Genomic DNA, 57671 nt, shown 5'->3' on the forward strand with positions numbered 1-57671 from the left:
AGCTCATTAAATGCCTGAATCACTTCTTTATAGCCGATGGACCAAGGGGCTTCATCAATCTCATCCATTCGTGATGATTGAATAAATACCTCTTTTCGCTCCTTACTCCAAGAAGACCAGCGGGAAGAGTCCCATTCTTCCACTTCTTTATTAAGAGAGTCAAAAGCAGTCTTAGCATCCGCAACAAGCCCAAGAGCTGGAGGATAGACTTTACCTAGGACATTTGCTTCAATATCAAGGTGAATTAACGTTTGTTCCGGGTTTATTAAGGAATAATCCTGTGTAGTGACTTCGGATAGCCTGGTTCCAACAGCAAGGATCACATCAGCTTGTCGGACGGTTTCAATCTGAGAAGGTGGTGTACCTAAACCTAATTGACCGCAATACATTGGATGATCATTAGACAGTACATCATGCCTTCTGAATGAAGCGACGACAGGGATGTTTGTTTTTTCAATAAAAGATTGCAATGCCTCTTCACCATCAGATAGCTTAACCCCTCCACCGGCAATGATTACCGGACGTTCAGCCTTCTTTAAATAAGATAAAATCTCTTCGGTTTGCTCTTTTGAAAGAGCCGGCTTTGGAATCAGAGTGCCAGCTGCGAAATTCATATCAGCCACCTTAGGCAGCACATCTTCCGGCAGTGATACAACTACAGGTCCAGGGCGTCCTGTCTGTGCAATCCGAAAGGCCCTCTGAACAAGCTCTGGTGTCCGTTCAGGATCTCGAATTTCCACTCCCCATTTCGTTACCTGCTCGAGAAAACGATCAAGCTCCATTTCCTGAAATCCTTCACGCCCTCGAAATTTTGTATGAACCTGCCCAAGAAAAACCACCATTGGAGTAGAATCCTGAAAGGCTGTATGGATTCCAATAGAAAGGTTGGCTGCTCCAACCCCCCGGGTGGCCATCACAACTGCAGGCTTATTCGATGTTTTCCCATAACCCTCAGCCATAAATGCTGCTCCACCTTCATGGCGGTTTGAGATTAACTCTATATCTTTTTCTTCATAGATTGCATCCATTAATGGCAGGTAGCTTTCCCCGGGTACACAAAATACATGCTTGACATTTTCACGCTTCATACATTCTACAATAGCCTGTGCACTTGTCATTTTTACCATTACAAACTCCACCTTTCAATTGGAAACCTATTAAGATATCAGATTGATGATCCATTTTTTTCTGTTCATAATTGAAGCAGTAATTTTTAGGCTCTTTTCTCATAGATTGTTGTTTTTGCTTATAAATTCTGCCCGTTGATTCCAGCACGGGGCACTTGCTTTCCGCGGAGAGCGATGCGAGCCTCCTCGACTTCGCCTGTGGGGTCTCACACTTCCCTCACTTCCCGCAGGACACTAAATCAGCTTCCTCGAATAAATACCTCGTCGTAAGAAAATGCGAATGCATTTTCGAGGTTCAAGTGCCCTCCGCTACATTCAACTCAGTTAGATAAACTAAGTTTGCCGGTAAAAAAGCAACAAACTTTACGAAAACAGCAATTTTTATTATCTTTTCACATACTGGAATGACATTTCAGTATATGAAGAGATTAATTAAATAATGACTGTCCTATTCACAAATATCCCCTAAAACCTAAGTCCTCGGAAATAGCCTGAGCGGCTTTTTGTGTTTTTTCAAGAATTTCACTTCTTCTTCCATCTGAGAACCGCATGCTTGGACCCGTTACGCCAAGAGCTCCAACTACCTCTCCGGAGAAGTCCCGAATAGGAAAGGAGAAGCCTACTGTATCAGGATCCTGTTCACCTAAACTCTCAGCAAAGCCTTGTTGTCTAATAGTCTCAAGTTCCTGGTATAACTTTTTTTCATTGGTGATCGTATGAGGTGCGAATTCCTCGAATTTCATCCGGCTGATAATTTCTTTTTGTCTCATTTTTGGGAGGAATGCCAGTAGGAGCTTTGGGCCTGAACCAGCGAATAAAGGCATTCTTTTGCCAACTCTCGTATAAAGTCTTATGGCCTGGTTGCTTTCTACCTTTTCAATATAGATTGCCTCTTCTCCCTCGCAAACTGAAAGGTGGACGACTTCATTGATGTCTTTGCATAGAGCTTTCATATGATCAAACGCCGCCTGCCGAAGTTCCAAGTCCTCGCTGACAAGGTTACCTAGTTCAAGAAGCTTGAGACCAAGGCGGTAGCGTATATCATGTTCTGATTTTTTAATTTTGCGCAAGAATCCACCCTCTTCAAGAGAAGAAAGCAGACGATAGGCAGTGGCTTTCGGCATTCCAGTCATTTCATAAATTTCTTGCAGGGAGATCTCTCGTTTTTCTTCGGAAAAAAGAGAAAGTAATTTTAGTGCTTTCGTTACACTCTGGTTCATAGTATTCATCCTTCTTTCCTGGCGGTTAACGGTAAAACTTTTACGTTTCGCATATTGAAATGACGTTTTATTTAACTGCTTAATGTAAGCATAATGGCAAATTTTAAAAAAATCAATATTATTAACAGAATTTTTATAAAATTATAAACCCTTTATTGAAGTATTATTTTTAATAGAGCTAAAGAGAATGTTATTTCTTTATCAAAAAGAGACCTTGTTTAATTCTTCAGCCAGAATAACAAGATCTCTTATGTACTTATTAGTTTTTTTAAAAATTTCAGCCCGCGTTAATCTTAAACTCTACTCCCTATCAAACAGATGCTCTTCCATTCTTTGATAATACTTTTTGGAGTTGGCTATGTATCTTGGTTTTGTGGTTGAAAGATGATTAACTAATTAGACAGCTCGGCTTCCCATTATGGTTACACATTTTCTGCTGAACAGAACGAAGCCAAGCCATCCTTCTATATAATTAGGGGATTCCTTTTTATTTAAATATATTTCGCTGGAGACAAATTTGATTACTTTTAAATCCTCCTTAATTTACTCAAAAACCTTAAGCCCCCCTCGAAGTGGGTCATAAGGTGACAAGTCTAATTCTGTTTCTCTCTTTAAGGCAAGTTCCGCAGCAACAGTACCCACATATGGACCCATGGTAAGACCCGAGGCGCCCAATCCTGTTGCAATAACCACCCCATCTGCACCAGGAACTGTACCAAGCAATGGTAAAATATCAGGACCTGCAGGACGGAAGCCAATTCTTACTTCCTTTAATGTACTTTCAGCAAGACCTGGGGCCACGCTTAAAGCCTCTTCAAGCACTTCCTTAACACCAGCTGCAGTCAGCCTGTAGTCAAAACCGGATCCCGTTTCTCTAGTTGCGCCAACCACAACTTTTGAATTATCAAAGGCAACGAGGTAATGACTGCTTTGAGGGAGCACGACTGGCCAGTTAGTGGTGTCTTCGTTGCCTATTTCGAGATGGGCAATTTGCCCTCTCTGTGGCTCTAAGTTTAATTCTACACCTATCGGAGCCAGCAGTTCTTTAGCCCATACACCTGCAGTAATAATAACTGAATCAGCAGCAATGATATCTCCGTTTATTTTCACACCTGTTACCTTATTATTTTGAAAAACAAGCTCCCCTTCCCCAACATGAGTAACTGCGCCGTGTTTTTGAGCCGCTCTTTGCAAGGCATCTCTTAATAATCTGCCATCCACTCTTGCTGCACCAGTTACATGAACAGCTTTCAAATCCTCTCGCAGGGGCGGAAAGAGTCTTCGTGCCTCATCTTCAGTTAACCTATTGATCTCTCCTACTTCAGGTGTTTCTGACTTTATTTTATGTACTTTTTGTTCTATTTCATTGAGCTCTTCTTCGCTGCTGCTGACTGCCAATGCTCCTACCACGCCAAATCCAAAACGATCTTCTCCATCTTCTTTAAGACTGGAGATTAAAGAAGGATAATAAAGGGCACCACTTCTCGCTATAGTATACCAGTCTTGATTATCAACTCTGGATATCCATGGACAGACAATCCCTGCACCTGCCGCGGTTGCCTGACCTTGGTGTGCTTTATCAATGATAACAACCTCAGCGCCTTCTCTTGAAAGATGATAAGCTGCACTAGAACCTACAATGCCGGATCCTATAACTACTACTTTCATATTAAGACATCCCTCCATATTAGATTAAACTAGTTTTGTTGACTTAAAGGGAAATGACAGGAAACAAAATGATCTTGACTTACTTCCCTTAATAAAGGCCGTACCTCTTTACACATTTCCTGACTAAACGGGCATCTCGAATAGAATTTACAGCCTGTAGAGTCCCCAAGCTGCAGTGGAATATCGTCTTGTATATAAATTTTATTCTTTCTATTCCTCAAGGTTGGGTCTGGTACTGGTACAGCTGAAATTAGCCCTTTTGTATATGGATGCAGTGTATCATTAAACAAATCTTCTTTTAATGCCATTTCTACTACTTCTCCCATATACATAACAGCAATACGATCGCTAATATATTTCATTGCTGGAATCCCATGGGCAATAAATACATATGTTAAATTGAATTTTTTTTGCAAATCAATTAACAAGTTTAATATTTGGGCTTGAATTGAAACATCTAAAGCAGAGACAGGCTCATCACAAATAATCAATTTCGGTTTCAAAGCAAGTGCTCTTGCAATCCCAATTCGCTGCCGTTGTCCGCCACTAAACTCATGAGGAAACCTTTTAGCAAATGAACGATCAAGCCCCACTGTTTCCATAAGGTCGTATATTATGGTTTCGAGCTCTTTCCCTTTAGCTGCTTTATGAGTGCGCAAAGGTTCTGCTATAATATCAAACACTCTCATTCTTGGATTTAAAGATGAAAATGGATCCTGAAAGACCATTTGGATGTCTTTTCTGATTTTTTGCATCTCCCTGTCTGGTAACCTTGTTAAATCTTTTCCTTCAAAAATGATACTTCCTTCTGTCGGCTCCAGCAGTCTTAAAATGGTACTGCCTGTTGTCGATTTCCCGCAGCCTGATTCACCGACGATGCCTAATGTCTCCCCCTTCTTAACATAGAGGTTAATACCATCTACTGCCTTTACAAATTCCTTTTTTCTTCCAAAGAAATCAGTGGAAGTTACAAAGTATTTTTTTAACCCTTCAATTTTCAATAAGTATTCATGCTTATGACGACCTGCCTCTAAGGTGTCTGTCATAGCCCTATCACCTCTTTCTCATCATGCAGCCAGCATCTCACTTTAGAACCTTGATCTGCTTGTATTAAAGGCGGCTCATGTTTCCTGCATTTTTCATTTGCAAATGGACATCTTGGATGAAACTTACAGCCAATAGGCATATTTGATGGAGTTGGAACGTTTCCTTCTATCGATTCCAACTCATCCTTTAACTGGTGTATCTTTGGGGTACTGTTTAGAAGCCCTTGAGTATATGGGTGTTTGGGATTTTTGAAGAGTTCAAATACATTGTTTTGTTCTACAATTTGTCCCGCATACATGACGATTACACGATCAGCCATTTCTGCAACTACTCCTAAATCATGCGTTATCATAATAATTGAGGTGTTAGATTCTTGACTCAATTCTTTCATAAGATTAAGAATTTGTGCCTGAATCGTAACATCTAACGCAGTAGTAGGTTCGTCGGCAATCAATAATTGCGGCTTACATGATAAAGCCATTGCAATCATTACCCTTTGTCTCATTCCCCCGCTCAGCTGATGAGGAAAAGCGTTGTATATTTTGCGAGCATTTGATATACCTACTTTTGAAAGCATGATAATCGCTTGTTCTTTGGCTCTTGCTTTGTCCAATTTTTGATGAAGCCGAATTGGTTCTGAAATTTGACTTCCAATTGTGAAGACTGGGTTTAGGGAAGTTAATGGTTCCTGAAAAATCATCGAAATTTTGTTTCCTCTGATCTCTCTCATCTGTTTATTCGTGTATGTTGATAAATCGGCACCATTAAACAATATTTGCCCTCCAACAATTCTTCCTGGTTTACTAACCAATTGAAGTAAAGATAAGGAAGTGACACTCTTTCCACACCCTGATTCGCCTACAATGCCAATCGTTTCACCTTTTTTTACTTTAAAAGAAATTCCATTTACAGAGGGAATCACACCGTCTTCTGTAAAAAAGTGAGTACTCAAATCTTTTACTTCTAATAGTGTTTCAGCTTGACTCATGACGTCTTCCCCCTTCTATTTGTTTACTTGTGTTCGTGGATCAAGTACATCCCGGAGCCAGTCCCCTAAGAAAATAATTCCAAGAACTGTGACTGTTATGGCTATTCCTGGAAATGTTGCTAACCACCAATTAGTAGCTAAATAGTTTCTTCCATCTGTTAACATTCCACCCCAAGAGACATCAGGCGGCTGAATTCCTAATCCAAGAAAACTTAACGATGCTTCTAATACAATGGTTGTAGCAACGCTCAATGTCGAGATTACAATAAATGATGAAAGGATGTTAGGGAGTACATGCTGCAGCATAATTGTAATATTTTTCGTCCCAATGGACTTAGATGCTTTCACATATTCTCTTTCTTTTATACTTAATACTTCACCTCTCACTACCCGTGCATATGTAACCCAGTTAGTAAAGCCAATTACAATAATCAGAACCATGATGCTAGGATTAAAGACAGCAAGAACGACAAGGATGAATAAGATACTGGGAATTGCCAAGAATGAGTCTACAATTCTCATTAGCACACTATCTATCACTCCACCATAATAACCTGCTAATAGGCCGACTATTATTCCTATTAGGCCTGCTAAAATAACAGAAAAAACCCCTACGAGCAAAGAAACACGTGAACCATGAATAATACGGCTAAATATATCTCTTCCTAAATTGTCCGTTCCAAGAATATAATTTTGAGAACCTCCATCTAGCCATACAGGTGGCTTCAGCATATCACCCAAATTATTTACTGCTGGATCGTGTGGAGCTAATATGTCAGCAAATATAGCAATAAATACAACTGAAGAGACAATAAAGAAGCCAACAGTTCCTGTCTTGCTTTGAAGCAGCAGTTTTATCCACCTTATCCATGGGCTTCTTCTCTGTACTGTGCTCATGGTATGTTCCGAGTTCATTTTTACTTCTGCTTCCACGCGGGACACCTCCTATGAATAATTAATCCTTGGGTCCAATAAACGATACACTAAATCCGTCATGAGGTTCACAAGAATAACCAAAATAGCGATAATGAAAACAGCAGCTTGAACAACAGCCATATCTCTTCCATTTACTGCTTGAACTAATAACAGCCCCAACCCTGGCCAAGAAAAAACTGTTTCTGTTATTAGGGCTCCGCTTACAAGGTGTGATATTTGCAGACCCATTATGGTTACCACAGGAATTAGTGAGTTTCTGAAAGCATGTTTAAATACAACGCTAGTTTCGCTTGCTCCTTTACTTTTTGCTGTACGAATATAATCTTGATTTAAGATTTCTAACATGCTCGACCTTATTAATCTTGTCATTTCTGCTGCAATACCTGTTCCAAGTGTTATAGCTGGCAAAACCATATGAAAAATTGTTCCTCTTCCAGAAACCGGAAAGACCTGGTAATTTACTGCAAGTAATAAAATCAGCATAATTCCCAGCCAGAAATTTGGCATTGCCTTGCCCAATACTGATCCCCCAGTAATAAACAAATCCACAAAACTGTTTCTTTTTCTGGCTGAATATATTCCAAGTGGAATTGCAATAACTGTGGCTACGAACATGGAAGCTGCAGCCAGTTCAAATGTTGCTGGCAGACGTTCCAGCACCAATGGTAAAGCTTCCTGATTATACCTGAAGGATGTACCAAAATTACCAGAAATAAGGTCACTCAGAAAATGAAAATATTGATACACAAACGGCTCATTTAACCCTAAGGCTTCTCTTAATGCCTCTCTGTCTGCTTCAGAAGCATCTTCAGGCAGCATGAGTGAAACTGGGTCTCCTGCCAAATAAACCAATACAAATACAACGAAGGTTATTATAAACAGGACCGGTATTATCTGCAGTAATCTTTTTGTAAGATACTTCTTCAATGCCAAACCTCCTTATATGAAAACGGGACTGGACTATCCTCCTTTTCCAGTCCCGTATCGAAAAAATTATTTTAACGTGATCTCTGAGAAGTTAATGACCTCATCCAGCCTTGGTTCAAATTGAACCCCGTCACTAACCCCATAATTGGAACCTTGCTGGAAAAGGAAAATATGGGGTCTCTCTTCAGCTACTATCTCTTGTATTTTTTGATATTGCTGGATCCTTTCCTCTTCGTTCAGGTTACGGCCTGCATCATGGAAAAGCTTCTCTACCTCTTCGTTAAAATAATCCGTTTGCCCAGCTGCACGGTCTTTTGTGTAATGCACTAATGAATAGGAAGCATCAAGCAGACCATCAGCTAATCCAATCATTATTAATTCCTTGTTTGAGTTGGAGTTATATACATCAAGAAATGCACTTGATTCCAGCAGCTGTAAATTCACTTTAATACCAACTTCTCCAAGCATGCTCGCAACTAATTGGGCCACTTCACCGTCCAGCGGGTATCTTCCTTTTGGTGCTGTAAATGTTAGTTCTAGACCATCTTCATATCCTGCTTCAGCTAATAGTTTCTTTGCCTTCTCAACGTCATAAACGTATGAATTGTAAAGCTCTGGATTTGACCCTAATACTCCTTCAGGTACGCGTGATCGAACAGGGACAGCAGTTCCTTTTAGAACAGAATCAACAATTGCCTGCTGGTTAATTGCAAGATCAATGGCTTCCCGGACTTTCGGATCTGCAGTAACAGTTCCCTCTGTGTGGCGAAGCATCAAAAGCATGACACGAGTTGTGTCCCCATTAACAAGTGAAACCCCGCTTTCACCATTTACCCGTTCCCATTCATTAGGTGGAATGTCGGTTGCGATATCTACCCCGCCTGTTAATAATTCCCCTACACGAGTCGAACTTTCAGGTATTGCCCTGACAATGACTTCTTTCCATTTTGGCTCTTCACCAAAATAACCTTCATACGCTTCAAGGACGACTCTGTCATCCCGTCTCCATTCCACGTATTTATATGGACCTGAGCCAATTGGATTCTTTTGGAATTCTTCAAGGCCGACTTCCTCAAAATATTTTTTTGGCAATACATCGGCGCCACTTTTAGCCAGCAGTCTTAATAAGGTTGGCATAGGGCCATCAGTTACAATTTCAACGGTTAAATCATCGACAGCCTTCACTTCCTTAATTTGAGTAAAATATGGATACTCTTTCAATGTCTCATCACTCATAACTCTTTCAAGGCTAAACTTAACATCTTCAGCCTTTAATGGATCTCCATTATGGAACGTAACTCCATCTTTCAACTTAAACTTCCAGGTAACATCATCAATATTTTCATAGGTGTCTACAAGTTCGGGTTGTATCTCCATTTTGCTGTCACGATAAAACAGCCGGCTAAACAAATTCCTGAAAACCCTATCTCCATTAGTACTTAAAGAATTTTGAGGATCCAAAGTTGTAATGTCAGCACTTTGTGCGATTTCAAGCGTTGTTTTCTCGCCGCCTTCTCCTTTACTTCCAGAATCACTAGTGGATGGAGTACTGCTGCATCCAGCAATAAAAATTGCAGAAATAACCCAAAAAACAAAAAGATACTTTAGTAAATTTTTCATTCACTTTTCCTCCTTGGAATTTTATTATTGTGAAATTTTTGATAATTATATATCCAACTATTATCTGAAATTCTTAACAACCGCTGCTGTCACCTTAATCCCTTGAATAAAATCCTCAATATATATGTTTTCATTAGGTGCATGATAGTTTGACTGCAAATTAGCCACACCAATTTGAACCGCAGGAATGTTGGTATTGTTCAGCATTTTATACATTGGGCTTGATCCAGCTAAATTTCGCAATATAACAGGGGGTTCTTTATATACTTGATCTACACTTTTTAAAACCACATCTACGAAAGAATTAGATGGGTTAGTGTTAAATGGATGAATACCATGAGATTGTCTTATTTCAATATCTTCAAATCCGTTTTTATCTAAATGCTCCCTAACTAAAGCAGCTACTTTTTGAGGTGTCTGGTTAGGGACTAAGCGAAAATCGAGTTTAACCATTGCCTTCGAGGGGAGTACTGTTTTAGAGCCTTCTCCTGTATATCCTGACTCAATCCCGCAAATGGTGCAGGTTGGTTCTGCTGTTAAAGTTTCTTTTAAAACATTTCCGGAAACATTTTTAAGAAAACTTTTAATACCATATAATTTTTTAGTTTCTTCTTCATTAAAGTCCATTGATTGAATGATGGCTCTATCCTTCTCACTTAGCGGAATAACATCCTCATAGAAACCATCTATTAATATATTTTCTTCTTCATCTTTAAGAGAATTCAGTGCCCACACTAATCTCCATGCAGGGTTTTCTATTATTGCAGCCTCAGATGAATGAAGATCAAAATTTGCTCCTTTACAGATCAGTTCAATATAGCAAATTCCCTTTACTCCTAAGCCCACATGAGGGCGTTTATCTTCAACCCCACGTGTACCTCCTTCCCAAATGATTCCATCAGTATGTAATTTTTCCGGATGCTCTTTGGCAAAGAATTCTAAATGAGGGCTTCCGACTTCTTCCTCTCCCTCAAATACAAACTTAATATTAACAGGAAGTTTGCCATATACCTGCTGGTATGCATGCACAGCACAAATCCGGGCAATGAGATTTCCTTTGTTATCAGCTACACCACGGGCAAATATTTGGCCGTTTCTTATGGCAGCCTTAAAAGGATCACTAAGCCACTTATCAACAGGATCTTCTGGCTGTACATCATAGTGGTTGTAGAAAGTTAAAGTTTTTTCATTTCCGCCTTCCAACTGTCCATATATAATAGGAAAACCCTCAGTTTCTATCTCCTCTACTTTCGCATCAATTTTTTGCAGAAATGATTTTACAATCTCTTTCATTTCTGACATACCTCGATTTTGAGCTGACACACTAGGCTGATTGCATGCTTCAATCAGCCATTCAATATACAAGTCTGCGTTTGCCTCAATATATTGAAAGACTTTTTCCATAAACGAAATCCCCTTTCTCTGTCTTACCAAAAGTCAAAATAATAAAATATAATTTTATTATTTTGACTATGTCTTTCACATGCTTCACGTACCTAAGAGGGGTATGCCGCTGCCTATATTTATCTTTAACCCCCTGCAAAACTCTTCCCATTCAAATAATAATCAGCTTCCGAAAACGCAGTAAAAGCTACTTCTACTTCCGGTATTCCAAGAAACTGAACATGTTTAGTTATGGTTTGGGCAAATTTGTCCTGAATAACCTTGCCGCGGTCAAACCACTTCACTTCAATGAATGGATAAGCAGCTATTTCTTCTTGGTTAAACACAAAAACAGATTGCACTATTTCCAAGGTAAAGTTATCCTCTCCACAGACACATAGTTCTGCCAGGGCTTGAACTAAAGAAACACTTATTTCTTTTGTCTGTTCAACTGAAATTCCCCTAATAAATAAATGTGGCATCTAGCTTCCTCCCTCACGTAAAAAATATATTTCTCTGCAGCTTTTTTACCTGATAAAAACTCTTTTTAAAACCTCTTCTTATCAGTCTAGAGGTGATATCATTAACTTCTTTGAACACTTCTTCATCCTGCTTTCAACTTTATATGTCTTATATACTGGCTAGTGCTTCTGTTAATAGAACAAATTATAAAGTTATAATATTATAATAAAATGTCTATCTAGCCATTAACCAAACCTGCTCAATGAATACCGGTCTATCGGGATGGATGTTTCCCCATCCATGATCAATTCAGTTATAAGGGTCCCTATTAAAGGGGATAGTGTCACACCGCTGTGGGTGGCTGCCACATAAAGGTTTTCAAAACCAGGCACTTTCCCAAGGATCGGAAAGCCGTCTTCAGGCATTGCGCGAATCCCGGAGAAGGCACGAACAATCTTGGCTTTTCCTAATGCTGGAACATAGCGAACTGCCATATTAGCAGTTTCCTGGATAACATCGAGCGTTGTCGCTCGGTTAAACCCTGCCTGCTCCATGGAGTATCCCATTAGCACTTCACCATTGTTCGCCTGCCTTAGCCCGCTGATTGTAAAATTCAAGAATGGCTTCAATGGTTCGGATACAAGGATCTGCCCTCTTAACTGATTGACCGGAATCTTAATCCCAAGCATTTCCCCTAATTCCCGTGACCAGGTTCCGCCAGCCAGGATGAGGTTTTTGCAAACATATGTGGCTTGATCAGAAACAACAATATATTTACCATCCTGCTTCTGAATCTCAGTTACTTTATTGTATGTTGAATAATGCACTCCATTTTTTTTGGAAGCTCTCATATACATATCAATCAGCCGGAAGGGATTTACATTGCCATCAATGGAGCTGTATGTGGCTCCAGCGACTTCAGGGTTCATGAAGGGTTCTTTTTCAAGGACCTCTTCCCTTGATAACACTTTAATTTTTATGCCGATTTTACGGTAGGATTCAGCAAGCTGCTTTGCTTTTTCCCGGTCGCTTTCATTGAAAAATGGCGAAAGTCCTCCAGTGCGCTTGTATTCAACATCACCTATTTTTTTAGACAAATATGGATAAAGTTCAGCACTGTACATATTGAATTCCGCATACCAGGAAGGGGTCTTATTATGTACCCACACCCAGGCCTGGGTAGATCCGGAAGTGCCTGACATGGGGTATTTTTTATCGAGCACAAGCACGCCCTCTTTGTATCGTTCGGAAAGATGAAAGGCAATCCCGTTGCCTACTACGCCTCCTCCAATCACAATCGTTTCATAGCTTTTTTCCACTTATCTCACCTTCCCGTCCTCTATTTCCACCTCATCCAGCACCGATTTGACGGCGGAAAAGGCTGTGCTGTTTGTTGCCAGTATTTCAAGCTTAATCGGAGATAGCGGCATCCGCATCCTTGGCAAAGGAATCTTCGAAAGGGGCAAGGCTGTATGTTCATGAATGATGTTTGCCACCAGCCCCGTACAAATCTTTGCCTGGCAGGGACCCATTCCGCATCGAGTCAGCCTTTTAACGTCATCAAAGGTTCTGCCTCCATGCTCAATGACTTCTTCAACCTCTTCATAGCTGATTTCTTCACATCGACATATGATCGTTGTTTTATCCAACTTATTCACCTTCTAGTCTCTTTTTTCTATTAAACTAAGAGATAAACTGATCCTTCAGCACCGGAGCAGAAAATTTTTCCATGTGTTTTGTTCTTCCTTCCCACACATCTTTATACTCTGAAAGCTTGAGCTCTTTCCACAATGCATCTCGGATTTCCTCTGCCTCTCCACTCCTGATTGTCTGTAAATCTTCACATACACTGATTCCGGCAATCATGCCTGTGAGAAGCAATGCACCCTGTTGGCTAATGCCCGCCGCATTTCCGGCTAAAAATACATTTTCCCTGTCTGTTTTAAACTGACGATTATATTGCGGGATCCATCCGCCCAGCTCTTTCTGGTAGCCAAACGAACAGCCAAGCTGGTAAAACGAATCAAGTATTGGCGATCTTCCACCATCGATGCATACAACATCCGCAGATACCGTTAAGATCTCTCCGTTCACTTCAATATCGATTTCCTCCACCTGTCCATTACCTCTTGCCTCTTTTATAAAACTATTAAAATAAAAAGGAATACCTCTTCCTATTAACGCATCTGTTTTTTCCTTCTCTCTTGCAGCTGCCGCAGGGTTTTTCTCAACGATTCCTTTAACCTCCACGCCAACCTCCAATAGCTGGCTTGCAACATCCAGGGCAAAATCGCTTGAACCCACAACCACTGCTTCCTTCCCTGGCATCACAAAATCCCGGTTTACCAGAGTTTGGGCGGCACCGATCGTTATAATGCCCGGAAGCGTCCATTTTGGAAAAGCCACTGCCTGTTCAGCAGCACCAGTGGCCACGACGATCTTTTTTGCTTTAACAGGAAACACCTTTTCCTCATCTGAAAGGCCCACACTTCCATCTGCATACAGCCCGATAACACGATGATTTAAAAGCGTGCCTACTGTAAAATCATTCATTTGCTCTGTTAAAACCTTAGCCAATTCAAACCCCCGCATCGGCTGATAGACGGAAGGCAGCGGCCGGATAAGCTGCGTTTGCTGGCATAGCTGGCCGCCAAGAGAGGAAGATTCATCGACAATCGTGACATCCAATCCTCTTGAAGCAGTTTCAATCGCCGCTGCAAGGCCTGCCGGTCCGCCGCCTATGATGAGAACGTCAGTCTCCATGCTTTTCCCTCCTTACCTCGGGGTCTTCCAGATTTGGATATACGCTCATTCCTTCTTCAACCTTTGTCATGCAGGTGCGTACATGATCTTCACCGTTAACCGTCATATAGCAGCTGCAGCATCGCCCGCGCGAGCAAAAAAGGCCTCTTGATTGCACCAGCTTACGGCTTAATCCAAATTTCTTTACTCCATTAGCCATTAAAGCAGCTGCAACCGTCTGCTGCGTATAGGCTTTATACGGCTGATCATTGAAGTAAAAGGTTACAGGCTCTTGAAGCTGCTTCCCGAGGATGGGATGATTCTCTATATGCATATAAGCCACCTCTTAGTTAATTTTTGGAGGAAAACACTTTCCCTACCCCAAGTATTCTTTCAATCACTAGCATTAGGATAACTGTAAATAGAATCATAATGCTCGATACAGATGTTATGATCGGATCATACTGATATTGCATGTAAGTATAGATGCGCACCGGCAGTGTTACAACGTCGGTGCTGACAATAAATAAAGCGACTGTTAAATCATCGAAGGAGGTAATAAAGGCAAAAATAGCACCCGCTATGACACCTGATTTAATAATCGGCAGGGTAATTTGATAGAAAACCTTTATAGGCCCTGCTCCAAGGTTCAAGGCCGCCTGTTCAATCGAACGGTCAAACCCTACTAAACTAGCAACCACGAGACGCATTACAAAGGGAACGGTTAAAATGATATGCCCCAGGATTAATGCCAGCGGGCTCGCAGCCAGCCCAATCCACGAGTAAAACTGCAAAAGGGCAACCCCAAACACGACCGATGGAATCAATAGCGGAGATCCCACTAATTGAACGATCGCTGTTTTCCCTTTAAACTGGCGCCGGACAACCGCAATCGATGCCAGTGTGCCAATAGCAGTGGAAATGGCCGCTGTTCCGAATGCCACAATAATACTCAGGGTAAAAGACTGCATGAATTCCGGATGTTCGATTAGTTCGGTATACCATCTGAGGGTCAGTCCTTTTGGAGGGAAAACAATATATTCTGTTGTCGTTAAGGAAGACAGCAATACAACCACAATTGGTGCCAGCAAGAAGACATACACTAAAAAGCAAACAAAGTTAAAGAAATATTTCGGCAAGTTCTTTCTCATTGTATCGCCACTCCCTTTTCCGACCTGGCAAGTATTTTGCTGTAGGCGATAATCGTAATCGTTGCAATCAGGATTAATAGGAACCCAATGGCCCCTCCATACGGCCAGTTCAGCATGACAGCAACCTGTTCATATGTTAAGTAGGACATGACCTTTACCTGTGGGCCTCCTAAAATGGCCGGTGTGACAAATGAACTGACGCTTAAACTGAATACCATAACAGATCCTGCAAAAACGCCTGGCAAGGTTAGCGGAAGCAGGATGGAAAAGAAGGTTCTAAAGGAGCTGGCCCCGAGATTTTGCGAGGCTCTGATGACGGAATGATCAATTTTTTCAAGAGACCCCATGATGCTTAGCACCATGTATGGAAAAAGAACATGTACCATGCCAATAACGACACTTAGTTCGGTGTACAAGAGGGTTAGCGGCTGATCAATCCAGCCCAGCTTTAAAAGAGTATTATTGACCACCCCATTATTGTTAAGCAAAATGACCCATCCATAGCAGCGGATAACCATGCTGATCAAGAGAGGGGACAGCACAAGCAAGGTTAAGTAATTCCTTGCCCTCCCCTTTGACCTTGAAATCTGAAAAGCTACCGGATATGAAATAATGATGGTAATCAATGTGGTTAAAAGCGCGATTTTAACAGTCCGCCAGACAACTCCCAGGTAAAAAGGATCTGACATGAACTTTATGTAGTTCTGAAGCGTCCACTCATTCCCAATCCCAGTGCTGGCATCAAACGTTTTAAAGCTTGTAATAAACAGGAAAAACAAAGGAAGCAAGAAGAAAAAGATAAAGATTCCGAGGGTTGGAATCAACAGCAGCCAAGTATCAACCCGTTTCCTATTTAAATTCTTTTTCTTCTGCTGTAGCAATAAATCATGTTCCGTTCCAATTCCGGCTTGCATTCATTCTCACCTCACCATTCTTGAAGGCAGCAGATCCTCCGGATTCCAATACGTATAGACACTGTTTCCTTCTTTTACCTGGGACGGATTCAAGACAGTATTGGATATATCAGCAACAAGATGCTTATCCTGTATTCTCAAAATATATCGAGTCTTGGCACCCAGAAACATTTTCCTTTCAACTTTCGTTTGAAAGGCCTCATTTCTTTCATTTGACCCAGCTAACGAGATTTGAATTTTTTCAGGCCTGATGAAAAAGTGAACCTCCGAATTCTTTGCTGATGGTATGGAAACAATCTGTTCATTGCCGAAAAAGTGCATCTTGCATTTTTTATTATCATAGGTTTCCAAAACTTTTCCCTGAATGTGATTCACTTCTCCAATAAACTGGGACACAAAGTCTGTCTTCGGATGATTATAGATGGAAGCAGGATCATCCACCTGTTCAATCCTTCCCTCATACATGACGGCGATACGGTCTGATATCGCCAAGGCTTCCTCCTGGTCATGAGTAACAAAAATCGTCGTAATGCCGACTTGCTTTTGAATATCAACGATTTCTTCACGCATTTCCTGGCGCAGCTTTGCATCAAGATTGCTCAAGGGTTCGTCAAGGAGAAGCACTTTCGGTTTGATGACAAGTGCCCTTGCAAGAGAAACCCGCTGCTGCTGTCCCCCGGAAAGCTCCTTTGGATAGCGCTTCTCATATCCGGACAATCGGACCATCTCCAGGGCTTCAAGTACCCGCGTATTGATCTCATTTTTAGGCACCTTGCGCAGCTTCAGCCCGTAGGCCACATTTTCAAAAACAGTCATATGCGGAAATAATGCGTAGTTCTGAAACACCATGCCCATTTCTCTTTTATTGGGAGGAAGCAGGTGAACGGGCTTGCCGTCCACCTCAATCTTCCCGCCATCCACTTCCAGAAATCCGGCTACCATGTTTAATGTCGTCGTTTTGCCGCAGCCTGATGGTCCTAAAAAGGAGACCAGCTCCCCTTTTTGAATCTCAAGGCTCAGCTTTTTTACGACTTCTGTTTTATTAAAAGTCTTAACCACATTTTCAAGGCTTAAGTAACTCATTATTTCACCTCTTCCTTAATGGGCTACTTCTATTTCTTTATTAGCCCGCTCTGTCCATTCAGCTCGTTTTGCATTGACTACTTCCCAATTCACTTTGATTAATTTCGCAATTTCGTCTTCTCCATAAACAACCTTATCCACAATATCTCCCTCAAGCTTCACGTTCTTATTAACCGGGCCGTCAAAAAGAGAGTTGGCAAATAAAAGCTGTGCTTCCTCATCCAGAACAAAATTAACGAATTCCTGGGCAAGTTCTGCATTTGGCGCATCCTTTACCACACTAACTGTTGGCATTAAAGCAGGAACGCCTTCTTCAGGGATAACATACTCAATCGGGAATCCAGTATCCTGAAGGGTGAACACACGGCTGCTTCCCCATGCACTTGCTACTGTCTGGCCTTGCATGAAGTAGTTGGATACGTCTGCTGTTTTATCAAATGTCACTGCATTTTCGGCAATTTCTTTTAGCTTTTCAAAGCCTGGTTCAATGTTTTCCTCACTGCCTCCGTTCGCGATAGCCGTCATGAGAAGGAAATGGACGCCATACGTATTCGCAATGGAAGGCAGTACAAGCTTCCCTTTGAATTTCGGGTCTGCGAGATCATTCCACGATGTCAGCGGCTCCCAGCCATTCTGTTCAAAGACTTCTTTGTTATAGGCCAATCCGGTTGAAATGATTCCGAACCCAACACCCACATTGTCTTTATCTTTCGCAATATCGTATACATTTGCTAGATTTGTAACAACACTCTCATCTAATGGTGCCAGCAATCCAAAAGCTTTTGCCTGTGCTTGTGGACCATCATCCAAAAAGGCAACATCAATTTGCGGATTGTCCTTTTGCGCCTGAAGCTTCGATAGTGTATCAACAGAACTTCCTGTAATATACTTAACCTTTACCCCATGTTCTTTTTCAAATTTTGGTATCAGAACCTCTTTCATCTTCTGCTCATAGCTTCCTCCATATGCTGCTAAAACAAGGGTTTTTTCAGGACTTTTTCCTGATCCTTCATCTGTTGAACTTCCAGTTTGGCCGCTGCATCCGGCCGCAATAACAAGTAATAAACAAAGCAAAAGTATTAGTGACGCTTTTCTTTTCATTCTCATTTTCCCCCTCGTCAATTTAGATGTTTCATACCTGCACAAAAGGAGCTGATCTAAGCTGAAGATTGATCAGTTTAATGAATTCCCCCCTTTCTTTAAATGCAATAAATCTATTAAATTGATTATTACCAATTTTCAGTATTTTTATATTAAAATATAATATTATAACTTTATATCTTTTATGTTAATAGAATGTCCATTTTGGAATTATCATTTTTTTATAATTGAACTTCCGTGTAATAAACCTCTTTATCTGCGCGAATATAGAATTTGGAGTATTCAATAATATCCTCTTGCTTCGTATAGGTAAACCGCTCCCATTCAAACACAGCAGTCCCGGTTTCAACTTGAAGCAGTTTGGACTGTTTTTTAGGAAGTATATAGGGTCTAATAAATGCTTTAGCTCTTCCCAGTGAAACATGAAATCTGTTTTTTAGGATGTTAAAGATAAGTTCATTATTAATATCATCGGATGTAAGGCCTGGGCATTTTTCTGCCGGCAAATAGGTATACTCAAGTGCGATCGGATCATTGTTTTCGATTTTCAATCTCTCAATCTTTATTACTTCATCCTCCGGATCAAGTCTTAATTTCTCACCAATCTCTTCGCCAGCTGCTTCATAAGTAAAACTGATTAAATCATGAGGATGCTCCTGATCTGAATTCGTGGTAAGTGAAATAATAGAATTAAGATCTTGTTCTTTTGCAGCTCCGGAAACGAAAGTTCCCTTGCCTCTTTGCCTAAAAAGATAACCTTTGTTCACAAGCTCAATCACAGCTCTTTTTACGGTAATGGTACTGACATCAAAAAGGTCTGATAATTCTTGCTCAGTTGGAAGCTGGCTCCCAATTCCCCATTGTCCCGAAATGATTTTCTCTTCTAAAATCTTTTCTACCTGTCTATAAAGAGGTATATGTAATCTTTTATCTAACTGCATTTATTATTCTCCCTCTAGTGAATATAATGTTATAACTTTATAATTATTAATAATTTAACTGTTTTAAATATAATTGTCAATATTTTTTGAATATTTAATACAAAATAAAAAGCCTTTAAATAAAAGCAGAACATTTAACTACATGATTGGTTGAATTTACTCTACTGTATTTTCTCTTTTTCACTTGATCAATGGACAACATTTAAAGCTTACTCATTCTGAATAAAACTCATAAATTTGGGTGTTCCCCCTTATTGTACAGATAATCGTTCAAAAGCTGAAAAATTTAAAGTTAATATGCTGGCACAAAAATGAAGTGTATAGAAAAAAAGATGAAACAATCCGACTTATTAAACCTTTTAAAATAAGCCTAAACGATTATAGCAAAAAAATTGTAAAAAGCAGCAATAGTATTAACGTTATTTCATTGTTACCGCTCACCTAGTTATTTTTTCAAATTTTCTCAGCTTTCTTTTAATTCCCGCCCTAATTCAGTACGCCCATCATTTATTTTCTCTTTTGCAAATTGAAAACTATATAAAAGAACCGCTCTTATCAGAAGAATAAAAAATAATTGGATTGAATTTATCCGGACTAAAGAAACTATTCCTAAATTTTTCAAAAGTTTTCCTCCTGGAAATACAAATAAGAAATGGAGAATTGCATTTGTAATTAAAAATAACGGAAGCTTACCATAAGTCATTTTTAAAACCCAAAGAGAGGAAATAAAGTAAGGACCTAAAATAAAAGGAATATCTCCTTTTATCTTTGAATGGACACTTGTATAAAACCACCACCATTTCCGCTTCTCGGCAAAAATATTCATTATTTTTACGACTAAACTAATAAATACAGTTGCGGGAAGAAACCGTTTTATTGTGCTTCGTCCCAATAACGGAAACGAAATCCAGGGAATAATCATCATAAGTATTAATAAAAATCTCGAATTCTTCGCATTAATACACTTTAAAAGCTGCAAATTGTGATCCCCCTTTTCTTCATTGAGATTTTATGATCTTTTTCATCTATAAAGTCATTTGCCTATTGTTGGGTACTCCATTAGTAACTATTACTAGTATGATACATAAAAAACAAATTTATTTGCGAATGCAAATATTTAAAGAAGGAATATGAGCCTCGGTGATGCGAGCGTTGATTTTAAATAGAAAAAGGAAAAAAAGCCGATAGAAGCAAGGTTCAGATAACCCTGTTTTTACCGGCAGGAAAGGACAGCAAATTCCCATCTAAGGTGTATTTATTGATTTATTTAATATTGCATTTGAAGATTTGGTTAAAAAGTCACTATATTGTTTTCCTAGTAATTCATCACTTAACAAAGTAAAAACTTCAATAAACTTCGAAAAATCCTCTTTTGAGATTTTGGCGATTGATTCGACAATCTGTAAGTTCGAGTTTGTAGTATTCTCTTCTATAAATTCTTCGACAAGCTTCCGGCCGGCTTCCGTTAAACATACTTCTTTCGTTCGGGCATCATTGCCATTTTCAATAATGACCAATCCTTCGTCTTTTAGCTTCGTTAATTGCCGAAAAATATTTGAAATATTTGTTTGAGCCAGGTAGGAAAGGTCAGACATGTTTATATGGTTTGAATCAAAATATAAAATCCATAAAATACGAAAAGCAGGAAACGATAATTCGTAATTTTCCAACGATTTTCTTATATCGTTTTCAATTACTAAATTTATGCCTCTAATAAATGCAAACGCTAAATAACTATTATGAAACTGTTCGCTCGATAATTTCATATTTCCTCCTAAAATCACCATAGTTGACAGTATGTACATTATCTCCAACCTTAAACTTATAGAGAACAACATACTCTTAATTTTATTTTTATTCTGCCAAAGTAAACAAGCCATCCCATTTAAATAAAGACAGCTATTTTATCCTGATAAATGTTTAATTGCTTATGGCCACACTGCGGTCTATGCTAATAAAAGTGTAATAAAAAAGTCTTACCAAATCATTCTTGGTAAGACTCTGGATTCACTTATTATTTATTGCCATTATAATATGGCTCCTCACGATCCAATACAAGTTCCGCGGTGATTGGCAAATGGTCAGAAGCCAAGCTATTAATCACCGCAACATCTGCCGCTTCAATGTCTTTTGATGTAAAGATATAATCAATCCGCTTTGAAGGATTTTCAGCAGAATAAGTATTTGCATCCGGAGTATCTGCAAATACATCCAGGTAATTAGCGTACATAGGTTTCATTTCATTGCTCTCTGGGGTAGCGTTTAAATCCCCCAGAATCACTTTTGGACCCTTTGTTTGGCTGGCAATTTCAATAATCTCATTAACCTGCAGCTCCCGTTCTGCGGAAGTTAAAGCTAAATGTGTGTTGTAAACATTTAAGTGATTTCCATTTATATTGATTGTAGCTTCTAACAGTCCCCGTTGCTCAGTGTTCCCGATTTTGGACAGGAAATGATTTTCTGATTCAATGATTGGATATGCACTTAAAATAGCTGTACCATACTGACGTCGTTCGCCACCATTGTTTAATGGCTCACGGTCCAGGTTTGCTGCATATGTATAAAACAATCCAAGACGCTCTGCGAGCCACTTTGCCTGATCCTGGAAATCGCTGCGGTCAGACCAATGATTGTCCACTTCCTGCAAGGCAACAATTTCCGTATCTGCATCTTCTATTATTCTTGCGATCCGTTCTAAATCTAAAACTCCATCTTCCCCTTCACCATGATGAATGTTATAGGACATTATCTTAACATTTACCTCTGGGCCTCGTCCAAAACTGGTTTGTTCTGCAAATGCGCTATTTCCCAAACCTAAAATTACCAGCAACAACGCCATAACTGAACTAACTGCCTTCCTAATCCGATTTTTACTCCGCTTTACACTTTTCATACTATCTGCCCCCTTAAGAGAATCTAATTTCTCTATGAGAATAACAAATGAACAAAAAGCCTTTATTGACGCTATGTAAAAAAGGGGTTTAGGTTTTGTTACACATTTGTTAATCACAGCCATTTTTCCTATATATTTACGCCTATTCCAGTTACCTGGAGAGTTTATCTTGTCTCGGTATATAGTGTATAGAATCATTTGTGGAAATCTCAAAAAGATCGGGAAAGGCGATTTTAAAGAAAACTGGTAATTCAAACAATATACTTAAAAAACAACAGTGCAATTTCCCTATTTAAAGCTTAGCTAATGAGCTTCCATTTTTACACGAAACGCGTGATGAAATTCATTTATAGAAACTGGGGCTCCAATGCCAAAGGGAACTTTTACCTATAGATTTTATTATTTTTAAATGGAGAAATCAGAACATTAGCCTAGAAAAACCTCTTCTTTTTGAATAACTTGAAGTAAAAAAAAACAAATATCCCTAAATATTATTTGCTTTTCCAAACATTAGCTGTTATTCTTAAGAAGAATTATTTTTGTTCTGTCAAAGAATAAGTGTTTAAACTTTTCGCCTTTGATATCTAATTGAGCAATTATAGTATTAAAATGTGGAATAGATCCACGCAGGAGGAAACACACATGCAAACAGGTACAGTAAAATGGTTTAACGCAGAAAAAGGTTTTGGTTTCATCGAAGTTGAAGGTGGAGAAGACGTATTCGTACATTTCTCAGCTATCCAAGGCGAAGGATTTAAATCTTTAGACGAAGGCCAAAAAGTTACATTTGACACTGAGCAAGGTCAACGTGGACTTCAAGCTACTAACGTTAACAAAGCGTAATGACGAAGGACTCTATTATAGAGTCCTTTTTTATTTGCTAAAAAACATTTCATAAAAAAAATCTGCGCTCGTTTTCCCCTTTATTTAATTGTTATCGGAAATCTCGAGATCCCATCTTTCTTCCATTAATGCAGTTCCGGTCCATTCTTCTTTTTTTGCTCCCTTCCCACCCGATTCACTTTTGTAATCTAACAGCTTCTCACTAAATTCTCCATTTCTCCAAGGACAATACTCATTAATCCTTTCATCCCCTGCCGTATTTTGATCAATTGCAACTACAATTAAATCCACGTTATTTTTTCCAAGGTATGTATGCATCTCAAGCGATTCTCCGCCACTAGACCTCTCTAACTAATAAAAGGTTAGCGGCACTTGAAATTTTGTCCTCTTCTTGAAAAGCTGCCATATTTATGTACATACACTATTATCACTATAGAATTGCAGGAATGTTGATATGACGCGAACTGACCGATATATCGAAAAAGTGACCGATATATCAGAAAAGTGACCGATAAAATTTGAATCTGACCGATATATTAAAAAACTGACCGATAAACAGGAGAAAGTAACCGATATATCCCGATCCATACAAATATTCGCAATAAAACTCGATCAAGCATGGCTTTATGACGACTATTACGCACAAATTATTAAAGAAATAGCTTTTTCAAATGCAAATACATAGATGAAATGCATCCCTTTCAAAAAAAAGCGCAATCCCACTCAAAGGATTGCGCTACTTTATAATTGTATAAGCGGATAAACCCAAGGAAGTATGATAGAGGTAATAATGGCCGAAGCCCCCATCGCAACGCTTGAAACGGCACCTGTAAGCGGGCCTTCCGCTACAGCCTGGCTTGTGCCGATCCCATGTGATACCGTTCCGATCCCAAGCCCTCGTGAAAACGGATCAGAAATGTTCGTAAATGTTAAAAGAGCTGGCCCAAAAACAGCTCCAAATATGCCAGAGGTGATCACAAAAGCCGCCGCAAGCGCAGGATCCCCGCCGATTAGGACGACTGCTTCAATGGCCACAGGGGTTGTGACTGCTTTAACAGCAGATGTTGCCTGGATGGTATCAGACAGCCCTAGAGCTTTTGAAATCCAAACAGCTGAAAGAATAGTCGATAGTGTTCCAATAACTAGCCCAAATACGGCAGGCATTAATTTTTCCATTATGATCTCTCTATTTTTATATAAAGGCACTGCCAGGGCAACTGTAGCTGGACCCAATAAAGATGTTATCCATTCCTTGGCAGAGGAATATTGCTCATAGCTGATATCGAATGAGCTGAGAATGCCAATCATAACAATCGTTGCGGTCAATATGGGTGTTGTGAATGGAGATACAACACGCCGTGATAGAACGGTTGCCCCAAAATATACAGCAATTGTAAGAATAATACTAAAGAGAGTGAGAATGTGACTGTTCATGATGTGTTCGTTCCTTTTCCCTTCTTGATAAAGATTGAGTCAATCCAGCTGTGATCAGTAAACCTATAATTGTACTTCCTGCAATCATAAGAAGCAATTGCATTCCGCTCGTTTTGATAAGTCCTGCATAATTCATTAAGCCTACCGCAAATGGGACGAAAAACAAGGCAAGATGTCTGATTAAAAACGATGTACTCTTCTCGATGTACCGAATCTGAATAATTCCGCTTGATAAAAAGATATATAAAAGAATCATCCCCAGCACACTGGCTGGTATAGGCAAATGAAGGATTCCTACTATAAAACTGGAAAGTTGGTAAATCGCCCAAAGCAAAAATAACTGAGATAAAAACATCAAAACATTTTTCACATATAACATTCCTTTCGATACTCAAAATAAAATTATAGCATCGAACATTCAGAATGGAAACCGGTAAAACCATGTCTGTGACTTGATACAGTTCCACCTCTTTTCGTTTTGTATGAATGCACAAAAACCAAAATTATGTATCACCTTGGCAGCAGTTTATTTAATATCAGAGCTAGCATCATTACAACCCTATCTTTTAGATCCCATCATTCCATCATCCCCTACTCGAATATTTCAGAATATTCCTATTGCCTGTCAAAAGGTCGATGTTAAATACGCAAAAAAACGCTCAGAGAAGAAACTCTGAGCGTTGCTGCTATTATTCTGTCCATCCCATTTTTATAGCGGCGGCTTATGGATGGTACCTTCCTGGAACAATTCTTTGACCATATGCCGGGCATATCCTGTCATTTGGGCGAAAGTGATTTTTGCCGGCAATGGCGCTTCATTAGCATCCACCACGACATCTATAATACATGGTTTCCTATGAGAGACCGCTTTTTCTAAAGCCGGCAGGATGTCATCAGGGTGCTCGACCCTGTATCCAATTCCTCCGCAAATGTCTGCATAACGGGCAAAGTCCGGATTTTGGAGATTGGTGCCGAACTCTGCATTTCCCATTACTTCTTGTTCAAACTTAATCATGGCAATTTTGTGGTTGTTAAACACAATACATACCAGCGGAAGGTCGTATTTCACAGCTGTCACAAAGTCATTCATCATCATTTGAAATCCGCCATCCCCGCAAACGGCAAAGACCTGCTTATGCGGATAAGCAATCCGGCCAGCGATGGCGCCAGGTAATCCGCAGCCTAATGTAGCCAGCCAGCCGGAAGTGATAAATTTTTGATTCTTCATTTTAAAATGCCTTGCCATCCAAACGGTTACATTCCCAACATCCACGGAAAGAATGGCATCATCCGCTGCAACTTGCTGAAGAGCCCCTACCACACGCTGGGGTTTAATTGGAACGGAGTTATCCGCCTCCTGCTCTTCCAATCTGGTCCACCAGTCATTCATTTGGCTCTGGTATTTTTGAAGAAATGCTCCATCATTAGGTGTTTGAATCAAAACCGTTAGCTTGCTGAGTGTCAGTTCAGAATCACCAGCCAAACCTACATCAACCGGATAACGCTTGCCGATTTGGGAGGGATCTTTATCAATATGGATAGTCTTTGCATTTTCAGGCAGGAACCCAGTAAACGGGAAAGAGGTACCGACCATGATTAACGTATCCGCCTCTTCCATTGCAAGGGTTGCAGGCTTGGTTCCAAGCAATCCAAGACCTCCAAGGCAAAGAGGATGGTCATCCGGAACGATGCCTTTACCAGGCAAAGTCAGGACAATGGGCGCGTTTAATTTCTCTGCAAAACGAATCAAAGAGTCACGTGCCCCTCTTGCTCCTTTTCCAGCTAAAATGATTGGTTTTTCCGCCTTATTTAAAAGTTTCTCTGCCTGCTGTATATCCTGCTGCTGTGGAATTTGATCGGACTGAACCAAGGTCGTACTGGTTACACGGGCACCTCGCTCAATTTCCATTTTCGGGATATCATCAGGGATAATCAGCACCGATACGCCTTTCTTATCATAGGCAGCCCGAACCGCCTGATTGACAACAGTCGGCAGCTGTTCTGCTGACATCACGGTTTGGCTGTAAACAGCTACATCTTTAAAAAGGTTTGCCAGATCAACCTCCTGAAAAAAATCAGAGCCCATTAAATCTGTCTCTACCTGCCCCGCAATGGCTAATACGGGTACTTTGTCGAGCTTTGCATCATATAGGCCATTCAATAAATGAATGGCACCGGGACCGGCAATCCCCATACAAACTCCCAGTTTTCCTGTTAATTTTGCATAGGAAGCGGCTGCTAAAGCTCCTGCTTCCTCATGCCGTACTTGAACAAAATCAAGCTGCTCCTTCCTTTTTCGAATAGATTCAATTAATGAATTTATCGAATCCCCAGGCATTCCGTAAATGTGGTCAACGCCCCATTCAATTAACATATCCATCATGGCGTCGCCTGCCCTTTTCCTAAACATAAGCTATCGCCTCCTATTTCAGTTATTGATAGTATGACCAATTAAATAGGAAACAATTTTATGAATGTTTAAAAGCTAGATTGATGGAAGCTTAATCCCCTTGCGTGTATAACTCTTAAGAATCATTTCCCTCCTTGCGTGAAAACATAAGGAAAGATGTGGTCTGTTTTTGAAAGGAGGAAACGCTATGGATAACGAAAAACAAATGGAAGAGCAGGAAGCAGCTGTAACAGAGGCTGTTGGAGAAATGGAAGTCGACCGGCTTGAATTTTATGGAGGAGCCTTTACGTCTACCCTCCCTCTTGTATTTTTTATCATTTGGGCCATTGTTTTAAGTGTGTTAAAGCTGGTTACGGAAGAAGCCCTTGTGTTGGGAATGGTAATGGGGATTGCGTTTGGCTTATTTTTTGTGAAATCCAAGTGGCGGGATTATGCCCAGGCTCTGATTACTGGAATGGCTCAGCCGATTGGCGTCATTTCCGTTATCGCCTGGTTTTGGGCCGGAATGTTTGCGAAGCTGCTTGCAGCTGGCGGTCTTGTAGAGGGTCTGATCTGGTTTGGATTTGTTGCGAATTTAAAGGGCGGATTACTGGTTGGCGTTACATTCCTGCTTGCTGGTCTGTTTTCAACAGCAGTTGGGACCGGATATGGCACAGTCGCCACGTTCGGGATTCTCATGTATCCTGCCGGGATCATTTTGGGGGCTGACCCTGTTGTATTGCTTGCTGCGATATTAAGCGGTGCTGTTTTCGGGGACAATCTCGCACCTGTTTCCGATACCACGATCGTTTCTGCAACAACTCAGGAAGCGGATGTACCTGGGGTCGTCCGTTCGAGAATAAAATATTCACTGGCTGCAGCCATTCCTGCTTTTATTATGTTTATTATTTTTGGCGGCGGCGGAGCCGGTGTTGAAAATCCTGCAGTCATTTCACAGCTGGAGGAGCAAGTTTCACCTGTCGGATTATTTATGTTAATTCCGTTTATTTTGGTCCTGACATTAGCTCTCATGGGACGACATTTAGTAACTACTTTAACATGGGGAATCGTCGCATCGATCGCGGTTATTTTCCTGACAGGAACTTCATTAACAACGGTTCTTAATTTTTCCCGGGATGAACTGGGAAACCCCGTTGTAGGCGGAGCCTTAATGAGCGGGATCGGCGGATATTTTAATATGGCCATCCTGATTTTGTTTATCCTCGCAGCTGCGCATATTATGGAGCTTGCCGGAACAATGGAGAGAATAAAAAGCTTCTTTTTAAAAATCATTAACGGCGTAGTCAAAAGAGCAGAGCTGTCCATATTTGGAATTGTGGCTTTCCTGAATGTGTTCATTACCATTAACACGGCTGCAGAAATTACAGCAGGTCCCTTCGTACGCCAGCTCGGCAAAGAATTTCATATCCACCCTTATCGGCGGGCCAATTTCCTTGACACGGTTTCCTCTTCATTAGGTTATATTTTCCCCTGGAGCGGAGGCGTATTGCTTGCATGGGCTACAATCAAAGGTGCTGCCCAGCAATTCGGATTCCTCCCCATCGTGGGACCAACCGAGGTATTCCCTTTTGTCTTTCAGGGATGGTTTCTGCTTCTGGTCATGCTGATTGCAGCATTAACTGGCTGGGGCCTGCGATTTGAAGGAAAAAATGGGGAAGAACTAAAGCGTGAGGAATTTGAAGCTTACCAAAAATAGTACAATCCCAATAGAAAAAGGACCCTTGGCAGTCCTTTTTCTATGTTTTATTAACATAAACTCTAAGCAGATACTTCTACAATCATGCTGCTTTGGATTGGTTTCCCTTGGTATACTAATGCTCCATGATTGTTTGAATGGAGCGTAACTTTTATTTCATTTTTTCCTTCTTGTAAAGAACCTAAATGATAATATTCTCCATATAAACGATTGATTTTTTCACCATTTATATATAAGTGGGCATGGCCTTCATTATAGCTTGGTTGGTTCATTCCTACCTTATCGGGTGCAAATATAAAATGATCCAGCTGAACTTTCAGCAGCCATGTGCCCGAGTAGTCTTCCGTCACGAAAATGTTTACATTTGGAACTTCATATCCTTGTGGAATTTCCACATCACCATGGTCCATATGATTCTTAGTGGCATCTGCGTGATTGTGTGGATTCTGGCTTGTAAAATAAAAAAAGAATCCTAAAAAAAGTACGAAGAAAAATAAAAAACTCCTTAACCTTTCCATTTAAAACCTCACTTTAAAATTTAAATTATGCTGTTTTTTCCATGCGCTTGATCATATAACCAATAATAACAAGCAAAAGGCCGATCGCTAAAAAAGCTAAATCATATAACATAGGATTATCAGCTGATGGTTTAACACGATGAACTTGGAGAATATGATGATCCACAATCCCTTCCACGAGATTGAATGTACCGCCGCCTATAAAAATACTTCCGAGAAAAACCTTCCAGCTATTTCCGAGTTGATTCTTTCTGGCATCTTGGAAAATTTTCACCCCGCCCCAAATCAGTTTAGCCGAAAATAACGCAGTAAATAGCCCATCTGTAAAAATCTCAAGCTGAGGATTAGGACTTAGGATCATATGGTGCCATTGAAGCAGCTGATGAAATAATATCCCATCTATTGCCCCTAATAACCCCAATCCAAGAATAAAGCCGGCTATAAATAAATTTTTGTTTTCTTTTTTCAAATAAAGCACCCTCTGCAAAAAATTGTTTACTTCGAGTAGTGCCCAAAAATAGTGGACATTATACATTTTAGAGATTTGGCTATCCACATAATTTAGTACAAAAATAAGGGAACCGCATTGGTGTTGCAGTTCCGATCATTCACAGTAAAAATCGCTTATGAATGATTACTCAAAAACACTCAGTTTCGCTCTGATCGTTAAGGTGATGGACGGATACTCCCCGTTTCGTAAAACATGATTTATCATACAATTATCAATATGAAATCAACCAGCAGTCTATATTTCCCGCTTTATACCTCCATCATAATTTAATTGAATATAGGTATACTAATCCTTGAGATTTCGACGGAAGGATAATAGCTATGACCAAAGAAAGAGACATGCAAAAGGTTCTAAAAAGATTAGCTGATTCGGATCAAAAAATTAATTTCAAAAAAGCTGTTAGCTTAACCCCTGACATGCAAGCCTACCTGAATTATTACGGATTTCATTTAAAAAACATCGATTATCATTTTGGAAAAATAGATATTAATGGAACGCAAATTATGGTGCAAATGTTTTCATCGGAACAAAGTATTGGGACGATTATATTGTTGCATGGTTACTTGGATCATGTAGGGATTTTAAAAAATATCATCCAACATTTAAACGACCATAAATACCGGGTGATCAGCTATGATTTACAAGGCCATGGCCTGTCTGAAGGAGAAATAGCCTCTGTTAAAAGTTTTTCCGCTTATGTAGAAACGCTTGAAAAGTTAATGAACAAAACAAAGCAAGAAATATCCGGTCCCTTTTATGGGATTGGGCATAGTACAGGTGGGGCTATTTTGATCAATTATGTTTTAAAGCAGAAAGAAACAAATTTTAACAAAATTATACTGATTGCTCCTTTGGTTAGATCGAACCTATGGTTTTTTTCAAAAATGGGTTTTTATCTCATGCGACAGTTCCCATTCATTAAGGAGATTCGCAGGAATTTTCGCGACAATTCCTCAGATAAACAATTTATCAACTTCATAAAAAACGATCCTTTGCAGCCAAAAGCCATTCCAACAGACTGGTTAAGTTCACTCATCCATTGGAACAAGGAAATTCAAACCTATCCCCCGACTAATAAAGAAACTCTGTTGATTCAAGGAACAGAAGACAAGACTGTAGAGTGGAAGTATAATCTAAATTTTATTGAGGAAAAGTTCAGCAACTTACATGTTTGCCTTATTAAAAACGGAAGACATCAATTATTTAATGAAAAACCCGATATTCGTGACCAGGTGTTCCAAAAGATTGTCCGGTTTTTGTAAAAAGGAGGGCGTGTTTTGTTTTTTGAGCATATATTTGAATTTTTACAGACAACTTTTCCAATAGCGTTTCCGGCAGTTAACTAAATAAGGAAAAGACAAAAGTGTGGGTATTATCCACTGTTGTCTCTTCCTATTTTCAACTTATTTATTACTGTTCTTTCTCAGCAGCGGTTGCTTCTGCTTTTGTTTTATGAACAGTTCCAAATGGATGCTGCGGCGGTGCATAGATTGAGTAGAGTTTAAGCGGCTGATATCCCGAATTGATTAAATTGTGCCATTTGCCAGCAGGGATAAGGATTGCAAAGTCTTCAGAGACCTTCTCCTCAAAATCTAATCGATCTTTGCTATCCCCCATTTGAACAATTCCCTGACCTTCTTCAATACGCAAGAATTGATCCAGTTCAGGATGAATTTCTAATCCGATTTCCTCGCCAACATCAATACTCATCAAGGTCAGCTGCAAATGCTTCCCTGTCCATAGTGCGGTTCGAAAGGTATTATTTTGAGTGGTAGCTTCTTCAATATCCACGACAAAAGGTCCTGGTCCATAATCCGTTACTCGATTTGAAACTACCTCATGTAAAGAACCAAATCGTACGGCATTCTCTTGTTCACCATTCAAAGCCCATAAAAATACATTCTGGATTTGAGGATATTGAGTAAGCAAACAAAACTTTTGATATTCCTTATAACCTTCCACTTCAGTTATATAAGCTTTTTGTAAACCATCTCTATAGTTTTGAAATGGAACTTGATTGATTTGATACACTGGCTGACTCCCAGTTAGGCTGATATAAAGATTCGTAAACTGTGACAAATGAGCTTTTTTTCCTTCTAACGTATGGAGAATTTCATTTCTATGCTGTTCGTTTGGCGCTTCTTTTGCTAACAGTCTGTATAGCTCAATAGCTGAAGCTTCTCTTTTTAGGGCTCCAAGTATCGCTTCACATACTTGCTGATGATTTTCTTGTTGGTTTCTAAACATATTGTCTGTGTAATGCATTTGCGGGTTTACATGGTAAAATGGATAGGAATACGATTTAGGCCCGTAATACATTTTAGTCATTCCCTTCACAGGTTTCTAAAAGCATCATATGTCTATGTGCTGAGAATGTACGTTGGTTTATATAGCCTTTAAAGGATTGGTTTTCCAAAAAAGCTGCCAAAATCGGCAGCTTTTTATTCTTAATACTACTCTCTTGTTTGGGACTGTTTAAACTTTATTCTATTAATATCAATCTTTAAAGGCGGCAAAGTTATTTCTTGTTTCTCAGCATTTCATCCACTGTATTTTTCATCGCGAAAATTACCGTTTTTTTGTAACGTGCAGCAATGTGCAGCACTCTTATTTGTTCAGACCTGGAAAGGTTTTTAAAACGGTGTTCCTGTTTCAAAAAAGAACGGGCGATTGACCAGCTGGCAGGCATTAAGGGGAAGTCATCCAGAGGCTGTTTGTTCCGTAATCGATATAGCCACGATAGGATTCCAGTAGAATTACTTTTATCAACAATACATGGTGCATAAATGTTTTTGGTGTGTTTTTTCAGAGATTCCAATCGTTCATGACCGCTAACAATAATATAGGTATCATCCTTCCGATTCTTTTTCACCACCAACACAAACATACAGTCCCACATTAATCTCTGAAGCCTTTTTAGATGCTCTGTAATTTTCAGCGATAAATCCGGCTTGATTTTGTTCAGCGGGATATACTCTATGGTAAATTTCATACATAGCCCCTCCTGATTGATTTCTGTCCTCTCCTCATTATCTTGGGAGTTCCCAGCAGGTGCATTGTACGGTTAAACGGTATTTATTTAATAAAAAAACAAACTCCTTTTATAGAAGGTATGAAAATAGCCGCCTGTCACATTCGAATGAAACGCAAAAACACCTTATATTATTAATTTCTGTAAATATCCGCTCCAATCAACTGTGAAAAATAAAAATAAGAAATTACTCATCAATGCTATGTTTACGATATTTGGCTGCTCTACCTGGTATTTGGTCGTTAACCCGGATCATTAACGACCATATTGGCTGCTCTACCTGGAATATGGTCGTTAATCCGGATCATTAACGACCATATTGGCTGTTCTCCCTGAAATATGGTCGTTAATCCGGTTTATTAACGACCATATTACTGCTTTACCTGGAATTTGGTCGTTAATCGGGATCATTAACGACCATATTGGCTGTTCTCCCTGAAATATGGTCGTTAATCCGGTTTATTAACGACGATATTACTGCTTTACCTGGAATTTGGTCGTTAATCCGGTTTATTAACGACCATATTGGCTGTTCTCCCTGGAATATGGTCGTTAATCCGGATTATTAACGACGATATTACTGCTCTACCTGGAATTTGGTCGTTAATCCGGATCATTAACGACCATATTGGCTGTTCTCCCTGAAATATGGTCGTTAATCCGGTTTATTAACGACGATATTACTGCTTTACCTGGAATTTGGTCGTTAATCGGGATGATTAACGACCATATTGGCTGTTCTCCCTGAAATATGGTCGTTAATCCGGTTTATTAACGATGATATTACTGCTTTACCTGGAATTTGGTCGTTAATCCGGTTTATTAACGACCATATTGGCTGCTCTATCTGGAATTTGGTCGTTAATCCGGATCATTAATGACGATATTTACTGTTCTGCCTGGAATTTGGTAGTTATGTTATCAATCCCGCCCCTGTCATTATTGAATACCTGATATCTGGTTAACCTAATAATGGGAGGCATGCATATGATTGTTTATCATGGGTCTATAAAAAAATTTAAAGAGTTTACTAAAGAAACGGCTGTCCAAAATATTAGCAATGATATCGATACAATTGGATTTTGGTTTACTTCGGATGTGGATGCAGCAAAACCTTTTGCTATTGGAACGGAGACCGTAATCGAAAAATCGGAAACGGAGTTTTGGGAGGATGGCGAACCTAAAGTCGTTCAATATGACAGGCCCGTCCGCGGCTTTATTTATAAAATATATATAGATGAACCAAACCTTAAGGTATACAAATCTTATGATTTGTTTATGCAGGAACGGGACAAATATTGCGACTATTTAGGGATAAACCCTACCTGGAAAGACAAGGCCATTCTTTTAAATAAAGAGGAATCGAACGAAGCATTCCGTAATTATCTTATAAACCAAGGCTATGATGGTTTTTTAATAACGAATACCAAACTGCACAGTGATGTAACAGACTTTTACTGCATTTTTTCGGGTGATGCTCTCCAAATTGCTGACATTATCCCTGTAGACGAACAATAGCTTGATGTTAATAACTGCAGATTTGAGATATTTGTACGTTTTTTCGAATTACAGACTGAACCTCATCCGTGTTTACAGACAAATGATCTGCTTCACCTTTTAGATGGGGCTATAACAGGTTTTTAGTGTTTTTTTGATTGTTATATCTTTTTTCTGTCCATAAAAAAACATTTGTAATGAATTTAGCTATAATAATTACGAGTAAATAACCGACAAAGAGATGGAAATAGTTTATATTTCCATACATTTTAAAAAGTCCAAGCGCAACAAGCAAGGGTTTGAAAATAAAGGACAAAATGGCTGAAGTAATAATCGTATACACGTAGTAATTTTTTTTATAATTTAATGTCCATTGGTAAACGAGCATAAACGTAACAGGAATTAAACTTGAATCAATAGATATTCCCGGTATAAATGGAATAACCGGAAACGGGTAGTTCCATAAGCCTAAATTCTTACCAAATAAATCAATATAACTGAAAAAGATATGTATACTGTATCCGTAAAAACCCATAAAAAAAATCTTGCTTTTATCTATTTTAAAAAATAAATAAATAAGTGGCACAATAAGGAATGAAACCATTAGCCAATATTCAAAAGAAGTATAAAGCGCAAAATCAAACCAATAGTCGTTTAGAGACTTTTGGCCCTCCTTACCCATTTTTACTATTTTATCAAATTGGTCAAGACGGTTAGGCTCCATATATCGTTTCATCCCTTTTAGCAGAAATTGATTGTACGTTTTCTTTTCTCTCTACCTAGTGTATCTATTGTCAAATCTTTATATGTATAACCTTATTTAAAAGGCAAATTGTCTTAAAAAAAGGGCTAAACTCTGTTACGTCATGGCTTTCATTCTAAGTTACCTTTTCTATAACCGTTTCCCTGTTTCCAGTCTCCCTCCCTCCTTATCCGTTCATAAGCTGCTATGCTGACAGCAAAATCTGCATTATGCTGAAAGTCAAGATCACGAATGTAAAATCCACTCCGCCGCAGCCCTCTTTTTCCTTCGATGAGTAAGAATAGTTTCAATAATTACCTTCATTACACACCTCGAAAATATATTTTCAATTTATTAGAGAACATATTTTGTACAGATTTGATGTAATCGGAGATATAGAAAGAAAAAGCAGACACGCCGCATAAAAATCCCGAGAAAAGCACAACTTATATTTGCTCTATAACAAACTAGGGGTTGGAAAAAATGGAGTGGTTTGGCCACAGTCACAGATCTTTCAATTTTGAACTGTTTTCTGAAAGTCATTTAATGATAATAGCTATTTTTGTTCTTACTTCTTTCTTTATTTTCCTAAATCGAAAAAAATTGAAGGATCCAAAATGGAGAAGAGCCGAAATAGGAGCAGCCTTTTCTTTATTATGGATCGAAATCATGAATCACATATGGATGTTAGTGCATGGAGTCTGGAAAGCAGGACGTTCCTTGCCTTTGGAATTGTGCAATATCGCCCTCCTTTTATGTATCATTTTGCTATTGACCAGGAAAAAGATATTCTTTGAATTGCTATTTTTTATTGCGTTATTGGGGGCTTCACAAGCGATCATTACCCCTGCGTTAACATATGATTTTCCTCATTTTCGATTTATTCACTTTTTCTATGCGCATTTGATGGTTGTATGGGTAACCTTGTATTTTACGTGGGCAAAGGGCTATTATCCAACATTCCAATCTTTCATAAAACTAATGGTCTTTATCAATCTGATGTTACCAGTGATCTTGTACGTTAATAAACAGGCTGACGGGAATTACTGGTTTTTGCGCCACAAACCGAAAAGCCCAAGCTTATTTGATGTGCTGGGTCCCTATCCCTGGTATATTTTTTCATTGGAGAGTGTATTAATCGTCATTAGCTTAATTGCATGGCTCATTTTGCGAAAATGGGAGAAAAGCTACCAAGAACGTTCTCAAATTTAATGATTACAATTGTGACAGTCCTGCAGATTCATTATATTAGCCATAAATTAATTATTTACATAAAAAGAACTAGCCCCCGATTTCCTTTAAAGGAATCCGGTAGACCAGTTCTTATAAAATAGGTTAATTATGATTTTTAGTCAATCAATCTCTGATGTACTACTTTTTAGGAATTTCACATCCATCGTCATCACAGGTCACACCGTCTTGGTTGTTTAATACGGTGATTTCATCCTCTGCAATGACTTTTTCCAGTGCTTGTACAAATGCCTCAGTTGGCTGTGCACCATTAAGAGCGTATTTTTTATTAATAAGAAAGAATGGGACACCTGTGATGCGATACTGCTGGGCCGTTTGCTCATCTGCCCGAACAGCGTCAGCCATCTCATCGCTCGCGAGCATTGTTTCTACAGCACCACGATCCAACCCGACTTCTGCCGCCAATTTCGTTAATGTTTCATGATCCCCAATATGTTTAGAATCCGTAAAATAAGCTCGCAATAGACGTTCGGTCATTTCTTTCATTAATCCTTGTGTTTTCGCAAACATCGCTAAACGGTGAGCATCGAAGGTGTTAGTCAAAACAACTGTATCCATGTTAAATTCCAATCCAGCATTCTTAGCCATTTGTACCACGTTTTGAGTGTTTGCTTTTGCCTGTGCAATGCTCATCCCATATTTCTGGGACAGCTTTTCATACATATTTTCTTTTATATCCCGTTCGGCTGTTGGGTCCAGCTCGAAGCATCGATAAGTAACTTCAATCGGATGGTCAATCTGTTTAATGGCATCCTCCAGATGCCTTTTGCCAATATAGCAAAATGGTCAAGCAAAGTCAGTCCACATTTCAATATGCATACTCTATTCCTCCAATCCATTCATTTCTCCTTTAGTATAGTAGTAAAGGTAGTATTTTACACGGAATTAGCTTAGTTATTAAAGCAAGCACCATTTACTAGTTAAACTACACGAATTCTTTTCTTCATTCCTCAAACCTAATTCTGATTCTGTTTCCAAGTCCAAAGAAATGTCCGCCATAACTGGGTTTAAATTATAGAGTCTTAGCTCGAATTTTACCTGGAGCCCAATAAGCATCAATCAGAAAGATTTACTGCAAAAGAAATGGGAGACAACATCATACAGTCTCCCAAAAAATGGTTCAGGTAAAAGGCTCTTCCTCATTTTTGCTTTTTTCATCGTGTGTTGGATGAGCTCCAGGGTATTGCCGAGGCATATCCTGGTGAAGGTTTCTAAATTCATAGGTAAAGTTGCTGTAGTACTGCTGCCCCTCTCTCCAAGGTGTACTTTTATTTTCAACTGGTTCGTCTGCACGTATTGGCGAGCCAAATGGACCATCTGGAAACTCTTCTGCAGTCAAGAATGTCCGTTGCTTTTCCACATTGGAGAAATCTGTATATTTTTCATCATCATTCATTTATCAATGCCACCCCTTTGTTAGGATTATTCTTAGCTTTTCCTTCTTCTCTATAAATATTTTCTTACGAAGTTATACAAAAATTAGGATGGTACACTCAGGGATGTTTTAGATTTTTTAACCCCATTTTCATGGCAAAAACAAATCATGTTTAGTTACCGTACAATAATGGAAAGTTATATCCAGCCGGAGGAAAGGCACTTTTGCAAAAACAAATTGGTACAATGGATTTTAAAGAAAAGACCCTTCTTTATAAAGGGCCTTTAGAGTAATGGGATTTACTAGTTAAAATTCGTGTTTTATTTATTCTATTTTTTATAACCCAAAGAAGGAGGCAGGATTCCAATAGTTAGCCATCTTACTTCCAAATTTAATTCTAGGCCAATGTCTGGAGTAGCACACTGGTTGATCCGCTTTTTATAGATATTGACTCCTGTTATTTATTTCAAACCAGAAAACCAAAAACAATAAAACCCCGAACTCATTTAAGATTCAGTTTTCTTATTAAAATTGATTGTCCGGATGCAGGTTATTCTGCATAAACTCCTGTACTTTAGTAATTTCATCCGTCGAGGCAAGATTTGTTTTATACCAGCCTTTTTCGTTCAGGATGCCGTATAAAGTATACTGGCTGCTGTTGGCATTGTTAAAGCACTGGTGATAAATTTCACGCAATTCTCCGTGGCTTGTTTCTAACATGGTATTACTGATGCTGCGGCATCTTCCCTTCTCCAGCTCCAAACAAAGCTGAAGCATTTCCCTGTCTGTTAAACCGCGGCCTTCTATATTATTAGGCATACTGCTCACTCCTTTATTGAATTACTCTGGATCGATTGAAATACTGTGAAAGATCGGCAATTTTCAATTGATGCTGCTCAGCAATCTTTTCCAGGCTTGCTCGAAGCTCATGATCTGAACATTGGGAGGCACACCAATTGATCGTTTTTGCTGTAATTTCCTCCGCTCTGATTTCGTCCTCGATAAAAGAGAGCTCTTTTGTTGTAAGCTGGTTCATTTGCATTCCCCCCTTTCAATAAATCTTCAGCCTCTCTATTTTTCGCGGACAGATTGGCTTTTATCCATTTTGTTCGGTAACTCATTTTGTTCCAAGATCCGGAAGCACGGCAATTTTAAAATGAATTTTATTTTTATTGAAATTTTACTAACCAACTCTTTTCACAAAAAATTACTTCCATCCGAAATCCTGCTCACATTTAAATGATAAACATAAATATCTGCGAATAAGACAAAATAGGATAGTGTGAAAAAATTATACAAAGGAGAGGTAGTAATGGGTATTTTGGGTGATAAACCGCAGGACGAGCCTTTACATTCGGGTGAGGTCTTTAATCTGTGGTCGCATTTATACGCTACAAAAGCATACTTAGTTACCTTGCAGGTTCTGATTAACCATACAGGCGACCATGATTTAAAAGTGTTTCTGGAAGATTTAATGGAGAATTGCATCCAGCAGGAAGAACAGCAAACAGAAGCAATCCTCAAAACAAATGGGATTCGTCTTCCGCCGGCACCGCCAAGCAGGCCAGACGTTCAATTGGAAGATATCCCGGCTGGTGCCCGTTTTAATGACCCCGAAATTGCAGGCTTAGTTCAAAAGGAATTGATGGCCGGGAAAATTATGAACAGCTATGTCATGGGGATCGCAGCCAGAGAAGATATTGCCCAAATGTACGGGGAGTTTCATGTTCAAAAGGCTGAATATGAAGAAAAGCTGTTAAAAATAACGAAAGATAAAGGCTGGCTGGTCCTTCCGCCCCTTAATCTTAAGTAACAACTACGCTTAATAGGATGTGTGAAAAAGATGCCTTCCAATAAAAATAAAGGGATGTTAGTTGCGGCGATTGGCTCGATTCCCTTAATCATGACTCTTGGGAATTCAATGCTTATTCCAATCCTTCCCCAAATGAAATCTGCCTTAAATCTAACACAATTGCAGACCAGTTTAACCATTACAGTCTTTTCAGTTGCTGCAGCTATTTTTATTCCCATATTGGGATATTTGTCAGACCGTTTTTCCAGAAAGGTAGTTATTCTGCCAGCCTTAATTCTTTATGGCCTTGGCGGCTTGCTTTCGGGCTTAGCAGCTTCAGCATTTACAAGCTCCTATGTCTGGATTCTAATCGGACGCACATTGCAGGGAATAGGTGCGGCTGGTACAGCACCTATAGCCATGGCTTTAACCGGAGATTTATTTAAAGGAGGCGAGCAAAGCCGGGTGCTTGGAATTGTGGAAGCCTCAAACGGCTTCGGGAAGGTTTTATCCCCCATTCTCGGTTCCCTGGTTGGCTTGCTTGCCTGGTTTGCCGTCTTTTATGCCTTTCCTGCTATTTGTCTGATATCCATTCTGTTAACTTGGATCTTTATTAAAGAAAAAAGGAATCGGCAAGCTCCCCCGCCTTTTGGGAAATATGTAAGGGGGTTATTAAGTGTTTTTAAATATGAGGGCCGCTGGCTGTTTACTACTTATTTAGCAGGCGCAACCTGTTTATTTACGTTATTTGGAATTCTATTTTATCTTTCGGACATTCTGGAAAAGGATTATAAAATTGATGGCGTTGTAAAGGGGCTTATTTTAGCCATCCCCCTTTTGGTAATGGGGGCATCTTCCTATATTACGGGGAGTAAGATTGGAAAAAATATGGTTCTTATGAGAAAACTGATCGTGCTTGGTTTTTTATTAATGACTCTTTCTTACAGCATCCTGACTTTTTTTGAAAAGCTTGTACCGTTTCTTCTCATATTAGTGATCAGCAGTGTGGGCACCGGCCTCGTCTTGCCGTGCATAAACAGCTTAATAACAGGTTCTGTAGGGAAAGAACGGAGAGGCTTTGTAATTTCCTTATATGGTTCCGTTCGATTTCTGGGGGTAGCAATTGGCCCCCCGATTTTCACAAGGCTGATGGAATGGTCAAAAACAGGCATGTTTCTTTCGATTGCCGCTCTTACTCTTGCAGTCGGGCTATTGTCTTTAACCTTAATTCATGTAAAAGGCAAGGATGGAGAAAAGGGGCATAAGGCTTCATTCCGTTATAACTATGTGTAGCGGCTATTTCTTCCGCCAGGCCAGAGTGTATGTTTGATGCCAATTCAAACGGCAAACAAAATCTACTACTTTCGTTGAAATCCATTGGCTGATTAGAGCCTGTACGATTAGATCCCAGCTGATAATGGATGCCGTAATAATAAAGATACTGACATTTATCCAAAAAAGCGGTTTACCGGGAAGCGTGTTACGGGATGTTGAGATGATTAAGGCAACCACCCCCATCCCTCCATTTGAAACACCTTCCCGCATCAGCAACCCTACACCTGTTCCGAGAAAAACAGAGCCAATACATAAATCCACCCAAACATTTCCTAAAGGAGTTCTGAATAGATCCTGAAATAGATAAATGGAAAGGGATGTGATTGATATGGCAGCCATAGTCCAAATGGCGCACCGATTTCCTAAAAATTTAATGGCCAGTACAAGCATAGAGAAGTTAACCAGCCATAAAGCAAAACCCATATGAAGAAAAAGAAAATGATTTAAAAGGACTGCCAGCCCTCCAGCGCCCCCAGATGGGATGGAGTGCGGGAATAAGAATAATCCCATTCCAAGGCCTTGGATCGCTCCACCTGCTATAACCATGCCATTTTTATAGAAAAAATGATTCATCAAATACCACCCGGCTACTCCCTTAAATTGTTTTGAGCTTGTACCTTTTCATATTATTCTTATTCATCTTTGTTTATGTTTGTTCTTCAGGAATTCGTCCTCCTATAAAGGGAAATACTATGGCGGAAAATGGAGGAAGGCCATGGATCAGGAATTTATATCGTCAGAGCATATTACTATGATTATGACAGCCCTCATTGTCGGAACACTTGCCCGTATTCTTACAATCAAAGAGGATATCAGGCAATATCCAAGTTACCCTAACGGCTATATGATTAATTTAGTAACAGGCTTTATTGCTTCTGCGCTTGGTGCTGTTGCCATTCCGGCTTTAATGACAAAGAATTTTATCGCTGTTACTTTTTTGACCTTGGCGGTTCAGCAATTCAGGGATGTCCGCAAAACAGAGCGTGAGAGTCTTAAAGACCTGGAGAAGACTGAATATACCTTTCGCGGGGATGCATATATTGACGGCATTGCCAAAACCTTTGAGGCCCGGAATTATTTTTCGCTGATTGTTTCATTCGTCACTGCCCTTACGATGCAATTAGCAAACACCCATTCCCAAATCCTTTCAATCCTTTTAGGAGTTTTTTCTGGAGGAATATCCCTGTTTTTGTTAAAAAGATTTTCAAAAGGCAAAACAATCGGGGACATTGCTTCGGTTGAAAAGGGTAAAATTGACCTTAAAGACTCCAGCCTTTATGTGGATGGATTATTTGTAACCAATCTCTTAGGTGCGGAATATGCATCCGAATTGTTTGAAAAAGAAGGACTTGCTGTTGTCATTAAGCCGAATGAAGATCGATTTAGAGTCACTCTTGATCATTACGGACAAAGACAGGCAGCCCTGTTTGAGGCAACAAGAGCACTTGGCGTTAAGAGGTATAATTTTATGCGCAAAGATTTTGTGGAAGGGCGCGTTATCATTACACTCGTCCCCCTTGTTCATGATCTGGACAGGCTGATTGAGGTTGTAAAGAAAACACCTTTATTAGAAAGCACCAGAAAAAACAGGGATGTACTCAAAACCAACCTTTCAGGGAGGGAATAACTTGCCCAGAAATGCAGAAGGCAAATTTGAATATGATGTCCTGGCAGCTGTCACCCTGGATAAAAATCGCATCATGGGAGGAAGACAGCTGACCTTATTGGCAGAGAATGCGGAACAGCAAAAAAAAATGGCCCAGGAAATCGCCATCACTTTAAAGGCAGATGTCGTCAAGCTTTCGTTTGGCGATTACCTTGTTATTAGAACTTAAAAATGTATTAAAAGTAAGAGCCGGAAATATTCATTTCCGGCCTTTTTTTGTTTATCCGGGAATTTCTTATCCCCCCTTTCCTATATAAAAAAGGAAGACAAAATATAAATGAGGAAAATGGAACATAAATTTGATTAGATTTAAAAGAAAGGCGGCGGATTCGATTAGACCAAAAATTTTTCAATCTATTCTTTGTGTGTTCATGGCGGTCCTTCTGATTGCAGGCTGTTCCTCTAGCTCTTCTTCAAGTAAATATCCGGAAAAACCCATTCAGTTAGTGGTTTCTTATTCACCAGGTGCAGCTACTGATACTCAGGCCCGAATCATAGCAAAATATGCCAAAAAGTATTTAGGGCAGGAGCTTAACATCATTAACAAACCGGGGGGAGGCGGCCAGGTTGGCTGGAACTATTTTTCTTCTGTTCAGCCTGACGGGTATATTCTAAGCGTTTATAACCTTCCTCATATTATTACACAGCCTTTAGTTGGAGACACTTCCTACAAGATGGAAACATTTGAACCAATTATAAACTGGGGCCAGGACCCCACTGTTTTTGCTGTTTCTGCAGAAAGTGATATTACCAGTTTGGAAGACCTGGTGAAAAAGGCTGAGCAGTCCCCTGATCAAATTACGATAGGGAATGCAGGGAAATTCGTCGGACAGCATATGGCCATATTGCTTTTGGAGCAAGCAGCCGGAATACAAGTAAAAGATGTACCCTATAAAGGTTCCTCAGAGGCCATTGCTTCACTTCTTGGAAAACATACACAGGTGATCTCAGGGAATCTGTCCGATATGTACCGGTTAGGTGAGGAAATACAAATGCTCGCAATAGCATCTGAAGAACGCCATGCATTTGCCCCTGAAGTTCCCACTTTTCCGGAGTTAGGGTATCCAGAGGTTGTAATGAGCACAGATAGAGGAATAGCCGCTCCCAAAGGTACGCCTCCTGACATAATCAAAAAACTGGAGACTGTCTTTTTAGAACTTCTCAAGGATGAAGATTTTTTAGCTGACATGGAGAAAGCGGGTGCAGACCTTTTAATTCTAGATCGGGAAAGTGTTCAAAAGGAGTTTAAAATCCGGTATGAAATGTATGAAGAATTACTAAAGACCGTAGACATTGATTAATTAGGAAAAAAGGGAAGCCCCGGCTTCCCTTTTTTAAAAAATGTTTGACAAAAATAACGGCAGTCCGGTTGGGACAGGAACCTTTACGATCCCGCTGAATATAAGAAACATAAATAAAGTGAAGGAGAGTGACACAAGCATTATTTTAGACAAAGAGTGAGAGTCTTTATTTTTTTGCCAGTACACCCACATGGAAACCAGCAGCATCAGGATAAGCACCTGATTATAGAAGCCTACAACATTAGTCAATAAGCTTATTATCACTAAAGCGGCAATGATAAAGATGCGTGAGAAATTGAGATTTGCTTTTTGATAAAGCAACTCATTCTTAGGCCGGAAGCCAAACCGTATATAGTGGACAACTGAGAGAATGACCATGATGGCAGCCGTAATTTGCGGGAAAACGCCCTCTTCAAAGGATAAAGAAGAAGCAAAAACAAGGATAAGGGCTGATAGGCCGATAATGGGAAGCCATGCAGCAGCTTTAAAGGAAAATAGATTGGATAACTGGAACCCTTTTGGTTTGTTATTGCCTGAGGGCCTTTTTTGCATCGTTTGCCAAATAGAAAACGCAATCGTAACGATGACCAGTACGAACAAGGAGATATTCCATCCACCCGTGAAAAAGAATTGAAGGACTGATCCATTCGCCTCTCCGACACGAATCCCCTGGAGCAGCCCCTCCTCTGCGATCGGGCCCAAGATAAATCCAAGTGCAATTGGAGCAGCCGAAAACTTATATTTCTGAAGGACATACATCGCTGCACCGAGGATAACCATAGTATAAATGTCAAAAAGATTATTTTGTGTTGCATAAGCTCCAATAATACAAAATGACAGAATGATCGGGGCCATAAAATAGTCAGGAATTCTATTAAGCTTCGTTAAATATCGAATAATGCCTAATCCGATAAATAAGAGCAGAAATTGGGCTATGATCATCCCCGTGAAAAAGGTATAAACGACTGGCGCATTCTCAACAAACAAACTTCTCCCCGGCCAAATTCCATGGATCAAGAGTCCTCCAAGGAATATGGCAGCAGTCGGGGATCCAGGAATCCCAAGGGAAAGCAAGGGGATTAAAGATCCTCCCACCATAGCATTATTGGCACTTTCTGATGCAATGACGCCTTCGGGGTTTCCTTTTCCAAACCGTTCCTTATTCTTGCTGAATCGTTTGACCTCATTATAAGCCATTATACTGGCAATATTTCCGCCTGCCCCTGGAATAACCCCAACTACACTCCCTACAATACTCCCTATTGTAACAGATTTGGGCCTGCCCACTACCTCGGAAAACGATGTTCGAATTGAGGATTTTTCATGTGAATGAAGTACAGTCTCCACTTCTTTACTGGATAGATTTTTAATTAATCGCAATGCCTGCGGGAAGGCAAAGAGCCCAATTAAAACAGCTACAACATGAAGCCCCCCAACTAAGAAATCATGTCCGAAAGTGAAACGCGACATGCCAGTGAATGAGCTGATGCCAATAAAAGACAGCAGAATTCCGGCACATCCGCCCAGGAGCTCCTTTGTTATTGCACCTTGAGAAATAGCGGAAATGACTGTTATTCCAAATATCGCCAGCCAAAAATTTTCGGCCGGGCCAAATTGAAGGGAAAACGATACAAACATTGGGGCGAAAAAGATCAGCATCAACATACCGAAAAGGCCGCCAACAAAGGAGGAAATGGTTGCAAGCTCCAATGCTTTTCTTGCCTTACCCTGCTGAGCCATAGGGTAACCATCAAAGGTGGTTGCCACCGAGGCAGGTGCACCAGGAACATTAAACATAATAGCAGGGACGGTTCCTCCGTACACACTCCCGCAGTAAATCCCCCCTAAAAGCAAAAGCCCATCAACAGCAGGAAGTGAAAATGTAAAAGGAATACATAGCGCAACGCCCATTGTCGGAGTTAAGCCCGGTAGAGCGCCCACGATGATCCCAAGCAAAACACCCGCAGTCAAAACAAATAAGTGTTGAAATTCAAAGAGTTCTAGAATCACAAATTTCCACCTTCCTTCAGTTTCAAAAGCAGGATATTCAACCAAAGTAGGCATTGTGCCTAGCAAATTATTAAATGGGCTTCTAAAAATCCCCTTAACGATTAACTGCTTCTATTTAAAAACTTGTCCATTAAACGCCCTTCGAAACATATATATATTCACAGAATGTTCGAGGGGGATTTATCATGTTTATTTTTATTGAAAAGGCAATAGTCGCAATGGCTGTGTTAAGACTTATCTCCGGGAGCATAGAAGTTTTTGCAGCCTTGCTTATTTTAAAACTGAATGACATTAAAAAAACATTAATCGTGAATAGCTCACTTGCTTTAATTGGACCAATTATTTTAATTGTCACAACCACTATAGGATTTTTAGGGATTTCAGACAAAATGAATGTAACGAAGTTTCTTTGGATTTTTGGTGGAGTTGCCTGTATTCTCTATGGAGTAAAAAGTAATGAACAATTGAATTAAACCTTTTTTCATTCTTAAGATTTTGTTTCTTATTGTTAGTATTAAGTGACAGTAGTTTTTTTCAATATTTATAGCTTAGAGGTGTTAGACTGTAAGGATTATACATACCTTGATGAAAAATCCCCTCATATCGAGGGGTGGCTCATACATATGAATGGTTTCTAACAGATTACGCAGCCACTAGCCTTTTCTGCCATTCCAGGGGAAGTGAAAGGGTAATTTCACCCCCATAGCCTATCCGTATCTAATGGAACATAAACTTCCTCTCCATTTATCTGCTTATGAATGATAGGTTTAGCAAAGGCAGCTTCAAGTGACCTTCTTTTATGATGATGAATCCCTGTTTGTATCCCAAGCAGTTTTTCAAAATTCACTTTTGAGGTATGCATCTTCATCTCTCCTTTAAGGATAAGATGGCCAAATTTCTCTGAAACCCACATGGTAAAAATAGTAAAATTAATCTCATGTGAAATACTTTACTTCAATATTTCCTCGTTAGACTAATATTCACTTAATTGGACCAATCCGCTTCTATAATTAGGTTTAAAAACGGTAAAAAACACCAGTGTTTTTTAAAGGACTAATTCAGAGGCTTTTACTCCTGAGACAGCTGCCCCTTCCATAGTGGCAAAATAAGGTTGTTTCGTATAGTCGCCTGCTAGAATCAGCCCTTCTCTATTGGAGTCTTTTGTGACGGCCTTAATGATTGATTCCCAGGCTCCAAAAAATGAAAATCATAAAGGTGATCTACTTTCCGATAATCAATTATTTTATCGGTTAAGTCTATGTCAATCTGCTTCCCTTCGTTCAGAACGATCTCAAGAGTCTCACTTGGAGTTAGTTCGAGAAACTTTTCCGGCGGGCTCAATATTAGCGAGAGCCTGCCATTTGATTTCTGAAAAGTTGTTCGGGATTGTAAGAGACATTGAGTAAACAGTGGGATCCTTAAATGAGTCGTACTTAACTGCAAGTTTGCTTCTCTTTCAGGGATAATATATTTTAAAGGTTACATAAATGTCTTATTAAAAGACTAAAACTAAATTTCTGCAGTTAAAGCAAGAATGAAATTGAGGTGGTAAAATGTACGGAAGTATTGGAGCTAACTTAAGGATGCTAAGATTCAAGAAAAAAATAAATCAAAAAGAAGCAGCTGCTGCCCTAGGACTAACAAATCAAACTATTAGTAATTATGAACAAAACAAGAAGGTGCCCAGGAAGAGAAATTTGGAAAGAATTGCGTTATTTTACGGGGTAACTGTGGAAGAAATTATAGAGGCTGATTATAAAGACCCCTCATAATATTTTGAGGGGCTTTCTGGTTTTACTCTTATCATAGGAATGAACTTGAACAGAACCTTCCCGAAACACCTATCAAAGAAAACACTATGGATCATTTTATATTAATTAGTTTGTTATACTGTTAAGCAGCCATAACAGGCATGCCTTAATTTGTATCCTGGTGAATTGGAATCTTAACCAATAAACCAAAATCCCTTTATATTTGAAAGGCTATTTAGTACATACTAGGAGGAATATTAGTAGGATTGGATTTTAGAGCTGCTGGTGGGGTATCGTATATATAGGGAGGAGCCGGTTTCAATTTTGGTGATTTAGCAAAAGGAAGCGGGTGCTCAACATAATTGAATGTACCTTGACAATCCATACTTATTCCATGAGCCCACCTTCCCTGAGCACTTTCATTTCCTTGTGAAAAGTTAAATAAAGTATAGGAGACTTCCCGTTTTTCAAGCTCTTTCGGAAATGCTACAGGGACAACAATCCCCCCTTCCGCTTCCTCAAGTTCCTTAATAGCTGCAATCCACTGATTTTGGTGCATCGTGTCGCGAGCAATAAGAAAGGACAACATATCCTTTACGCCTCTGTCGTTCGTAGACTCATATAAGCGGACTGCTTGGAGCCTCCCCTGCGATTCTGCATTTAAATTAGCTCTAAAATCAGCTAAAAGGTTTCCGCTTGCGATAATATAATCTGCCGTCCAGCGGTTGCCAACACTGTCTGCTGGCATTGCCCCTAGTCCTGAGACAATAGCATGCTGGGGATTCATCCCCCCGAGAATTGCACCAATAATTGGATCTTTTGCAGCGTCTTCAAGGTCCCCAACTGGAGCATCATCCAACAAACGGGCTATCATGGTTGCCAGCATTTCTATGTGAGCAAGTTCCTCTGTACCGGTATCCATTAGTAAATCTTTATATTTTCCATTTCCTCTTACACTCCACCCTTGAAATAAATATTGAAGTGCGACAGAGATTTCTCCAAACTGGCCACCTAAGATTTCCTGTAACTTTTTTGCATATATGGGATCGGGGCCTTCAGGTTTAGCCTGATATTGAAGTTCTTTTATATGATAAAATATAGGAACTCCTCCTCACCGTTTTTTCATTTCAATAACCAATTTATACATGGCAAGGAAGAATTATGTCTAGTGTCTATAAAAAAGCAGCAGGGATTATGGTTTAAAAAGTATTTTTCTTTGCCTGCTTTCCACCCACGAAACGTTTATTGTTAGTATTTGATTCTTATTTGTTCCTTTAACCAAGTAACCACCTGATCAATATCCTCTTTGGCAGTGTACCTGCCAAGGCTGAATCTGATAGCTCCCATTCCAATATGTTCAGGAACACCCATTTCTCTAAGGACAGGAGATAATTCTACTTTGCCTGAATGGCATGCCGAGCCTGTAGAAGCCGCAAGCAAGGGGATGGCAGCTAAAATATCCTGGCCAGCTCGATTGATAAAACTGACATTCAGGGTATTCGGCAATCGCCTTTTTTCATGGCCATTTAAAACGACATGGCTTCCAAACACATCCCTTAATTGCTCCCAAAAGTAATTCGTTAACTCACCCAGCTTCGTATCATATACATAATCTTGGGCCAGTTCACATGCTTTTCCCAATCCAACCGCAAGCAGCGTATTTTCCGTGCCTGCACGCAAACCAAACTCATGGCCTGCCCCATGGATAAGGGGTTCTACTTTTATTCCCTTCCGAAGATATAAAGCACCAATCCCTTTTGGTGCATATAATTTGTGACCTGCGATGGTCAGCATATCCACATTCATCTGATCGACATTTAAAGGAACTTTACCTGCTGATTGGGAGGCATCCGTATGAAAGCAAATATCGTAATTTTTGGCGATTTTCCCTATTTCATCGATTGGCTGGATGGTCCCCACTTCATTATTAGAATGCATAATGGTAATAAGAATCGTATCTTCCCTAATCGAATTTTCTATATCTTCAGGGGAAACCATGCCATACTGATCCACATCTACCATGGTGACTTCAGCACCCAATCGTTCAAGAAATTTCAATGGATTTAAAATAGCTGGATGCTCAACCTTGGAAGTAATAATATGTCTACCCTTTTGTTGGTTTTTAAAATAATATCCCTTTAATGCAAGATTATTAGCCTCACTTCCGCCGCTTGTAAATATAACTTCATCTTCTAAACAAGACAGGAGATTGGCTACTTGTTTCCTTGCCACCATTAATTTCTCTTTTACCGGTTTTCCTGCCCAATGAAGCGCTGAGGGATTTCCATAGAAATCGTTTAAAAAAGGTTTCATTTCATCCACAACTTCTGGAGCTACCGGAGTACTTGCATTGTAATCCAGATAAATCTGTTCCATATCCTCTACCTCCCCCTTCTGGCTAAATTATATCAAAACAGAGGATTTATTTTGTCTAGAAAATCGTCTTTTGTATTTTTCCAGGCTGCAGATGGTGTGGACCAGGCTCAGCGTACCGGGGGCTCCTATTAACGGAGCAGATGCCTGCTGTAATTAACATGATCAGTGTTTTGATTAAATAATCCTTTTTATAACGGGTTCCCTTCACCAACCAATTAACATTAAATTTACATTTAAGATAACTTTGCTCAATAAAAAATGGATATTATATGGTTATAGGATAAAATGACTGAAAGGAGCTGGAAGAATGCTTGAGAGGCTAACAAGATTGGTAATTTTAACGATCTTTTGGACTCTTTTCCCATAATACGAAGAAAAATTTCTGCATCCTGTGGGTGCTTTTTTGTTTTATACAAATGTTTAAAACTACACAATTTTACTAAAATCGATCCTTCTTTAGATGCATGAACTAAACGGCTCATTGTAAAAATTATAAAATGTCACAAGCTTAAAGTATACCTACCCTCCAACAGCAGAAACTTCAAATAAACCCCTATTCCGCCCGTTTTAATATAATGCCCTTATCTATAAAAGCTAATTGCTCCAAACTTGTACATAAAGCCGAGTTTAACCTCCTCCAAGTTAAAGATGATATGGCCAAGTTCCTTAGAATATAGTGTAAAAGATTGATGTCTTAGGAGGGGGTTCCATGCAAATTCATACGGTACAAAGAGGAGAGACTCTATGGGGAATATCTCAGCGGTATGGTGTATCCATTCATAACATTGTAACAGCTAATCAACTCGAGGATCCCAATAAACTAATAGTGGGTCTTGCACTGGTCATTCCGACCCGTTACCGGACTCATACTGTCAGGTCCGGCGAGAACTTATGGATGATTGCCCAGCGTTACGGGACGACTGTTCAAGCAATTTTAGAGGTAAATCAAATAATGGACCCTTCCCAAATTTACCCCGGAATGGTTTTTGTTATACCAGCCAGAACTCACACTGTTCAGCCTGGAGAAAGTTTATGGCAAATTGCCCAGCGTTATAGCACTACTGTTCAGGAAATTATCAGCACAAACCAAATTCAAAATCCCAATCTTATCTTTCCTGGTACAGTTTTAACAATCCCGCATAGAAAGCCTGTAACGGAGGTAAACGCCTATACGATAAACACTGGAGAACAAGGAGCAAGGGAGATTCAGGAAGTAGGACGATATTTAACCTACTCATCCCCTTTCGCCTACATCATGAAAGAAGATGGCAGCCTCACCGCTATTAATGACACCCCGATTATCCAGACGTCTCTCGCTGAAAGAGTATCTCCTATGATGTGCATAACCAACTTCACCTACAGAGATCCCGGATCCAGGCTGGCACGAACCATCCTTTCAAGTACAGAAATCCAAGACCAGCTATTAACGAATATTTTAAACATTATGAGGGACAAGGGATACCAGGGGTTAAACGTTGATTTTGAAAATGTTTATCCTGAGGATCGAGAACTGTACAATCAATTTTTACAGCGTACAGTTGATCGGCTGCACCCTGAGGGTTATTATGTCTCAACAGCCCTTGCACCCAAAACGAGCGGTGAACAAAAAGGCTTATTATATGAAGCCCACGATTACCCTGCACATGGAAGAATTGTGGACTTTGTTGTGCTCATGACCTATGAATGGGGGTACAGACTAGGACCGCCGCAGGCAATTTCACCTCTCAATCAAATCAGGAGAGTACTGGACTATGCTGTTTCCGTTATTCCAAGAAATAAGATCTTTTTCGGATTTCAAATTTACGCCCGCGACTGGCTTACTCCCCATGTACAGGGTCAGGAAGCTGAAACATTCAGTCAGCAGGAAGCCATTAGGCGTGCCATTCAATATGGAGCTGCCATTCAATATGATCCGGTCGCTCAATCTCCGTTTTTTAGATACACGGATGCTCAAGGACGAGGCCATGAAGTCTGGTTTGAGGACGCCAGAAGTGCTCAAGCCAAATTTGACACTGTAAAAGTCTACGGACTAAGGGGAACCAGCTACTGGGTATTAGGCTATCCGTATCCGCAAAATTGGCTGCTGCTCGAAGACAATTTTACCATTCGTAAAATAATTTAGAAAAAACGTTCAAATAAAAGGGAGTCCCATTTTTCGGGTCTCCCTTTTATTATATGAGTCTATTTTACCAATATTTTAGAATTTAAATTATATTAACCGAACCTATATAATAACAGAGTCAGTATAAAAAAGGAGGTGGCATATTGAAGAAAAAGTGGTTCGGTTTTATAGCAGCACTATTAATCTCTATTCTATCATTCGGGAACTTTACACAAGCTGCATCCTATACGGTTCAGCCTGGTGATACTCTTTGGAAAATTGCCTCAAAGAACCAAATGACAGTAGAAAAAATCGTTAATCATAACAAGTTGACCTCTACGCTGCTCCTTGTTGGACAAACATTAGATATTCCTGAATCAGGTACTTACAAGGTAGTTTGGGGTGATACTTTTTATAAAATTTCTGTAAAGCTTGGGGTCTCAATGACTCAACTGATCCAAGCAAACCCGCAGATAAATGATCCTAATCAAATTTATCCTGGACAGATTTTGAATATTCCAGAAAAACCTTATACCGGTATGATATATATGGGCAGCCACAGTAAAAAAGTCATCGCCCTAACGTTTGATGATGGACCGGAGGACGTTTATACTCCGCAAATTTTAAACATTCTAAAAGCCAAAAACGTAAAGGCGACCTTCTTTGTAATGGGACAGCAAGTAAGAGCTTATCCTCATTTACTCAAACAGATTCATTCAGAAGGACATGCACTAGGTAACCACACATGGTATCATCCTGATGTAAGAACTTTAACAGATGCCCAATTGACTCAAACGGTACAGTCTACAACAGATGAAATAGAGACCGTAACAGGTGTAAAAGTCGACCTATTTAGGCCTCCATATGGAGCCATCCATGACAGCCAAATAGAAACACTGAATAAATTGGGGTATCGCTCCATTTCGTGGACCATTGACTCTTATGATTGGAGTGGGGCTTCTGCGAACGAGATTTTATCCCGGGTAAAACCAAGAGCAGTATCAGGCGGAATCGTCCTATTGCATAACTTCAAAGATGGCAGAAAGCTTGATGGAATGATAGAGGCATTGCCAGAAATGATTGACTACCTGCGCTCACAGGGATATGAATTTGTTACAATACCTGAATTATTAGCTAAATAATAGATTTAATGGGTAATCCAAGGCTGCTTTTTTGCAGCCTTATTTTGTTAAGATTTTCTAACAGAAAGTTGAAGAAAAAATGTATAATTACGTCCACTATGTCTCCCCCAGCAGATTTAATAGAAATGAACCTGGTTATTAAAACTTTTATTCTTCCTGCCCCTTCAGTTCAATAAAAAAAGCCTCCAATACCGGCAGCCGATTCTAAAGTACCGCAGCCCTAAGGTTCTTAATGGATAAAATTTAAACAAATTGGCACATCAAAATATCATCTATTCAGCATTAAAAAACCTGAGTTGATAAAAGTATCTAACACAAAGAGAGGTTGATAATCTCTCTTTGTGAATTTTTTAACCATACCTATTTTTACAAAAAGCTAACCTTTAATAGATTAATTGTTTAGCCGTAGCATATGTGCTTTTTTCAAATGACTGCATGTCATATTCCTGACAAAACGCTTCTATGCTCCCTTGATAAACTAATTGGAAATTTGTATGTTCCATGAAATCGTGCGGCGTGACAAGTGAGAGAGGTTTAGTAAAATGGGCAACCTGACATTCCTGCAAAACGGTTGCAACAAATTGCGAACAAAAAAATGCGTCCTTTCTGTTCATCTGTTTATTAATTGGAACTGCAGCTAACCCCAGCAGATTATAACGGTATAGATCCTTTTCCAATTCCATTTTCTGTATATAGTCATGCAGATCTTGCAGCTGCGAATGGGAAACAGAACAGCTAATTAAAGCGCATTTTGCTTTTGTGAAAAGCTCTGTACGGATGTTTTCTTTAACAAATCCGGCAATGAATGGATTTCTGGCAGCTTTTCTCCCGAAACTATATACTTCTGTTAAATGCGGGTCAAAGGAAATCGAAGCATGGTTATATGGCTTTTTTGTATAAAACTTTATCATTCGTGTAAAAAGTGTTCCAGTATCCGTAAGGAGTATATATATTTTTGGGTCGATCATATTAAAATCTCCTAATTATAAAAATACGTTTATTGTATTTTCATGATAAGGTTTGCTCTCAACTCCATGAAGAAGCCTGCGCTGTATATGCATATAAGACTCCAGCCTTATTTTAAAAAAAGCTCTGTTAAACTTGTCTGTTATTTTCCGTACCAGACGCTCGTTTCCGCGGGCGGGGACCGGGAGCCTCATCATCGTTATATGCCCGTGAGGTCTCCCTTTACTCACAGTTTCCGCAGGAAATTAAATAAGCAGCGGTAAATAAACACTGCACTACAGAAATGTGTTAGCATTTTGTACCTAAAAAACATATTTATCAGTTATTTCGTTTTCGCTCTATTAAAGCTCATTTGTTATTTTGGTATTCTATAGTTGGAGCAGAATGGGTGAGATCCTCGATAGTGGCTAATAAGGTTTTATATTATTGAATATTCTGGGCTCACTTTTACAAACTAAATTAAGCACATTAGTTCATCAGAAATGGAGTTTCATAAATATGAGCATCATATTAGCATTGCTGGCTGCATTATTTGCATCCTTTACTGCCATACTCGCAAAGATTGGAATAGAGGCCGTTGATTCGAATTTAGCGACAGCTGTCAGAACAGTGATCGTGGTTATTTTGGCATTTTTGATGGTGGTGATAACGGGGCAAGCTAGCAGCATCATGACAGTATCCATGAATTCTTGGATCTTCCTGATCCTATCAGGTTTGACGACTGGGTTATCGTGGATCTGCTTTTTTAAAGCGATCCAAATTGGTGATGTTTCCAAAGTGGTCCCAATTGATAAAGCGAGTGTTGTCCTAACCATCTTTTTATCCTTTATTATTCTGAAGGAACCGGCTGCGGCTTTAGTTATTTCCGGAGGCATCGTTATATCCATCGGAACCTTTGTTTTAATCGGAAAAGATAAAAAGAAAGATAAGAATAAAAAAGATACGAAGAAGAAAGTCTTCAATACAAAATCTTATATTTTTCTCGCGGTTTTATCCGCTGTCTTTGCAGCTCTAACAAATATCTTAGCCAAAATTGGGATTGAAGACGTGGATTCAAATGTGGCCACATTTATCCGCACAGTAGTCATTATACTATTTGCCTGGGGCATTGTTTTCTTTCAGGGAACCTTTAAAGAACTCAAAAAGATCTCCAAAAAGTCTTACCTATTCCTCATACTATCAGGCGCAGCAACTGGACTATCCTGGCTATGCTATTTTGGAGCACTTGCACTGGGGAAGGTAAGTGTCGTCAATCCGATTGACAAGTTTAGTGTCGTACTGACAATGGTTTTAAGCTTTATGATTTTAAAAGAAAAGCCAACAAAAAGTACAATCGCGGGGGCAATTTTGATTACGATAGGGACCGGGCTGCTGGTTATTTAGAAGTCTCTTTTGCATATAAAAATAACGTTATAGCCTGTGGAGATTTTTACTGCACAATAGGCTTCCAAAATAAAATTTCCGGTAATGAACAGTAAATATAAAAAAGATGCACCATCGTATGAAATGCATCCATTTAATAAAAATGTATAAAATTATAAATGCTGCTTTTAATACCGATTTAGCTTAATCTTCCTCATTTTCAATATACACTCGATGCCTTGCATAATAGCTTTTATATCGGTAAAGTACTTCCAGGATGATTTCCTGTTCTTGATCACAAAATATATAGGCTGGTTTGGTTGGATGGTTATCCTTCTTAACTTCTATGTTCATTTTCTTTGCTTCTTCTTCGAGGTATTCTTCCAGTTCTCTTCTTTTTAATATTTTGGAACCACTCTCACTTATTGATTCTTTTTTCGTCTTTACCAGGTTATCTGCCCATGTAATTAATTCATTTATAGTAATGGCATCCTCACCCTCTCCTAAAAAATGGAAATAAAAAAAAGGCCAGAAAAGGGCTTTATTCCTTTTCTGACCTATGTTTGGTTCTTTGCCCAACCATCAAATCAGCAAATAAATATATTTTAATTGTTTTATTCGAGCATTTTTAATTTTTTTAAATTGTGTATTTTCAGATTGATGTCCGGTACCATGCCCATTCATTTTAATCCGAAAAAACAGCAAAAGATTCACCTACCACATCATAACATCTTCCCATGCCTGTAACAAGATTATTTTAGGATAAATAAGATATAGCTCTTGTCCCCATCAAAATCCCAATCAATAAAATAATCAGCAACACCTTTGTTTAAGTAACTTTCTAATGCACTAATATGTTCCCCAATTAGTCTCTTCTCTTGGTTTCTTTTTGCAATTCTGAGTGTCTCTTCGTATCCCAGTTTGATTAATTCTCTTTCAATACTCACAAGAATTCCTTTTCTTACAACAATTAGTTTCCGATCATCAATCTTGGCTGAATAAATAACATCAGGGGACTTTTCAGCTTCTATGCTAACCTGATCAATAACACCATTAACCTTTTTACTATCTTTATAGTTATTTTTATTCGAGTCAAGCCCGGAAATTAATGCCAGAACCATTCCTGTTTGACCATCAAGGTTCCAGTCATAATAAATTTCCTTCACTTCTTTCTTTATATATGCTTCAAACTGGGACTGAATCTCTCCTTTTAAATTTTCCATCAAAAGATCCCTCGTCCGCTGGATATAATCTATCTTTTGATGTTCCATCAAAGATTTCTCAATGGGTGTCAGAAATCCGGTTATGTAAATGGCTATTAAAGAGTCTGATACAGAACAAAAAATATTGCCCGGCCCCCGGCCAAATTTCTCCCGAAGCAGACGGCCCATATAACTGTTAATCTCCTTCTCCAATACAACGGTTTCCATAATATACCTCTCAACTTAATTTATTCCTATCATTCCCTATGGAGATAAAGATAAACAGATAAAAAATAAAAAGGCTGTCATGGCAGTTTATTTTATTCCGGCGTACCAAACAGGTTAGGTTGTCCATCCATATTTTTATATGTTAAAGCCTCCTTCTTCTTTCCGATTAGGTATTAGAAATAATTGCCCAAATGTATAGGTATATAGGAAACAAAAAAATATCTTAAGGCTTAAAAGCCGCCAAGACTTATACTGGCTGCTAAATCTCCATTATTTTATATAAAGCTCGATTATTTGGCTTTCCTTCATTCCGATTGTATCTAATGCAATGCTGCTTACTCATAAAGCTTCATAAAAGCGGGTGCCACTCTGCAGGGCTGGATATCAATCTTCTGCCATACCTTTTCCGTCACATAAGGCTCTTCTTTAAGCCATTGATCCAGCTCCTCCCTTGATGGGTACTCCACCACCATCATGGAACCGATCATTTTGCCTTCCTCATCAAGGATTGCTCCGCCATATAAATGTTCTCCTTCTTTAAATCTTCTCTCGACACCTTGTAAATGTTCTTCCCTTACACTTAATCTTCTTTCCAGAGCTTTTTCATCCTTGCCGTCATAAGCTGTAACAATAAATTGCATGTACCTGCATCCCCTTTATAGGTAGATTTTATATTCAAGTATTTAAGACCTTTAAAACGGATTAGGGATTTTAAAAATGCCGGTAAATTATCATCCTGCGCAAAGTGGCCAGCGACTTCCGCCGTCACTAGTTTGCAGTCTGAAATAAGCTCAGAGACTTCCTGCCCTTTAATTTCTCTTCCCTTCTTCTATAAACCTCAGCAGATCCCCATGAACGATATCATCTGAAAGCCCAAGCTCCTTCCTGACCGTTTCTAAATAAGGCTCACAAAAGCTTAGATTCGCTT

General features: G+C 39.4%; 61 protein-coding genes (2 of these 61 cut by a window edge). 15 read left to right on the forward strand and 46 right to left on the reverse strand.

All coding sequences use genetic code 11. The features are described 5' to 3' along the window. The 22 genes from DFO73_RS01970 to DFO73_RS02075 form a co-directional block, all read right to left on the reverse strand. Window positions 1-1127 carry the 5' portion of a thiamine pyrophosphate-dependent enzyme gene (locus DFO73_RS01970; RefSeq protein WP_110063106.1) on the reverse strand. Its footprint begins 514 nt before the window's first position, so the window shows 1127 of its 1641 coding nt (coding positions 1-1127); the start codon lies at window positions 1125-1127; its stop codon lies beyond the left edge, outside the window. Between the two features lie 452 nt (window positions 1128-1579). Then, the gene (locus DFO73_RS01975) at window positions 1580-2347 is read right to left on the reverse strand and encodes an IclR family transcriptional regulator (RefSeq protein ID WP_110063107.1); all 768 of its coding nucleotides are present in this window, start codon (window positions 2345-2347) and stop codon (window positions 1580-1582) included. Window positions 2348-2890: 543 nt separating this feature from the next. Next, window positions 2891-4015 (reverse strand): NAD(P)/FAD-dependent oxidoreductase, encoded by a 1125-nt coding sequence (locus DFO73_RS01980; RefSeq protein WP_110063108.1) that lies wholly within the window; start codon window positions 4013-4015, stop codon window positions 2891-2893. Between the two features lie 29 nt (window positions 4016-4044). Further along, window positions 4045-5061, reverse strand: coding sequence for an ABC transporter ATP-binding protein (locus tag DFO73_RS01985; RefSeq protein WP_110063109.1), 1017 nt, complete (start codon window positions 5059-5061; stop codon window positions 4045-4047). After that, window positions 5058-6050, reverse strand: a complete 993-nt coding sequence (locus DFO73_RS01990) for an ABC transporter ATP-binding protein (RefSeq protein ID WP_110063110.1) — start codon at window positions 6048-6050, stop codon at window positions 5058-5060. The genes DFO73_RS01985 and DFO73_RS01990 overlap by 4 nt, the downstream gene beginning before the upstream one ends. Window positions 6051-6065: 15 nt before the next feature. Continuing rightward, window positions 6066-6965 carry an ABC transporter permease gene (locus DFO73_RS01995; protein WP_110063528.1) on the reverse strand — a complete coding sequence of 300 codons (900 nt, stop codon included), beginning with the start codon at window positions 6963-6965 and terminating at the stop codon, window positions 6066-6068. Window positions 6966-6995: 30 nt separating this feature from the next. After that, entirely contained in the window at window positions 6996-7913 is a 918-nt protein-coding gene (locus tag DFO73_RS02000) for an ABC transporter permease (RefSeq protein WP_110063111.1), read from the reverse strand. Window positions 7914-7979: 66 nt separating this feature from the next. After that, a complete protein-coding gene (locus DFO73_RS02005; protein WP_110063112.1) occupies window positions 7980-9533 on the reverse strand; it encodes an ABC transporter substrate-binding protein in 1554 nt (517 codons plus the stop codon). Between the two features lie 60 nt (window positions 9534-9593). Beyond that, a complete protein-coding gene (locus tag DFO73_RS02010; protein ID WP_110063113.1) occupies window positions 9594-10937 on the reverse strand; it encodes a M20 family metallopeptidase in 1344 nt (447 codons plus the stop codon). A gap of 125 nt (window positions 10938-11062) precedes the next feature. After that, entirely contained in the window at window positions 11063-11398 is a 336-nt protein-coding gene (locus DFO73_RS02015; protein WP_110063114.1) for a DUF1904 family protein, read from the reverse strand. Between the two features lie 225 nt (window positions 11399-11623). Continuing rightward, a complete protein-coding gene (locus DFO73_RS02020; protein WP_110063115.1) occupies window positions 11624-12697 on the reverse strand; it encodes an NAD(P)/FAD-dependent oxidoreductase in 1074 nt (357 codons plus the stop codon). Further along, window positions 12698-13036, reverse strand: a complete 339-nt coding sequence (locus DFO73_RS02025; RefSeq protein ID WP_258309145.1) for a (2Fe-2S)-binding protein — start codon at window positions 13034-13036, stop codon at window positions 12698-12700. Between the two features lie 25 nt (window positions 13037-13061). Next, complete coding sequence (locus DFO73_RS02030; protein WP_110063116.1) at window positions 13062-14141, reverse strand: NAD(P)/FAD-dependent oxidoreductase; 1080 nt, start codon at window positions 14139-14141, stop codon at window positions 13062-13064. After that, complete coding sequence (locus DFO73_RS02035; protein ID WP_110063117.1) at window positions 14131-14454, reverse strand: (2Fe-2S)-binding protein; 324 nt, start codon at window positions 14452-14454, stop codon at window positions 14131-14133. Before DFO73_RS02035 ends, DFO73_RS02030 begins: the two co-directional genes overlap by 11 nt. Before the next feature lie 16 nt (window positions 14455-14470). Then, window positions 14471-15271 (reverse strand): ABC transporter permease, encoded by an 801-nt coding sequence (locus tag DFO73_RS02040; RefSeq protein ID WP_110063118.1) that lies wholly within the window; start codon window positions 15269-15271, stop codon window positions 14471-14473. Continuing rightward, window positions 15268-16185, reverse strand: a complete 918-nt coding sequence (locus DFO73_RS02045) for an ABC transporter permease (RefSeq protein WP_110063119.1) — start codon at window positions 16183-16185, stop codon at window positions 15268-15270. The genes DFO73_RS02040 and DFO73_RS02045 overlap by 4 nt, the downstream gene beginning before the upstream one ends. Before the next feature lie 6 nt (window positions 16186-16191). Next, window positions 16192-17268, reverse strand: coding sequence for an ABC transporter ATP-binding protein (locus DFO73_RS02050; protein WP_110063120.1), 1077 nt, complete (start codon window positions 17266-17268; stop codon window positions 16192-16194). A 15-nt stretch (window positions 17269-17283) separates the two neighbouring features. Next, window positions 17284-18369, reverse strand: a complete 1086-nt coding sequence (locus tag DFO73_RS02055) for an ABC transporter substrate-binding protein (RefSeq protein ID WP_110063121.1) — start codon at window positions 18367-18369, stop codon at window positions 17284-17286. Between the two features lie 221 nt (window positions 18370-18590). Beyond that, complete coding sequence (locus DFO73_RS02060) at window positions 18591-19310, reverse strand: GntR family transcriptional regulator (RefSeq protein ID WP_110063122.1); 720 nt, start codon at window positions 19308-19310, stop codon at window positions 18591-18593. A gap of 463 nt (window positions 19311-19773) precedes the next feature. Then, on the reverse strand, window positions 19774-20289 hold the full coding sequence (locus tag DFO73_RS02065) for a hypothetical protein (protein ID WP_258309146.1): 516 nt from the start codon (window positions 20287-20289) through the stop codon (window positions 19774-19776). 265 nt (window positions 20290-20554) lie between these two features. Further along, on the reverse strand, window positions 20555-21076 hold the full coding sequence (locus DFO73_RS02070) for a MarR family winged helix-turn-helix transcriptional regulator (protein WP_110063123.1): 522 nt from the start codon (window positions 21074-21076) through the stop codon (window positions 20555-20557). Between the two features lie 248 nt (window positions 21077-21324). Then, a complete protein-coding gene (locus tag DFO73_RS02075; RefSeq protein ID WP_110063124.1) occupies window positions 21325-22203 on the reverse strand; it encodes an endonuclease/exonuclease/phosphatase family protein in 879 nt (292 codons plus the stop codon). Window positions 22204-22845: 642 nt separating this feature from the next. On the opposite strand from DFO73_RS02075, the gene DFO73_RS02080 reads away from it, so the two are divergent. Then, window positions 22846-23046, forward strand: a complete 201-nt coding sequence (locus DFO73_RS02080) for a cold-shock protein (protein WP_110063125.1) — start codon at window positions 22846-22848, stop codon at window positions 23044-23046. An 84-nt stretch (window positions 23047-23130) separates the two neighbouring features. Here DFO73_RS02080 and DFO73_RS02085 read toward each other — a convergent pair whose 3' ends face one another. From DFO73_RS02085 to DFO73_RS02100, 4 genes are all read right to left on the reverse strand, one after another. Then, entirely contained in the window at window positions 23131-23364 is a 234-nt protein-coding gene (locus tag DFO73_RS02085; RefSeq protein WP_110063126.1) for a hypothetical protein, read from the reverse strand. 423 nt (window positions 23365-23787) lie between these two features. Then, the gene (locus DFO73_RS02090; RefSeq protein ID WP_181395885.1) at window positions 23788-24480 is read right to left on the reverse strand and encodes an LrgB family protein; all 693 of its coding nucleotides are present in this window, start codon (window positions 24478-24480) and stop codon (window positions 23788-23790) included. Continuing rightward, window positions 24452-24850 (reverse strand): CidA/LrgA family protein, encoded by a 399-nt coding sequence (locus tag DFO73_RS02095; RefSeq protein WP_258309147.1) that lies wholly within the window; start codon window positions 24848-24850, stop codon window positions 24452-24454. The genes DFO73_RS02090 and DFO73_RS02095 overlap by 29 nt, the downstream gene beginning before the upstream one ends. Before the next feature lie 339 nt (window positions 24851-25189). After that, complete coding sequence (locus DFO73_RS02100; RefSeq protein ID WP_110063129.1) at window positions 25190-26890, reverse strand: pyruvate oxidase; 1701 nt, start codon at window positions 26888-26890, stop codon at window positions 25190-25192. A 187-nt stretch (window positions 26891-27077) separates the two neighbouring features. Here DFO73_RS02100 and DFO73_RS02105 point away from each other — a divergent pair, with 187 nt between their 5' ends. Beyond that, complete coding sequence (locus DFO73_RS02105; protein WP_110063130.1) at window positions 27078-28586, forward strand: Na+/H+ antiporter NhaC family protein; 1509 nt, start codon at window positions 27078-27080, stop codon at window positions 28584-28586. Window positions 28587-28648: 62 nt separating this feature from the next. Here DFO73_RS02105 and DFO73_RS02110 read toward each other — a convergent pair whose 3' ends face one another. After that, window positions 28649-29104: a hypothetical protein gene (locus DFO73_RS02110; protein WP_110063131.1), complete on the reverse strand. Its 456-nt coding sequence runs from the start codon at window positions 29102-29104 to the stop codon at window positions 28649-28651. Window positions 29105-29129: 25 nt separating this feature from the next. Then, window positions 29130-29573: a DUF2243 domain-containing protein gene (locus tag DFO73_RS02115; RefSeq protein WP_181395886.1), complete on the reverse strand. Its 444-nt coding sequence runs from the start codon at window positions 29571-29573 to the stop codon at window positions 29130-29132. Window positions 29574-29935: 362 nt separating this feature from the next. Between DFO73_RS02115 and DFO73_RS02120 the strand changes: the two genes are divergently transcribed. Then, complete coding sequence (locus DFO73_RS02120) at window positions 29936-30877, forward strand: alpha/beta hydrolase (RefSeq protein WP_110063133.1); 942 nt, start codon at window positions 29936-29938, stop codon at window positions 30875-30877. Window positions 30878-31025: 148 nt separating this feature from the next. Here the strand turns inward: DFO73_RS02120 and DFO73_RS02125 are convergent, their stop codons facing one another. Continuing rightward, a complete protein-coding gene (locus tag DFO73_RS02125) occupies window positions 31026-31934 on the reverse strand; it encodes a cupin domain-containing protein (RefSeq protein WP_110063134.1) in 909 nt (302 codons plus the stop codon). Between the two features lie 199 nt (window positions 31935-32133). Continuing rightward, window positions 32134-32607: a hypothetical protein gene (locus DFO73_RS02130; protein ID WP_110063135.1), complete on the reverse strand. Its 474-nt coding sequence runs from the start codon at window positions 32605-32607 to the stop codon at window positions 32134-32136. A 1026-nt stretch (window positions 32608-33633) separates the two neighbouring features. Between DFO73_RS02130 and DFO73_RS02135 the strand changes: the two genes are divergently transcribed. Next, window positions 33634-34164: a hypothetical protein gene (locus DFO73_RS02135; RefSeq protein ID WP_110063136.1), complete on the forward strand. Its 531-nt coding sequence runs from the start codon at window positions 33634-33636 to the stop codon at window positions 34162-34164. 109 nt (window positions 34165-34273) lie between these two features. Here the strand turns inward: DFO73_RS02135 and DFO73_RS02140 are convergent, their stop codons facing one another. Then, a complete protein-coding gene (locus DFO73_RS02140; RefSeq protein WP_110063137.1) occupies window positions 34274-34867 on the reverse strand; it encodes a hypothetical protein in 594 nt (197 codons plus the stop codon). Window positions 34868-35368: 501 nt separating this feature from the next. Here DFO73_RS02140 and DFO73_RS02150 point away from each other — a divergent pair. Then, a complete protein-coding gene (locus tag DFO73_RS02150) occupies window positions 35369-36097 on the forward strand; it encodes a YwaF family protein (RefSeq protein WP_110063139.1) in 729 nt (242 codons plus the stop codon). 159 nt (window positions 36098-36256) lie between these two features. On the opposite strand, the gene DFO73_RS02155 is transcribed toward DFO73_RS02150, so the two are convergent. From DFO73_RS02155 to DFO73_RS02170, 4 genes are all read right to left on the reverse strand, one after another. After that, window positions 36257-36910, reverse strand: a complete 654-nt coding sequence (locus DFO73_RS02155; protein WP_258309227.1) for a DsbA family oxidoreductase — start codon at window positions 36908-36910, stop codon at window positions 36257-36259. A 346-nt stretch (window positions 36911-37256) separates the two neighbouring features. Then, on the reverse strand, window positions 37257-37532 hold the full coding sequence (locus tag DFO73_RS02160) for a hypothetical protein (RefSeq protein WP_110063141.1): 276 nt from the start codon (window positions 37530-37532) through the stop codon (window positions 37257-37259). A gap of 504 nt (window positions 37533-38036) precedes the next feature. Beyond that, window positions 38037-38330 carry a spore coat protein gene (locus DFO73_RS02165; RefSeq protein ID WP_110063142.1) on the reverse strand — a complete coding sequence of 98 codons (294 nt, stop codon included), beginning with the start codon at window positions 38328-38330 and terminating at the stop codon, window positions 38037-38039. Window positions 38331-38343: 13 nt separating this feature from the next. Further along, window positions 38344-38547, reverse strand: coding sequence for a hypothetical protein (locus DFO73_RS02170; protein WP_110063143.1), 204 nt, complete (start codon window positions 38545-38547; stop codon window positions 38344-38346). A gap of 276 nt (window positions 38548-38823) precedes the next feature. Between DFO73_RS02170 and DFO73_RS02175 the strand changes: the two genes are divergently transcribed. Next, entirely contained in the window at window positions 38824-39324 is a 501-nt protein-coding gene (locus DFO73_RS02175) for a DUF3231 family protein (RefSeq protein ID WP_110063144.1), read from the forward strand. 30 nt (window positions 39325-39354) lie between these two features. Continuing rightward, entirely contained in the window at window positions 39355-40596 is a 1242-nt protein-coding gene (locus DFO73_RS02180; RefSeq protein ID WP_110063145.1) for an MFS transporter, read from the forward strand. A 3-nt stretch (window positions 40597-40599) separates the two neighbouring features. Here DFO73_RS02180 and DFO73_RS02185 read toward each other — a convergent pair whose 3' ends face one another. Beyond that, window positions 40600-41211, reverse strand: a complete 612-nt coding sequence (locus DFO73_RS02185) for a YitT family protein (RefSeq protein WP_110063146.1) — start codon at window positions 41209-41211, stop codon at window positions 40600-40602. Window positions 41212-41353: 142 nt separating this feature from the next. On the opposite strand from DFO73_RS02185, the gene DFO73_RS02190 reads away from it, so the two are divergent. The 3 genes from DFO73_RS02190 (at window position 41354) to DFO73_RS02200 (ending at window position 43605) form a co-directional block, all read left to right on the forward strand. Then, a complete protein-coding gene (locus tag DFO73_RS02190; protein WP_110063147.1) occupies window positions 41354-42265 on the forward strand; it encodes a YIEGIA family protein in 912 nt (303 codons plus the stop codon). Between the two features lies 1 nt (window position 42266). Further along, on the forward strand, window positions 42267-42473 hold the full coding sequence (locus DFO73_RS02195) for a capping complex subunit for YIEGIA (protein WP_110063148.1): 207 nt from the start codon (window positions 42267-42269) through the stop codon (window positions 42471-42473). A gap of 130 nt (window positions 42474-42603) precedes the next feature. Beyond that, window positions 42604-43605 (forward strand): tripartite tricarboxylate transporter substrate binding protein, encoded by a 1002-nt coding sequence (locus DFO73_RS02200; protein ID WP_110063149.1) that lies wholly within the window; start codon window positions 42604-42606, stop codon window positions 43603-43605. Between the two features lie 33 nt (window positions 43606-43638). Here DFO73_RS02200 and DFO73_RS02205 read toward each other — a convergent pair whose 3' ends face one another. Beyond that, entirely contained in the window at window positions 43639-45615 is a 1977-nt protein-coding gene (locus tag DFO73_RS02205; RefSeq protein ID WP_181395887.1) for a tripartite tricarboxylate transporter permease, read from the reverse strand. Window positions 45616-45800: 185 nt separating this feature from the next. Here DFO73_RS02205 and DFO73_RS02210 point away from each other — a divergent pair, with 185 nt between their 5' ends. Then, window positions 45801-46088, forward strand: a complete 288-nt coding sequence (locus DFO73_RS02210) for a YqhV family protein (protein ID WP_110063151.1) — start codon at window positions 45801-45803, stop codon at window positions 46086-46088. Window positions 46089-46309: 221 nt separating this feature from the next. On the opposite strand, the gene DFO73_RS02215 is transcribed toward DFO73_RS02210, so the two are convergent. Both DFO73_RS02215 and DFO73_RS29720 read right to left on the reverse strand, forming a co-directional pair. Continuing rightward, window positions 46310-46477, reverse strand: a complete 168-nt coding sequence (locus tag DFO73_RS02215) for a hypothetical protein (protein WP_258309148.1) — start codon at window positions 46475-46477, stop codon at window positions 46310-46312. A 183-nt stretch (window positions 46478-46660) separates the two neighbouring features. After that, the gene (locus DFO73_RS29720; protein ID WP_219993416.1) at window positions 46661-46795 is read right to left on the reverse strand and encodes an FAD-dependent oxidoreductase; all 135 of its coding nucleotides are present in this window, start codon (window positions 46793-46795) and stop codon (window positions 46661-46663) included. A gap of 373 nt (window positions 46796-47168) precedes the next feature. On the opposite strand from DFO73_RS29720, the gene DFO73_RS02225 reads away from it, so the two are divergent. Beyond that, complete coding sequence (locus DFO73_RS02225; RefSeq protein WP_110063152.1) at window positions 47169-47387, forward strand: helix-turn-helix transcriptional regulator; 219 nt, start codon at window positions 47169-47171, stop codon at window positions 47385-47387. A gap of 214 nt (window positions 47388-47601) precedes the next feature. Here the strand turns inward: DFO73_RS02225 and DFO73_RS02230 are convergent, their stop codons facing one another. Continuing rightward, window positions 47602-48465, reverse strand: a complete 864-nt coding sequence (locus tag DFO73_RS02230; RefSeq protein ID WP_110063153.1) for a manganese catalase family protein — start codon at window positions 48463-48465, stop codon at window positions 47602-47604. 149 nt (window positions 48466-48614) lie between these two features. Continuing rightward, complete coding sequence (locus DFO73_RS02235) at window positions 48615-49742, reverse strand: cysteine desulfurase family protein (protein WP_110063154.1); 1128 nt, start codon at window positions 49740-49742, stop codon at window positions 48615-48617. A 709-nt stretch (window positions 49743-50451) separates the two neighbouring features. On the opposite strand from DFO73_RS02235, the gene DFO73_RS02240 reads away from it, so the two are divergent. Both DFO73_RS02240 and DFO73_RS02245 read left to right on the forward strand, forming a co-directional pair. Further along, the gene (locus tag DFO73_RS02240) at window positions 50452-51864 is read left to right on the forward strand and encodes a LysM peptidoglycan-binding domain-containing protein (protein WP_110063155.1); all 1413 of its coding nucleotides are present in this window, start codon (window positions 50452-50454) and stop codon (window positions 51862-51864) included. A gap of 143 nt (window positions 51865-52007) precedes the next feature. After that, window positions 52008-52985, forward strand: a complete 978-nt coding sequence (locus DFO73_RS02245) for a polysaccharide deacetylase family protein (protein ID WP_110063156.1) — start codon at window positions 52008-52010, stop codon at window positions 52983-52985. A gap of 383 nt (window positions 52986-53368) precedes the next feature. Here the strand turns inward: DFO73_RS02245 and DFO73_RS02250 are convergent, their stop codons facing one another. Beyond that, entirely contained in the window at window positions 53369-53953 is a 585-nt protein-coding gene (locus DFO73_RS02250; protein ID WP_110063157.1) for a hypothetical protein, read from the reverse strand. 496 nt (window positions 53954-54449) lie between these two features. Between DFO73_RS02250 and DFO73_RS02255 the strand changes: the two genes are divergently transcribed. Continuing rightward, window positions 54450-55334, forward strand: coding sequence for an EamA family transporter (locus DFO73_RS02255; protein WP_110063158.1), 885 nt, complete (start codon window positions 54450-54452; stop codon window positions 55332-55334). 183 nt (window positions 55335-55517) lie between these two features. Here the strand turns inward: DFO73_RS02255 and DFO73_RS02260 are convergent, their stop codons facing one another. The 4 genes from DFO73_RS02260 to DFO73_RS02275 all read right to left on the reverse strand — a co-directional run. Further along, the gene (locus tag DFO73_RS02260) at window positions 55518-55892 is read right to left on the reverse strand and encodes a hypothetical protein (protein WP_110063159.1); all 375 of its coding nucleotides are present in this window, start codon (window positions 55890-55892) and stop codon (window positions 55518-55520) included. 173 nt (window positions 55893-56065) lie between these two features. Further along, window positions 56066-56743 carry a DUF2294 domain-containing protein gene (locus DFO73_RS02265; RefSeq protein WP_110063160.1) on the reverse strand — a complete coding sequence of 226 codons (678 nt, stop codon included), beginning with the start codon at window positions 56741-56743 and terminating at the stop codon, window positions 56066-56068. Between the two features lie 335 nt (window positions 56744-57078). Beyond that, window positions 57079-57384: a YciI family protein gene (locus DFO73_RS02270; protein ID WP_110063161.1), complete on the reverse strand. Its 306-nt coding sequence runs from the start codon at window positions 57382-57384 to the stop codon at window positions 57079-57081. A 168-nt stretch (window positions 57385-57552) separates the two neighbouring features. Then, window positions 57553-57671: the 3' end of an LTA synthase family protein gene (locus tag DFO73_RS02275; protein WP_110063162.1), read on the reverse strand. It continues 1729 nt past the right edge of the window; only the last 119 of its 1848 coding nucleotides appear in the window; the start codon falls outside the window, past its right edge; it ends in the stop codon at window positions 57553-57555.

The organism is Cytobacillus oceanisediminis, assembly GCF_003182355.1.
GTDB lineage: Bacteria > Bacillota > Bacilli > Bacillales > Cytobacillaceae > Cytobacillus > Cytobacillus oceanisediminis_A.

What these genes read in the sequence shown, in the direction of transcription:
- DFO73_RS01975 (WP_110063107.1), bottom strand. Translation starts at nt 2,347, where the DNA reads ATGAACCAGAGTGTAACGAAAGCACTAAAATTACTTTCTCTTTTTTCC.
- DFO73_RS01980 (WP_110063108.1), bottom strand. Translation starts at nt 4,015, where the DNA reads ATGAAAGTAGTAGTTATAGGATCCGGCATTGTAGGTTCTAGTGCAGCT.
- DFO73_RS01985 (WP_110063109.1), bottom strand. Translation starts at nt 5,061, where the DNA reads ATGACAGACACCTTAGAGGCAGGTCGTCATAAGCATGAATACTTATTG.
- DFO73_RS01990 (WP_110063110.1), bottom strand. Translation starts at nt 6,050, where the DNA reads ATGAGTCAAGCTGAAACACTATTAGAAGTAAAAGATTTGAGTACTCAC.
- DFO73_RS01995 (WP_110063528.1), bottom strand. Translation starts at nt 6,965, where the DNA reads ATGAACTCGGAACATACCATGAGCACAGTACAGAGAAGAAGCCCATGG.
- DFO73_RS02005 (WP_110063112.1), bottom strand. Translation starts at nt 9,533, where the DNA reads ATGAAAAATTTACTAAAGTATCTTTTTGTTTTTTGGGTTATTTCTGCA.
- DFO73_RS02010 (WP_110063113.1), bottom strand. Translation starts at nt 10,937, where the DNA reads ATGGAAAAAGTCTTTCAATATATTGAGGCAAACGCAGACTTGTATATT.
- DFO73_RS02015 (WP_110063114.1), bottom strand. Translation starts at nt 11,398, where the DNA reads ATGCCACATTTATTTATTAGGGGAATTTCAGTTGAACAGACAAAAGAA.
- DFO73_RS02030 (WP_110063116.1), bottom strand. Translation starts at nt 14,141, where the DNA reads ATGGAGACTGACGTTCTCATCATAGGCGGCGGACCGGCAGGCCTTGCA.
- DFO73_RS02035 (WP_110063117.1), bottom strand. Translation starts at nt 14,454, where the DNA reads ATGCATATAGAGAATCATCCCATCCTCGGGAAGCAGCTTCAAGAGCCT.
- DFO73_RS02040 (WP_110063118.1), bottom strand. Translation starts at nt 15,271, where the DNA reads ATGAGAAAGAACTTGCCGAAATATTTCTTTAACTTTGTTTGCTTTTTA.
- DFO73_RS02045 (WP_110063119.1), bottom strand. Translation starts at nt 16,185, where the DNA reads ATGCAAGCCGGAATTGGAACGGAACATGATTTATTGCTACAGCAGAAG.
- DFO73_RS02050 (WP_110063120.1), bottom strand. Translation starts at nt 17,268, where the DNA reads ATGAGTTACTTAAGCCTTGAAAATGTGGTTAAGACTTTTAATAAAACA.
- DFO73_RS02055 (WP_110063121.1), bottom strand. Translation starts at nt 18,369, where the DNA reads ATGAAAAGAAAAGCGTCACTAATACTTTTGCTTTGTTTATTACTTGTT.
- DFO73_RS02060 (WP_110063122.1), bottom strand. Translation starts at nt 19,310, where the DNA reads ATGCAGTTAGATAAAAGATTACATATACCTCTTTATAGACAGGTAGAA.
- DFO73_RS02070 (WP_110063123.1), bottom strand. Translation starts at nt 21,076, where the DNA reads ATGAAATTATCGAGCGAACAGTTTCATAATAGTTATTTAGCGTTTGCA.
- DFO73_RS02075 (WP_110063124.1), bottom strand. Translation starts at nt 22,203, where the DNA reads ATGAAAAGTGTAAAGCGGAGTAAAAATCGGATTAGGAAGGCAGTTAGT.
- DFO73_RS02080 (WP_110063125.1), top strand. Translation starts at nt 22,846, where the DNA reads ATGCAAACAGGTACAGTAAAATGGTTTAACGCAGAAAAAGGTTTTGGT.
- DFO73_RS02085 (WP_110063126.1), bottom strand. Translation starts at nt 23,364, where the DNA reads ATGCATACATACCTTGGAAAAAATAACGTGGATTTAATTGTAGTTGCA.
- DFO73_RS02090 (WP_181395885.1), bottom strand. Translation starts at nt 24,480, where the DNA reads ATGAACAGTCACATTCTCACTCTCTTTAGTATTATTCTTACAATTGCT.
- DFO73_RS02100 (WP_110063129.1), bottom strand. Translation starts at nt 26,890, where the DNA reads ATGTTTAGGAAAAGGGCAGGCGACGCCATGATGGATATGTTAATTGAA.
- DFO73_RS02105 (WP_110063130.1), top strand. Translation starts at nt 27,078, where the DNA reads ATGGATAACGAAAAACAAATGGAAGAGCAGGAAGCAGCTGTAACAGAG.
- DFO73_RS02110 (WP_110063131.1), bottom strand. Translation starts at nt 29,104, where the DNA reads ATGGAAAGGTTAAGGAGTTTTTTATTTTTCTTCGTACTTTTTTTAGGA.
- DFO73_RS02120 (WP_110063133.1), top strand. Translation starts at nt 29,936, where the DNA reads ATGACCAAAGAAAGAGACATGCAAAAGGTTCTAAAAAGATTAGCTGAT.
- DFO73_RS02125 (WP_110063134.1), bottom strand. Translation starts at nt 31,934, where the DNA reads ATGTATTACGGGCCTAAATCGTATTCCTATCCATTTTACCATGTAAAC.
- DFO73_RS02130 (WP_110063135.1), bottom strand. Translation starts at nt 32,607, where the DNA reads ATGAAATTTACCATAGAGTATATCCCGCTGAACAAAATCAAGCCGGAT.
- DFO73_RS02135 (WP_110063136.1), top strand. Translation starts at nt 33,634, where the DNA reads ATGATTGTTTATCATGGGTCTATAAAAAAATTTAAAGAGTTTACTAAA.
- DFO73_RS02140 (WP_110063137.1), bottom strand. Translation starts at nt 34,867, where the DNA reads ATGGAGCCTAACCGTCTTGACCAATTTGATAAAATAGTAAAAATGGGT.
- DFO73_RS02150 (WP_110063139.1), top strand. Translation starts at nt 35,369, where the DNA reads ATGGAGTGGTTTGGCCACAGTCACAGATCTTTCAATTTTGAACTGTTT.
- DFO73_RS02160 (WP_110063141.1), bottom strand. Translation starts at nt 37,532, where the DNA reads ATGAATGATGATGAAAAATATACAGATTTCTCCAATGTGGAAAAGCAA.
- DFO73_RS02165 (WP_110063142.1), bottom strand. Translation starts at nt 38,330, where the DNA reads ATGCCTAATAATATAGAAGGCCGCGGTTTAACAGACAGGGAAATGCTT.
- DFO73_RS02170 (WP_110063143.1), bottom strand. Translation starts at nt 38,547, where the DNA reads ATGAACCAGCTTACAACAAAAGAGCTCTCTTTTATCGAGGACGAAATC.
- DFO73_RS02175 (WP_110063144.1), top strand. Translation starts at nt 38,824, where the DNA reads ATGGGTATTTTGGGTGATAAACCGCAGGACGAGCCTTTACATTCGGGT.
- DFO73_RS02180 (WP_110063145.1), top strand. Translation starts at nt 39,355, where the DNA reads ATGCCTTCCAATAAAAATAAAGGGATGTTAGTTGCGGCGATTGGCTCG.
- DFO73_RS02185 (WP_110063146.1), bottom strand. Translation starts at nt 41,211, where the DNA reads ATGAATCATTTTTTCTATAAAAATGGCATGGTTATAGCAGGTGGAGCG.
- DFO73_RS02190 (WP_110063147.1), top strand. Translation starts at nt 41,354, where the DNA reads ATGGATCAGGAATTTATATCGTCAGAGCATATTACTATGATTATGACA.
- DFO73_RS02210 (WP_110063151.1), top strand. Translation starts at nt 45,801, where the DNA reads ATGTTTATTTTTATTGAAAAGGCAATAGTCGCAATGGCTGTGTTAAGA.
- DFO73_RS02215 (WP_258309148.1), bottom strand. Translation starts at nt 46,477, where the DNA reads ATGCATACCTCAAAAGTGAATTTTGAAAAACTGCTTGGGATACAAACA.
- DFO73_RS02225 (WP_110063152.1), top strand. Translation starts at nt 47,169, where the DNA reads ATGTACGGAAGTATTGGAGCTAACTTAAGGATGCTAAGATTCAAGAAA.
- DFO73_RS02235 (WP_110063154.1), bottom strand. Translation starts at nt 49,742, where the DNA reads ATGGAACAGATTTATCTGGATTACAATGCAAGTACTCCGGTAGCTCCA.
- DFO73_RS02240 (WP_110063155.1), top strand. Translation starts at nt 50,452, where the DNA reads ATGCAAATTCATACGGTACAAAGAGGAGAGACTCTATGGGGAATATCT.
- DFO73_RS02250 (WP_110063157.1), bottom strand. Translation starts at nt 53,953, where the DNA reads ATGATCGACCCAAAAATATATATACTCCTTACGGATACTGGAACACTT.
- DFO73_RS02255 (WP_110063158.1), top strand. Translation starts at nt 54,450, where the DNA reads ATGAGCATCATATTAGCATTGCTGGCTGCATTATTTGCATCCTTTACT.
- DFO73_RS02265 (WP_110063160.1), bottom strand. Translation starts at nt 56,743, where the DNA reads ATGGAAACCGTTGTATTGGAGAAGGAGATTAACAGTTATATGGGCCGT.
- DFO73_RS02270 (WP_110063161.1), bottom strand. Translation starts at nt 57,384, where the DNA reads ATGCAATTTATTGTTACAGCTTATGACGGCAAGGATGAAAAAGCTCTG.